The organism is Agrobacterium sp. NPDC058088, from assembly GCF_042885035.1.
In the GTDB taxonomy this organism is placed as follows: Bacteria; Pseudomonadota; Alphaproteobacteria; order Rhizobiales; family Rhizobiaceae; genus Agrobacterium.
In genome coordinates, this window is record NZ_JBHVSU010000010.1 from 113,477 (window position 1) to 171,147 (window position 57,671).

The 57,671-nt window shown below is 58.8% G+C and carries 47 protein-coding genes (2 of these 47 running past the window's edge); 18 read left to right on the forward strand and 29 right to left on the reverse strand.

Features of this window, described 5'->3' with window-relative positions; genetic code table 11:
- The 5 genes from ACFVTJ_RS21450 to ACFVTJ_RS21470 form a co-directional block, all read right to left on the reverse strand.
- Positions 1-944, reverse strand: the 5' portion of a protein-coding gene (locus ACFVTJ_RS21450; protein WP_386910611.1) for a transporter substrate-binding domain-containing protein. Its footprint begins 307 nt before the window's first position; the window shows 944 of its 1,251 coding nt (coding positions 1-944); it begins with the start codon at positions 942-944; its stop codon lies beyond the left edge, outside the window.
- A gap of 248 nt (positions 945-1,192) precedes the next feature.
- Positions 1,193-1,801 (reverse strand): ANTAR domain-containing response regulator, encoded by a 609-nt coding sequence (locus ACFVTJ_RS21455; RefSeq protein WP_269708987.1) that lies wholly within the window; start codon positions 1,799-1,801, stop codon positions 1,193-1,195.
- A 12-nt stretch (positions 1,802-1,813) separates the two neighbouring features.
- The gene (locus ACFVTJ_RS21460; protein WP_386910667.1) at positions 1,814-2,965 is read right to left on the reverse strand and encodes a transporter substrate-binding domain-containing protein; all 1,152 of its coding nucleotides are present in this window, start codon (positions 2,963-2,965) and stop codon (positions 1,814-1,816) included.
- A gap of 575 nt (positions 2,966-3,540) precedes the next feature.
- On the reverse strand, positions 3,541-6,684 hold the full coding sequence (locus ACFVTJ_RS21465; protein WP_386910612.1) for an efflux RND transporter permease subunit: 3,144 nt from the start codon (positions 6,682-6,684) through the stop codon (positions 3,541-3,543).
- Entirely contained in the window at positions 6,681-7,838 is a 1,158-nt protein-coding gene (locus tag ACFVTJ_RS21470; protein ID WP_386910613.1) for an efflux RND transporter periplasmic adaptor subunit, read from the reverse strand. Before ACFVTJ_RS21470 ends, ACFVTJ_RS21465 begins: the two co-directional genes overlap by 4 nt.
- A gap of 443 nt (positions 7,839-8,281) precedes the next feature.
- Here ACFVTJ_RS21470 and ACFVTJ_RS21475 point away from each other — a divergent pair, with 443 nt between their 5' ends.
- Entirely contained in the window at positions 8,282-9,328 is a 1,047-nt protein-coding gene (locus ACFVTJ_RS21475) for a LacI family DNA-binding transcriptional regulator (protein ID WP_386910614.1), read from the forward strand.
- 9 nt (positions 9,329-9,337) lie between these two features.
- On the opposite strand, the gene ACFVTJ_RS21480 is transcribed toward ACFVTJ_RS21475, so the two are convergent.
- Genes ACFVTJ_RS21480 through ACFVTJ_RS21505 form a run of 6 tightly spaced genes read right to left on the reverse strand, consistent with a single transcriptional unit; the run spans position 9,338 to position 17,479 of the window.
- On the reverse strand, positions 9,338-10,387 hold the full coding sequence (locus ACFVTJ_RS21480) for a carbohydrate ABC transporter permease (protein WP_386910615.1): 1,050 nt from the start codon (positions 10,385-10,387) through the stop codon (positions 9,338-9,340).
- Positions 10,388-10,389: 2 nt separating this feature from the next.
- Positions 10,390-11,385, reverse strand: a complete 996-nt coding sequence (locus ACFVTJ_RS21485) for a carbohydrate ABC transporter permease (protein ID WP_386910616.1) — start codon at positions 11,383-11,385, stop codon at positions 10,390-10,392.
- A gap of 2 nt (positions 11,386-11,387) precedes the next feature.
- Positions 11,388-12,491 (reverse strand): ABC transporter ATP-binding protein, encoded by a 1,104-nt coding sequence (locus ACFVTJ_RS21490; RefSeq protein WP_386910617.1) that lies wholly within the window; start codon positions 12,489-12,491, stop codon positions 11,388-11,390.
- Positions 12,491-13,843, reverse strand: coding sequence for a glycoside hydrolase family 28 protein (locus tag ACFVTJ_RS21495; RefSeq protein ID WP_386910618.1), 1,353 nt, complete (start codon positions 13,841-13,843; stop codon positions 12,491-12,493). Before ACFVTJ_RS21495 ends, ACFVTJ_RS21490 begins: the two co-directional genes overlap by 1 nt.
- Positions 13,844-13,848: 5 nt before the next feature.
- Positions 13,849-14,943, reverse strand: coding sequence for a glycoside hydrolase family 88 protein (locus tag ACFVTJ_RS21500; protein ID WP_386910619.1), 1,095 nt, complete (start codon positions 14,941-14,943; stop codon positions 13,849-13,851).
- Positions 14,944-14,956: 13 nt separating this feature from the next.
- Positions 14,957-17,479, reverse strand: a complete 2,523-nt coding sequence (locus ACFVTJ_RS21505; RefSeq protein ID WP_386910620.1) for a hypothetical protein — start codon at positions 17,477-17,479, stop codon at positions 14,957-14,959.
- A 195-nt stretch (positions 17,480-17,674) separates the two neighbouring features.
- Here ACFVTJ_RS21505 and ACFVTJ_RS21510 point away from each other — a divergent pair, with 195 nt between their 5' ends.
- Positions 17,675-18,955, forward strand: coding sequence for an ABC transporter substrate-binding protein (locus ACFVTJ_RS21510; RefSeq protein ID WP_386910621.1), 1,281 nt, complete (start codon positions 17,675-17,677; stop codon positions 18,953-18,955).
- 213 nt (positions 18,956-19,168) lie between these two features.
- Entirely contained in the window at positions 19,169-21,151 is a 1,983-nt protein-coding gene (locus ACFVTJ_RS21515; protein ID WP_386910622.1) for a phosphatase PAP2 family protein, read from the forward strand.
- A gap of 94 nt (positions 21,152-21,245) precedes the next feature.
- On the opposite strand, the gene ACFVTJ_RS21520 is transcribed toward ACFVTJ_RS21515, so the two are convergent.
- Positions 21,246-22,394, reverse strand: coding sequence for an ROK family protein (locus ACFVTJ_RS21520; RefSeq protein WP_386910623.1), 1,149 nt, complete (start codon positions 22,392-22,394; stop codon positions 21,246-21,248).
- 147 nt (positions 22,395-22,541) lie between these two features.
- Between ACFVTJ_RS21520 and ACFVTJ_RS21525 the strand changes: the two genes are divergently transcribed.
- From ACFVTJ_RS21525 to ACFVTJ_RS21550, 6 genes are all read left to right on the forward strand, one after another.
- A complete protein-coding gene (locus ACFVTJ_RS21525) occupies positions 22,542-23,771 on the forward strand; it encodes an extracellular solute-binding protein (protein WP_386910624.1) in 1,230 nt (409 codons plus the stop codon).
- A gap of 86 nt (positions 23,772-23,857) precedes the next feature.
- On the forward strand, positions 23,858-24,898 hold the full coding sequence (locus ACFVTJ_RS21530; protein ID WP_386910625.1) for an ABC transporter ATP-binding protein: 1,041 nt from the start codon (positions 23,858-23,860) through the stop codon (positions 24,896-24,898).
- Positions 24,898-25,752 carry an ABC transporter permease gene (locus ACFVTJ_RS21535; protein ID WP_386910626.1) on the forward strand — a complete coding sequence of 285 codons (855 nt, stop codon included), beginning with the start codon at positions 24,898-24,900 and terminating at the stop codon, positions 25,750-25,752. The genes ACFVTJ_RS21530 and ACFVTJ_RS21535 overlap by 1 nt, the downstream gene beginning before the upstream one ends.
- Positions 25,752-26,615: an ABC transporter permease gene (locus ACFVTJ_RS21540; protein ID WP_386910627.1), complete on the forward strand. Its 864-nt coding sequence runs from the start codon at positions 25,752-25,754 to the stop codon at positions 26,613-26,615. The genes ACFVTJ_RS21535 and ACFVTJ_RS21540 overlap by 1 nt, the downstream gene beginning before the upstream one ends.
- Positions 26,616-26,662: 47 nt before the next feature.
- The gene (locus ACFVTJ_RS21545) at positions 26,663-27,559 is read left to right on the forward strand and encodes a glycerophosphodiester phosphodiesterase family protein (protein WP_386910628.1); all 897 of its coding nucleotides are present in this window, start codon (positions 26,663-26,665) and stop codon (positions 27,557-27,559) included.
- The gene (locus ACFVTJ_RS21550) at positions 27,547-28,341 is read left to right on the forward strand and encodes an inositol monophosphatase family protein (RefSeq protein WP_386910629.1); all 795 of its coding nucleotides are present in this window, start codon (positions 27,547-27,549) and stop codon (positions 28,339-28,341) included. Before ACFVTJ_RS21545 ends, ACFVTJ_RS21550 begins: the two co-directional genes overlap by 13 nt.
- Positions 28,342-28,404: 63 nt before the next feature.
- Here the strand turns inward: ACFVTJ_RS21550 and ACFVTJ_RS21555 are convergent, their stop codons facing one another.
- Positions 28,405-29,154 carry an SDR family oxidoreductase gene (locus ACFVTJ_RS21555; RefSeq protein ID WP_386910630.1) on the reverse strand — a complete coding sequence of 250 codons (750 nt, stop codon included), beginning with the start codon at positions 29,152-29,154 and terminating at the stop codon, positions 28,405-28,407.
- A 92-nt stretch (positions 29,155-29,246) separates the two neighbouring features.
- Between ACFVTJ_RS21555 and ACFVTJ_RS21560 the strand changes: the two genes are divergently transcribed.
- Positions 29,247-30,176: an AraC family transcriptional regulator gene (locus ACFVTJ_RS21560; RefSeq protein ID WP_386910631.1), complete on the forward strand. Its 930-nt coding sequence runs from the start codon at positions 29,247-29,249 to the stop codon at positions 30,174-30,176.
- A 55-nt stretch (positions 30,177-30,231) separates the two neighbouring features.
- Here the strand turns inward: ACFVTJ_RS21560 and ACFVTJ_RS21565 are convergent, their stop codons facing one another.
- From ACFVTJ_RS21565 to ACFVTJ_RS21585, 5 genes are all read right to left on the reverse strand, one after another.
- A complete protein-coding gene (locus ACFVTJ_RS21565; RefSeq protein ID WP_386910632.1) occupies positions 30,232-30,795 on the reverse strand; it encodes a flavin reductase family protein in 564 nt (187 codons plus the stop codon).
- Positions 30,796-30,806: 11 nt separating this feature from the next.
- The gene (gene fdxA / locus ACFVTJ_RS21570) at positions 30,807-31,142 is read right to left on the reverse strand and encodes a ferredoxin FdxA (protein ID WP_386910633.1); all 336 of its coding nucleotides are present in this window, start codon (positions 31,140-31,142) and stop codon (positions 30,807-30,809) included.
- A 105-nt stretch (positions 31,143-31,247) separates the two neighbouring features.
- Positions 31,248-31,847 (reverse strand): superoxide dismutase, encoded by a 600-nt coding sequence (locus tag ACFVTJ_RS21575; RefSeq protein WP_386910634.1) that lies wholly within the window; start codon positions 31,845-31,847, stop codon positions 31,248-31,250.
- 192 nt (positions 31,848-32,039) lie between these two features.
- Complete coding sequence (locus tag ACFVTJ_RS21580) at positions 32,040-36,524, reverse strand: putative Ig domain-containing protein (RefSeq protein ID WP_386910635.1); 4,485 nt, start codon at positions 36,522-36,524, stop codon at positions 32,040-32,042.
- A gap of 174 nt (positions 36,525-36,698) precedes the next feature.
- Positions 36,699-37,268, reverse strand: coding sequence for a TetR/AcrR family transcriptional regulator (locus tag ACFVTJ_RS21585; protein ID WP_386910636.1), 570 nt, complete (start codon positions 37,266-37,268; stop codon positions 36,699-36,701).
- Between the two features lie 46 nt (positions 37,269-37,314).
- Here ACFVTJ_RS21585 and ACFVTJ_RS21590 point away from each other — a divergent pair, with 46 nt between their 5' ends.
- Positions 37,315-37,842, forward strand: a complete 528-nt coding sequence (locus ACFVTJ_RS21590) for a dihydrofolate reductase family protein (protein ID WP_386910637.1) — start codon at positions 37,315-37,317, stop codon at positions 37,840-37,842.
- Positions 37,843-37,929: 87 nt separating this feature from the next.
- Here ACFVTJ_RS21590 and ACFVTJ_RS21595 read toward each other — a convergent pair whose 3' ends face one another.
- The gene (locus ACFVTJ_RS21595; RefSeq protein ID WP_386910638.1) at positions 37,930-38,997 is read right to left on the reverse strand and encodes a linear amide C-N hydrolase; all 1,068 of its coding nucleotides are present in this window, start codon (positions 38,995-38,997) and stop codon (positions 37,930-37,932) included.
- A gap of 140 nt (positions 38,998-39,137) precedes the next feature.
- Here ACFVTJ_RS21595 and ACFVTJ_RS21600 point away from each other — a divergent pair, with 140 nt between their 5' ends.
- A complete protein-coding gene (locus ACFVTJ_RS21600; RefSeq protein ID WP_386910639.1) occupies positions 39,138-39,941 on the forward strand; it encodes a hypothetical protein in 804 nt (267 codons plus the stop codon).
- A 235-nt stretch (positions 39,942-40,176) separates the two neighbouring features.
- On the opposite strand, the gene fic is transcribed toward ACFVTJ_RS21600, so the two are convergent.
- The 3 genes from fic to traA all read right to left on the reverse strand — a co-directional run bounded on the left by fic (position 40,177) and on the right by traA (position 45,446).
- Positions 40,177-41,268, reverse strand: coding sequence for a protein adenylyltransferase Fic (gene fic / locus ACFVTJ_RS21605; RefSeq protein ID WP_386910640.1), 1,092 nt, complete (start codon positions 41,266-41,268; stop codon positions 40,177-40,179).
- Between the two features lie 190 nt (positions 41,269-41,458).
- Positions 41,459-41,593: a hypothetical protein gene (locus ACFVTJ_RS21610; RefSeq protein WP_386910668.1), complete on the reverse strand. Its 135-nt coding sequence runs from the start codon at positions 41,591-41,593 to the stop codon at positions 41,459-41,461.
- Between the two features lie 79 nt (positions 41,594-41,672).
- Entirely contained in the window at positions 41,673-45,446 is a 3,774-nt protein-coding gene (gene traA, locus ACFVTJ_RS21615; protein WP_386910641.1) for a Ti-type conjugative transfer relaxase TraA, read from the reverse strand.
- Positions 45,447-45,874: 428 nt separating this feature from the next.
- Between traA and ACFVTJ_RS21620 the strand changes: the two genes are divergently transcribed.
- The 4 genes from ACFVTJ_RS21620 (at position 45,875) to ACFVTJ_RS21635 (ending at position 50,084) form a co-directional block, all read left to right on the forward strand.
- Entirely contained in the window at positions 45,875-46,789 is a 915-nt protein-coding gene (locus tag ACFVTJ_RS21620) for a nucleotidyltransferase and HEPN domain-containing protein (RefSeq protein ID WP_386910642.1), read from the forward strand.
- A gap of 132 nt (positions 46,790-46,921) precedes the next feature.
- Entirely contained in the window at positions 46,922-47,230 is a 309-nt protein-coding gene (locus ACFVTJ_RS21625) for a mobilization protein (protein ID WP_386910643.1), read from the forward strand.
- Positions 47,227-48,891 (forward strand): type IV secretory system conjugative DNA transfer family protein, encoded by a 1,665-nt coding sequence (locus ACFVTJ_RS21630; protein WP_386910644.1) that lies wholly within the window; start codon positions 47,227-47,229, stop codon positions 48,889-48,891. The genes ACFVTJ_RS21625 and ACFVTJ_RS21630 overlap by 4 nt, the downstream gene beginning before the upstream one ends.
- A 242-nt stretch (positions 48,892-49,133) precedes the next feature.
- Entirely contained in the window at positions 49,134-50,084 is a 951-nt protein-coding gene (locus tag ACFVTJ_RS21635) for a bile acid:sodium symporter family protein (RefSeq protein WP_386910645.1), read from the forward strand.
- Between the two features lie 49 nt (positions 50,085-50,133).
- Here ACFVTJ_RS21635 and ACFVTJ_RS21640 read toward each other — a convergent pair whose 3' ends face one another.
- Positions 50,134-51,189 (reverse strand): aldo/keto reductase, encoded by a 1,056-nt coding sequence (locus ACFVTJ_RS21640; RefSeq protein ID WP_386910646.1) that lies wholly within the window; start codon positions 51,187-51,189, stop codon positions 50,134-50,136.
- Positions 51,190-51,349: 160 nt separating this feature from the next.
- On the opposite strand from ACFVTJ_RS21640, the gene ACFVTJ_RS21645 reads away from it, so the two are divergent.
- Complete coding sequence (locus tag ACFVTJ_RS21645; protein WP_386910647.1) at positions 51,350-52,255, forward strand: LysR family transcriptional regulator; 906 nt, start codon at positions 51,350-51,352, stop codon at positions 52,253-52,255.
- Positions 52,256-52,349: 94 nt separating this feature from the next.
- On the opposite strand, the gene ACFVTJ_RS21650 is transcribed toward ACFVTJ_RS21645, so the two are convergent.
- Genes ACFVTJ_RS21650 through ACFVTJ_RS21675 form a run of 6 tightly spaced genes read right to left on the reverse strand, consistent with a single transcriptional unit; the run spans position 52,350 to position 57,347 of the window.
- Positions 52,350-53,135, reverse strand: coding sequence for a 2-keto-4-pentenoate hydratase (locus ACFVTJ_RS21650; protein WP_386910648.1), 786 nt, complete (start codon positions 53,133-53,135; stop codon positions 52,350-52,352).
- Positions 53,136-53,140: 5 nt separating this feature from the next.
- A complete protein-coding gene (locus ACFVTJ_RS21655; protein WP_386910649.1) occupies positions 53,141-54,007 on the reverse strand; it encodes a fumarylacetoacetate hydrolase family protein in 867 nt (288 codons plus the stop codon).
- A gap of 9 nt (positions 54,008-54,016) precedes the next feature.
- Positions 54,017-54,703 (reverse strand): hypothetical protein, encoded by a 687-nt coding sequence (locus tag ACFVTJ_RS21660; protein ID WP_386910650.1) that lies wholly within the window; start codon positions 54,701-54,703, stop codon positions 54,017-54,019.
- A gap of 8 nt (positions 54,704-54,711) precedes the next feature.
- On the reverse strand, positions 54,712-55,461 hold the full coding sequence (locus tag ACFVTJ_RS21665) for an SDR family NAD(P)-dependent oxidoreductase (protein ID WP_386910651.1): 750 nt from the start codon (positions 55,459-55,461) through the stop codon (positions 54,712-54,714).
- A gap of 60 nt (positions 55,462-55,521) precedes the next feature.
- The gene (locus tag ACFVTJ_RS21670; protein ID WP_386910652.1) at positions 55,522-56,511 is read right to left on the reverse strand and encodes an ABC transporter substrate-binding protein; all 990 of its coding nucleotides are present in this window, start codon (positions 56,509-56,511) and stop codon (positions 55,522-55,524) included.
- A gap of 32 nt (positions 56,512-56,543) precedes the next feature.
- Positions 56,544-57,347, reverse strand: a complete 804-nt coding sequence (locus tag ACFVTJ_RS21675; protein ID WP_386910653.1) for an ABC transporter permease — start codon at positions 57,345-57,347, stop codon at positions 56,544-56,546.
- Between the two features lie 127 nt (positions 57,348-57,474).
- Between ACFVTJ_RS21675 and ACFVTJ_RS21680 the strand changes: the two genes are divergently transcribed.
- Positions 57,475-57,671, forward strand: partial view of an ABC transporter ATP-binding protein gene (locus tag ACFVTJ_RS21680; RefSeq protein ID WP_386910654.1) — the 5' portion only. Its footprint extends 613 nt past the window's final position; the window shows 197 of its 810 coding nt (coding positions 1-197); the start codon lies at positions 57,475-57,477; its stop codon lies beyond the right edge, outside the window.

Genomic DNA, 57,671 nt, shown 5'->3' on the forward strand with positions numbered 1-57,671 from the left:
GCCGCCTCAAGCGAATGGTACGTCACGGCTTTGGGATCGTTGACGAATGTCCTGAAGCGTTCGATGAAGCTCTTGTTCGCTGGCGTTTCTATCGACATGAAATAGGGGAATGAGGTGTAGCTGCCTGCCGCATATTCGGCGCCCATGGCCGCAATCTCGATTTCGGACGTCACCGTCGCGCAGATCGGGATAACCTCCTGCGAAAGACCCTGATTCTTGAATTCGCGGTAGAAGGCGATGATCGAGTCTCCGACCACGTTGGAAAGAACGACGTCCGCGCCGGATTCCTTGATCTTGCTGACCATGACCGCCCACTCAGAGTGGCCAAGTTCCAGATATTCGTCTGCGACCCATTCAGCGCCGGCCGCTTCAATCAGTTTCTTGGAAACCTTGGCCATTTCACGCGGGTAGACGTAGTTCGAGCCGACGATGAAGAACTTCTTCTTGCCCAGCTTTTCGACGATCCATGGAATGTAATTGGAGAGTTGCTGGTTTGGAACAGCGCCGGAATAGACGACGTTGCGTGAGCATTCGAAGCCTTCATAGTGCGTCTGATAGAACAGCATCGCGCCGCGTCGTTCAAAGATCGGCAGCACGGCCTTGCGGCTGGCAGAAGTGTGGCAACCGAAGACGGTGGAAATCTTGTCCTTGAGGATTAGTTTCGACGCTTTTTCGCTGAAGGTTTTCGGGTCGGAGGCCCCATCTTCCACGACGACTTCGACCGGGCGGCCCAGAACGCCGCCGGCGGCGTTGATTTCGGAAACGGCCATCATGACACCGTTGGCCAGAAGCTTTTCGGCGACGGAAAGCCCACCCGTCTGGGAATAGAGTGCACCGACCTTGATCGCATCGGCTGCGAAGGCCCGACCGCCCAGCGCGGGCAGGGCAAGTGCGGCGGAAGCGGTGGCTGCGGTTTTGAGAAATTCACGTCTGTTGAACACCATCTTGGTTCCCCTTTTTTGATTGGCGCACGCGGTGGCACTGCCCGGCTCCATGGCGAGGCTTCATGCCGAAAAAAGTGTAGGAAGGCTGACGTCACTGTCAGCAGACAACAAAAAACCCGCGAGGCTTGTTAAAGCCTGCGGGCACCCTTGCCATCACCGCATCACGGCTGCGCCGCGTGCAACAGCGACACATGGCTTCGATAAAAGAAGGGATGTGCCGGAGGTGTTCATCTGGAACACATCAAAAACTAATCATGTTTTTGGGAAGGGCGCAAGAGCTGTTCAGCGTTGATAATCGAATTGGCGATTTCATCGATCGGCACGCGTCGTGCCATCGCTTGCTCGCGCATTTCGCGATACGCTTCATTCTCGCTCGTACCGCGATTGGCCATCAAAATGGCCTTCGCCCGGGCGAGCTTTTGGTCTCCCAATACCTTGCGCTTATATTTGCGCGCCTCCTTGATGAGCTTTTGGCGCTCGAGCCAGAGACTGCGGGCGATAGCGAGATTGGTGAGCAGGCCGAACGGTTTGATCGGCCTTTCGACAATGGCGAGCGCGCCGCTTTCCAGAACGATCTGCAACGTCGAGGGGTTTTCGTAGCCCACGATGGCAAGCATGGTTGGAGCAGGATTGGGAAGACACTTCAGCAGGCGTTCAATTTCCGGCCGTGCCTCATCTTCCATGGCAAGGAACACGACGTCCGTGCCGTGGGGCAATTCTGCAGGCACTGGCCAGAGGCAACTGACGGTGCAGCCGATACGGCGCAGGTGGTCGACGAGAAACTCTCCTTCGGATGTCCGGGGATGTATGACCAGAACCTTGAGATCCCGCAAATCTCTGAGAAGGGCGAAAGACATCGTCACTTCCTCTCAGACCTTAACGCGATGTGGTAAAGTCTGCGCCAAATCCGGGCGATATTCTCGCATGAACGGATCCGGCGCCACCCGCAGAGAAGGATCGTAGACGATCTCGTAGCTGCCCTGCGCATTGACCCTCGCCACTCTTGGCCACAGATGCGTGTGGTTTGTCATCCTGTCTATCTTCACAGCGCCCTGTGGGGCATCGTATTCGACCTCATAGAGTGCTGGCAGAAGCTGCTCTAGCCCATCGCTACCGGCCCGCTGCAACGCCGCCGCATAGAGATAGACCTGGAAATAGGCCGCTTCGGCCGGAGCGGTTGGTAGCATCTGCACGCCATAACGCTTTTGGTAAGCCGAAACGAAGGCTCGAGCGCGGGGTGTATTCAGAGAGGCGAAAAACGGGGCCGCCGTTATATGCCCCTCGGCAACTTCCGGCCGCATACGGATCACGTCTGCCTCGCTTGTCGATTGACTGGCGATCGGCATCTTCGCTGCATCAAAACCTGCGTCCCTGAATGCAGTGTAGAAGGGAATGATACCATCGCCAACGATCGTCGAATAGATGACATCCGGCTGTGCCGCTCGAATGTGCCGGATGATCTTGGCGACGTCCTCGGTTTTGAGGTTCAGTGGAACATAGATTTCGTCCAGAACCTGCCCGCCGAGTTGCAGGAAAAGGTCGCTGATCGTCCGGTTCGATTCATAGGGGTAGACGTAGTTTGACCCCACCAGGAAAACCCGCTTTCCATAGTGCTTGGTCAGGAAATCAACCAGTTGGACGGAGTTTTGATTGGGAGCTGCACCGGTATAAATACAATGCCGGGAATATTCGAACCCCTCGTATAACGTCGGATAAAACAGCAACGCGTCGCGAGCCTCGATGACGGGCAGAACGGCTTTACGGGTGCTCGACATGTGGCAGCCAAAAACAACCCGAACACGATCTTCATCACAAAGCCTGACCGCAAGTTCCTTATAGAGATTGGGAGTTGATCGCGGGTCGTAGGCCACAGGCTCGATTGCCCGGCCAAGGACGCCGCCGGCTGCATTGATTTCATCGATCGCCAGCAACGTGGCCGCTCTCTGGGTTTGTTCCACGGCTCCGGTTACGCCTGTTTCGGAGAACAGCACACCGACGCGCCAGCTTTCTGAAGTCATCATCGCCACCAAAAAATAAAAAAGCTCCCGCCCGTTGCCGGTCGAGAGCTACCCTGCTCATGGAATATCAGCGGCCCATTGGGGCCTAAGCGATGATAGTGTCAGTTTCTTTGCCTGGTGACAATAGCGTAACGAAAGCCTTCCCAAAGAGCCCATCGTGCGGAGCAATGCGGTGTTATCGGTGCCCTCGCGGCATAGATTTCAACCGTCGTTTCAAGGGGGCTGCTGCTTATCCTATCCACTGGGCTTTCCGGCTTTTGGCAGCGTAGCCGCTCACTCTCCCGAAGAAATTCCCTCGCGTGGTGGATCGGCGCTGCCGGCCAAGCCTTGGGAAATGATCTCGATAGCCTGTAAACCGCAGTTCATCTCACTTGGCTTTGTCTCGTAACCCGGTGCCTTGAGCGGCTCGATCAGATATTCCGCGCTGGTGTCGGGCTCGATGTCTTAGGTGCCAAACCGGTTGATGAGATGGGGCTGTGCGACGATCATCTTAACCGGCATGGGCCGCCTCGAAATACGGTCGCTGTTTCGCAAGCTCGCAACGGTCATTTCGAAGCCACGAGACTTGGGAGGCGGCGTCAGCTCGCGTGACCTTGAGCAAATGATTGCCGAGCATGGCCACGCTTCCCGCGCACCTTGTCCAGCAGCAGGTAGATGACTGGCGTCGTATAAAGCGTCAACAACTGGCTGACCAGTAGTCCACCAACGATGGCGTAGCCGAGAGGCTGGCGCAGTTCCGACCCCGATCCATGACCAATGGCGAGCGGAAGGCCTCCGAGGAGCGCCGCCATCGTTGTCATCAGGATTGGGCGGAACCGCATCCGTGCCGCCTTCAGGATGGCCTCCTCGCTGCTGAGGCCGTCTTCGCGCTCTGCCTGTATCGCGAAATCGACGAGCATAATGCCATTCTTCTTGACGATACCGATCAACAGGATGACGCCGATCATCGCCACAAGTCCGAAGTCGAAGCCGGCAAATTCCAAAGCGAGCAATGCGCCCAGACCAGCCGAGGGCAGGGTGGAGAGAATGGTCAGCGGGTGAACAAGGCTTTCGTAGAGGACGCCGAGAATGATGTAGACGACAACGAGGGACGCAAGGATGAGCAATGGTATCGTGGACAGCGAATCCTTGAATGCCTTGGCGCTGCCGGAGAAGTTCGTCTGCAAGGAGCCCGGCGGATGCATCTCGGCAACTGCGCTCTCGATTGCTGCGGTCGCTTGCCCGAGTGCAACCGATGGCGAAAGGTTGAAAGAGACGGTCACTGCCGGCGATTGGCCCTGATGGGAGATCGAAACGGGAGCGACGCCATCCGTCGACCACTTCGCGACAACCGACAAAGGCACAAGCGTTCCGTTCGTCGCCCTGACCGAAAGCCTGTCGAGCGTCGAAAGATCGCGCTGCAGGTTTGGCAACACCTCCAGAATCACCCTGAAGGTGTCTGTCTGCGTCGAATAAGAAGCCACCTGGCGCTGGCCGAATGCATCGTAGAGCGTGTCATCGATTGTCGACGGCAGAACGCCATAGAGCGTCGCAGCGGCACGATCAATCTTGACGAACAGGTTGGGGGCTTCGGCCTGTTGGTCGCTGCCGACGTCCCGCAGCGTGGGCAGGCCTTGCAGCTTGCTGGTGATCTTCGTCGCCCAGTCGCCCAGTTCCTTGATGTTAGCGTCCTGTAGCGTGAACTGGTATTGTGTCTTTGCCGGTCGGGCTCCGATGTTGATATCCTGTGCCGACTGCATGAAGAGTTTGATGCCTTGCTGGGCATTGAGCGCGGTGCTCAACCTTGCAATTACCTCTTTGGCGCTGACGTCGCGTTCTTCAAGCGGTTTCAGGGTGATATTGACGTGGCCCTGGTTCATCGCGTTGCCGCCATTGCCGCCGCCAATGTCCATGAAGACGCTGTAAACTGCGGGGTCCTTCATGATGATCGCGCTGACCCGCTCCTGAAGCTTCGCCATTTCCGTAAACGAAATATCCGGCGACGCCTGAGACAGCCCGCCGATAAACCCGGTATCCTGCTCCGGGAAGAAGCCTTTGGGGATGACGATGAACAGATACGCGGTCGCTGCGACCGTTCCGAGAAAGAATGCGAGGGTTAGATATTTGAAGCGGATCACGGGTGCCAGACTGCGAATATAGAGGTTCGTGATCCACTCGAAAAACGCTTCACCCGCCTTGTAGAAGCGGCCGTGGCTCGTCTCGTCGACATTGCGGATGAAGCGCGATGACAGCATCGGGGTAAGGGTCAGAGAAACGACGGCGGAAATGATGATCGCGACCGTCAACGTGACTGCGAACTCGCGAAACATTCGCCCGACAATCCCGCCCATGAGGAGGATGGGGATAAGGACGGCAATCAGCGATAGGCTGATGGAGACGATCGTGAAGCCGATTTCGTTGGCTCCGGTGCGCGCCGCCTGCAGCGGTTCCACACCATTCTCGATATGACGGGTGATATTTTCCAGCATGACGATTGCGTCATCGACAACGAAGCCGACCGCCACAACAAGGGCCATGAGCGACAGATTATCGAGGCTGAAGCCAAGAACCCACATCGGCGCAAGCGAACCTGCGAGCGCGATCGGCAGCGTCAACACAGGAATGATCGTAGCGCGCAGGTTTCGCAGGAAAAGAAAGATCACGACGACGACCAGCCCGATCGTCAGCATCAAGGTAAACTGGATATCGGTGACGGATGCGCGGATCGTCGTCGTCCGGTCTGTGACGAGTTCAAGCTTGATGGATTTCGGTAGTGACGCCTGTAGGGCGGGAAGCTGCTCCTTCACCGCCTCAACGACCGCGATGACGTTTGCGCCGGGCTGGCGGAAGACGTCGAGCGCTATCCCCCGCTCACCATTCGTCCAGTGCGCCATCTTGTTGTCTTCCGCACCATCGACCGCCTGGCCGATATCGCGGATGCGCACCGGACCGCCATTGCGATAGGCAATGACCGCGTCGTTCCATTCGGCACTGCTGCCGATCTGGTCGTTGGTATAGATGGGGAAGGTCCGGGTCGGGTCGTCTATATTACCCTTTGGCGCGCTGATGCTCAGGCCGCCAATGGCCGACCTGACATCCTCGAGTGTGACATCAGCCTGTGCAAGCCGACCAGGATCAACGGCAATGCGGATGGCGGGTTTCTGCTTCCCACCGATGTTGACATACGCGACGCCGGAGACCTGCCCGATCTTGGAGGCGACGTTGCGCTCTATATATTCGTCAAGTTGCGGAAGCGTCAGGGTATCGGAGGTTGCCGAAAGCTGCATGATCGGCGCATCAGCTGGATTGACCTTCCTGACGGTCGGGAGTGTGGTCATGTCCTTCGGAAGCTTTCCCGCCGCTTCGCTTATGGCAGTCTGCACGTCACTCGCCGCCGTCTGGATATCCTGGTCGAGACCGAACTGCACGGTGATCGAGGTGGTGCCGAGCGAGCTGTTCGATGTCATCTCCGAAATGCCGCTGACACGGGACAGAGCTTCCTCGATCGGTTGCGCGACGCTTGACGCCATGGTTTCGGGGGAAGCGCCGGGGAGACTGGCGGCGATCTGGACGGTTGGAAAATCGATCTGCGGCAACGCCGACACCGGCATGAAAGGATAGCAGATCGCCCCGACAAGAAAGATACCGGCCATGATCAACCCGGTGGCGACCGGGTGCATGATGAAGAAATCGAAGAAGCCGGATGCCGACGACTGTTTTGTGCCTCGGACATCCTCGCTCATGGCGTTGCATTCCCGGCTAATTCACCTGTCGCCGAGCCTGTCCATGGCGTGACCTCGACCTTGTCACCGTCGCCGATGCGTGACTGGCCATCCATGACGACCTGATCGCCGTCAGCGATGCCCTCCGTGACCAGCGCCCGGGCGTCCGTCACGAAGGCCGTCTTGACCGCGTGTTTTGCGACCTTGCCGTCCGGGCCGACGACGTAGGCGTAGAGCCCGTCCCGGCCGCGAGCCAGTGCCTTGTCCGGCACGACCACGCCTTTCCGCTTCTCGACGGTCAAAATTGTCGCGACGGGGAGGCCCGGCCACAGAGCACCCGCCTTGTTGTCGAAAGTGGCCTTGAGGTGGATCGACCCGTTTGATCCGTCGACAGCATTGTCCATCGTCGTCAAGCGGCCCGTGGCGAGCGTGCGAGACCCGTCGGTCGTCACAAGCGTCACCTCGGCCACGCCCTCGCTCATCGCTTGCCTGATGTCACCGAACCTGTCGCCGGGGGCGACGAACGAAATCCCGATCGGGTCCATCTGCGTGATCGTGACGATGCCCTCAGTCGAACTCGCGCTGATGACGCTGCCGACATCGACCTGTTTAAAGCCCGTTCGCCCTGAAAGCGGCGCCGTGATCTTCGCAAAGCCGAGTTGTGTTTCGGCGTTTTTAATCATCGCGTCATCGTATTGAACGGCTGCGGCGTATTGTTCGCTTGATGCGGTCTTCTGTTCGAGGGTGGCCGCCGACGCTATTCCTTTTTCGGCAAGGCTTGTATAGCGTTGCGCGTCGGTTCGCGCGCTGTTCAACTGTGCCTCGTCCTGCGCCTTCTTGGCCCTTGCTGACGCAAGCGTGGACGTCAACTCTCGATCGTCGAGCGTCATCAGCACGTCACCCTTGTTAACAACCTGACCTTCGACAAAGGAAATCCCGGTGACCTGGCCATCGATACGGGGCCGGACGACCACGGACTGCAGTGCGGCAACCGTGCCGATGCCGTTGATGACGCGTGGGATGGTTTCCGTGTGCACAGTCACGGCGGTGATGGGCACCGCGCGGACCTCATCGGCGGACGCAACGACTGGAACGATCGAAAGGAACGCTGTCGAAACACCGAACAGCACAAGGCCGCGGGGAGCGGCAAGCACGTTTAACGTCGGCTTCTTCATGTTTGCCACTCCATAAAAACCGCCATTTAACGCACGACGACGATTTTGGTTCAGGGCGAGTCCGTTGATTCAAACCTTACGGTTTGATGGACGCCAGGTGTTTGCCGAGCGACCGCCATGCCGAGGCGGTGTACGGTTGACCTTCGCATCGCAAAAGACGAGCTATTTTGCATTGAAATATTCTCTGACGGCTATTCGCCCCTGCCGGCCGCGGGCAGACGTTACATCTGAGGCTATGAGAGAAGGATGATTACAAAATTCACTCGGCGCGAACTTGGTAGGCGTCAGAAAAACCAAAGAAATCAATTCCGCGTTTACGCATGATGCTGTAGTCTTCCAGCGACTAGAGCGCAGCAAACAGGCACGGCTATTCTTCAGATCGACTGCGTGGGGCAGGCTTTCTGTTCGCACCGTCCGAAGAAAAGTGGTTGGATTTCCCCTTTATGAAAATAGACCGGAAAACGACGCTTAAGGACGTGGCGCGGGAGGCGAATGTTTCGCTGAGCACGGCTTCGCATGCCATCAATGGCACCGCTCCGTTGACCACGCAGGTTCGCGAACGGGTGCTGCAGGCGGCGCGTACGCTCGGTTATCTCGAAAACCGCCGGCAGAAGGCGACGATCGCCACCCTGCGTGTGGTGCTTCTGGCGATGACCAATGATGCCGCCCCTCAGAGCGACCTCAACATGGTCAGCTGGACGATGCTGAACGGCTTTCGTCGTGAGTGTGAGCGGCGTGGCATTCGCATCGTTCCTTATGTCAGCGCGACAAGCCGCATTGATCCGCTCTCTGTGGCTGCTGCTGCGGATGCCGACAATGTCGATGGTATCGTGGTTCTCAATGATGACAGGCCGCAGCTGGTCGCGGCGCTCTCGGCGCTTGGGCGACCGGTCGTGCTGATCAATGGTGAAGACCCGGCGATGATCGTCGATACGGTAACGGCTGAAAACCGTTTTGGCGCGCGGCTAGGCATCGAGCATCTGCTGTCGCTCGGGCATCGCAATATTCTGCATATCACCTGGAAGGGCCGCACGACGATCCGGCGCCGTTACGATGGTTTTAGCGACGCGTATCTCGCAGCGGGCCTTGCCGTGCCTGCGGATATGGTGGTCGAGGTCGACAGCTATGAGCCGCAATGGGGCGAGGCCGCCATTCGCCGGCTGCTGGCCGAAGAAAAGCCGCTCAGAAATGCCACCGCGATCTTCTGCGCGGCAGACAATCTGGCGCTTGGCTGTCTGAAAGCGCTGACGGAGGCTGGTATCCGGGTGCCGGACGATGTCTCGGTGCTGGGTTTCGACGATATCATGCCGGCGGCCTTCAGCGCGCCGCCGCTCAGCACTATTCAGTTGCCGGCTGATCGGCTGGGCGGTGCAGCCCTTTCGCTGCTGGAGCAGCGGCTTGTGGCGGCCGACCCGACGCGCCCGGCGCACCGGCTGGAACTTGGTTGCCGGCTGGTGTTGAGGGGCAGCATCGCGCCGCCCCCCAAATGATTTGTGGTTTTATTTCATGCCCGTGCCGGCAATCCCTGTCGTGATGTAGCGCTGCAGGAACAGGAAGACGACGGTGACGGGTGCGAGACTGAGGAAGGTCATGGCGAGAATATAATGCCATTGCACCGAGAACTCGCCCTGGAAGGCATTGAGGCCCACCTGCAGCGTGAAGTTTTCACGGCTGCTGAGAACGATCAGCGGCCAGAGGAAGTCGTTCCAGCGCCACAGCACCGAGAAGATGGCGAGAACCGCGAGCGCCGGGGCCGTCAGCGGCAGGATGATGCGCCAGAAGATGCGGAATTCGCTGGCGGCATCGACACGCGCCGCCTCGATCAGCTCATCGGGGATGGTCAGCATATATTGCCGGAGCAGAAAGACGCCTGTCGGCGTCGCGACGGTGGGAATGATGACGCCCCAGAGATTATCGACGAGACCGACACCGACGATGACGAGATAGGCAGGCACCATGACGACGGTGAGCGGGATCATCAAGGTGGAGATGATCAGCACGAAGATCGCCTTCTCGCCACGGAAACGGTATTTGGAGAGGGCAAAGGCTGCCATCGCGTTGACGATCAGCGTCAGGACCGTTGCGACGACGGTGACGAAGACCGAGTTCTTGAGGAAGGTCAGGAAGCTGAACTGTGTCAGCGGATCGGTAAAATTCTCCGTCGCGATGGTCAGCTTCTGAACCGGCGTTATTTCCCGTGTGTTGACACTAATGGGCGGGCCCGGATTGGCAGGGTCCACCATCTGGGCTTTGAGGCCGATGCGGCGGACCATGGCCATCTCACGCTCTGCGCCATCGACGGTGGCCTTCCACAGGCTGAGCGGCCTGTCGTAGCCCTGAACCTCCACTTGCACGGCAGCGCGCGGCAGGAGACTTGGCGGAAACCGCGTGATTTCGGCTTCCGGTTTCAGCGATGACATGGCGGCCCAGACAACCGGGATGAGGACGGCGAGTGTGCCGCCGATGAGCCAGACCCAGGAGAGGATATCGGTGAGGCCGATCCGGCCAGGACGGCGGGTGCGCGTGAGGAAAGAGACGGCATTGGACATGGTCAGGACTCCATCTTTTTGCCGAGACGCAATTGCACGAGGGTGAGTGCGAGAAGCACAAGGCCCATCAGAACCGAGGCGGCGGATGCGAGGCCAAACAGCCTCAGGTCGCTGCCAAAAGCCATCTGGTAGATATATTGCACCACAAACGTATTGGCCGTGCCCGGCCCGCCGCCATTGGTCAAAACCCACGCCTCATCAAAAATCTGCACGGAGCGGATCATCAACAGGATGAGCACAACAAGCAGGTTCGGGCCAAGAAGCGGCAGGGTGATGCGCAAAAGCGTGCGTCGGGGCGAGGCGGCATCGATGGCGGCGGCTTCATAGAGGTCCTTCGGGATGGCCTGAAGGCCTGCGAGCAGGATCAGCGTATAAAAGCCCATGTGGAACCAGACCGAAACGACCACCACGAAAAAGCGCGACCAGCCGACATCCAACAGGAAGATTTCCGGCGGCACGCCCAGCATCTGGAAGAAGGCGTTGAGCAGGCCGTTGCGGTCCAGAAACCATTTCCAGATGAGGCCGATGACGACGGGCGACAGCAGGACGGGATAAAAGAACATGGCGCGGAAGAAACCGCGCGCGGCAATCGCCCTGTTGAGGATGAGAGCGGTTATGAGCGCCACAAGCAGCGTGGCGATGACGTTGAAAGCGACGAACCAGAGCGTGTTCCAGATTGCCGTCCAGAACAGAGATTCCCGGCAGCTGCCGGGGTCCATATAGCTCTGGCAATCCAGCAGCTTGCCGAAATTCTCCAAACCGACGAAGGGGCGGTCGGTGATCAAAAGTTCAGTGCCACCGGTAAAGGCGTAACCGACGGCGATGGCAATCGGCAGGAAGGTGAAGATGCCGAAAAGAATGAGGTTCGGCATCAGGAAGATATAGGGCATGCGCCTTTTGCCGATCAGCCGCTCGATGAAGTTGAGCGGCACTTCGGCAACCGCCATCACGGCGTCGAGCGCGCGGTCGGACAGTCTCGCAAGCTTTGGATTTGCCATGCTTACCCCCTCCCTTCGCCCGCAAGGCGCGGCAGCGCCAGTTCGTTGGCGGGATCGAAGACATGGACCTTCTCACGCGCAGGCATGATTTTGAGCACCGAGCCGGAGGCGGGCGCGAAATGGCCAGCCTGATGTACGATGATCTGGTCCTTCTCACCCGTGATATTGCCGTAGAGATAGGTCTCGGTGCCGAGGCTTTCGTGGTATTGCACCTCGAAGGGCAGACCGGCATCCGCGATGGTGAAATGTGAGGGTCGGATGCCCGCCAGAACCGCCTGTCCGGGACTGACGGTTGCGGGATCGACAAGGCAGGGGAGCGCCACGCCATGGCCGGCATCGATGGCAATGCTGCCGTCCTCGTCCTTGGTGATGATGCCCTTCAGCATGTTCATTCGCGGCGAGCCGAGGAAGCCGGCGACGAAGAGGTTGCGCGGATTATCGAAAAGCTCAAGCGGGCTGCCCACCTGCTCGATGCGCCCGGCGCGCAGCACGACGATCTTGTCGGCCATGGTCATGGCTTCCACCTGATCATGGGTGACATAGATCATCGTTGTCTTGATATCGCGATGTAGCCGGGTGATTTCTGCGCGCGTCTGCACGCGCAGTGCCGCATCAAGGTTCGACAACGGCTCATCGAACAGGAAGATGTCAGGTTCGCGCACGATGGCGCGGCCGATGGCGACGCGCTGGCGCTGGCCGCCGGAAAGCTGTTTCGGCTTGCGGTCCAGATAGGGCTCGATGGCAAGCATCCGCGCCGCCTCGTTGATGCGGCTTTCGATCTCCGCCCGCTTGAAACGCAGGTTTTCCAGGCCGAAGGCGAGGTTCTTGCGCACGCTCATATGCGGATAAAGCGCATAGGACTGGAAGACCATGGCGATCTTGCGCTCGGCGGGTGACAGCGCGCTGACATCGCGCCCGCCAATGCCGATGGTGCCGGAGGTGACGTCCTCGAGACCGGCGATGATGCGCAGCAGCGTCGATTTTCCGCAGCCCGAAGGGCCGACGAAGACGACGAATTCGCCGTTCTCGATCTGAAGATCGATATCATGCAGCACATGAACGGCGCCGAACGCCTTGTTGAGGTTTTTGAGTTTCAGACTTCCCATCACCTGCTCCCTTCAACCGAGCTCGCCGTCGCGACGATCTCTTGGCTGTTCCAGCCCTCGGGCAAGGGCATTGCTCTTTTGATGGCGACATCACCAGCCGAAAAACCGTGAACGCCCTTGAGGTAGATCGCGGGCATACCGCCCGGATAATCCTCCATGCCGACAATCCGGCCCTCAGCATCCTGCGTCCAGGCATTCGCGCGGCCGGCCGCATCGGCGCTTGGCGCTATATCGGCATTGGTGGGGCGCAGGTCATATTGCAGGCCGGTACCGAGCCTGCCGGGCTCCTGCGCAAGTGTAATGCGCTCGAGCCTCACATTGTGAATGCCGGCTGCCGAGGTGGAGACGAGGTTGATCGCTCCCTCCATCGAACCGCTCAAATCTTCGATAACAAGGTTTTCCACCCTGCCGGCCTGCCGTTCCGGGCGGCGGTCGACGACAGTGACAGTGACAGCTTCGCCGGAGCCCCAGAAGCCACCCGGCGTTTCATGGCACTCGGCCTCGATCCGTGAAAAGCGGATGTTGCGCATGGCGCCGCCATCACGGGAGAAAAGCCCCATGCCACGATTTGACTGCACCACCTTGCAATCCTCGAACACCACATTGGTGAAATCGCCGAAGGATTCGGTGCCCAGCTTCAGCGCGCAGCTCATGCTGGAAACAGTACAGCGGCGAACCGTGATATCGGCGCACACGCCCACTGCCTTGCCATCCGGCCCGGCACTGGTCTTGAGGCAGATGCCGTCATCCGCAGTCGAGATGAAGCAATCCTCGATCAGCGCACGACGGCAGGCATCCAGCACGATACCATCCGTATTGGGCAGGCGGCGGTCGTTTTCGATGCGCAGATTGCTGAAATGGAGGTCCTCGCAATCGACCATATGCAGCGTCCACATGGGGGAGCCACTGACGTTCAGGTTTTCAAGGTGCACGTTCCGGCAGGCTTCCAGCACCATCACGCGCGGGCGTTTTTTCGCCGGGATATAGGTTCCCATGGCCGTATCATCGCCAATGATGAAGTTTTCACCACCGGCCTCGATGCGGCCTGGACCGGTCACGGCGATATTGCTTGCGCCCTTGGCGGTGATCATGCCGCGATCGGAGTCTTCGGCAATCACCGAAACCCGGGTCAGCGCGTAAGCCTCGTAATCGGAAACGGGAGCAAGTACCGCGCCTTCGGCAAGGTGTAGTTCTACGCCGCTTTTGAGCTGGAGACCGGCGCTGACATGTTGTCCCGCCGAAAGAGATACGCGCCCGCCGCCTGCTGATGACGCGGCATCGATAGCCTGCTGGATGGTCGCCGTGGCGTCGAGGCTACTGGCCGCAACTGTGATGTCTTGTCTGATGTTCATGATGCTCACGATGCCTTTGGCCTTTTCGAGAAAACGTCGATCAAAAGCAGCATCGTCAGTGCCTGCCCGTAGGGTGTGGGCAGGTTGGGAATGCGGCGATAGAAATCGAGATCGTGGCCCATCGGCGTGCCGTCGGAGACGCCGTGAACGACGCCTTCGTCATCGATATTGCCGAGCACGGCTTTCAGCGCACGGTCCGCATGCGGACGGTTCTCTTCACCGAGAATGCCGGCCTCGATACCGCGCAGAATGCCATAGGCGATGCCGGCCGTTGCCGATGTCTCGACCGGCGAGGTCGGGTCATCCAGCAGCGTATGGAACATGCCGTCTTCACGTTGATATTTTCTCAGCGACCGCACCTGGCTTGAAAGCACATTGGCGAGGAAACGTTTGTCCTTTCCAGAGAGTGTCGGTACCAGTTCGAAAAGCTCGGGAATGGCGACGGTGATCCATGAATTGCCGCGCGCCCAGAAAGCGTCCGCGAAATTGTGGCGACCGTTGAAGGTCCAGCCGTGATACCAGAGCCCTGTGACGGGGTCGGAGAGATAGCGCGCATGGATCATGAACTGGTAGATGGCCTCGTCGATCCAGTCCTGCCGTTTGCAGACAACGCCGGCGCGGGCTAGGAACAGACAGGCCATGAACAGCGTGTCGTCCCAGAGCTCCCCCTCGTTCAGCCGTTCCTTCACGACATGCTGAAAACCGCCATCTTCGGTTTTTGGCAATTCATGCACCAGCCAGTCGGCCCAGTCCTCCACCAGCGCGCGGAAATCCGGCCGGTCGACATGTTCTGTCAGGATGACGAGCGGCAGCATCGGCGCGGAGCTGTTGATCTGGCGCGGCGGCAGGCCACGGTCGATCTGCCAGCCGTACCATGTCACGAGGTCATCCAATGCCTTCTGGTCATTGGCGGCGAGCGCCCGGCGCAGGAAACCATAGAGGCCAACACCCACCTCCCAATCCCATTCATCGAACTGGATCTTGCCATCGGAACTGCCGCTGACCAGGCCTTCCTGGATGCCTTTGAGGCGGCTGAAGGCGGCGGCGACATTGTCGATGGTCGTCCTGAGAGTGTCTTTTTCCATGCTTGGCTGGTTCATCTGTCAATTCCGCTTAGGAGTAGAAGGGTTTTGCAGCGCTGCCCGAAGCTGGGTCGGCGCTGTCGAAGGTGATATTTGGTTGCGGCTGGTCATGGTCGAAGGCCATGGCCTGTCCGCCGATGGTGAAGGTGCCGTCCCAGTTGAGCGTAAGTTCTGGCCCGCCGGGTGGCGTCACTGCGAGCAGCCGGCTTTCGGCATCGAAGGTGACCCGTGTGGCGAGAATTTTCTCGCGGAAACCGGCGAAGGCTTGCGCGTCGCCGCAGCCGATAACGCCGATCCAGCCGGCACGGCGGCCGGGCGATCTGATTTCGCGGTTGGCGGTTGCTCCAGACGTGACGGGTTCGAGTCCGTTCGTCGCGTAAAGGGCGGCAAAGCCTCGGCCGGAACGGGTGATGAGCCGGTTGCCTTCAATCAGCACTTCATCCAGTCCGTCGCGGCCGAGATAGGCGTGGGTCCAGTTATTGCGGTGATCTTCGGTATCAAAGATCAGCATCGCCAGATCGCGGTGGTGTGCTACGCGCGGCAGGATGCCGCTTCCCGCCCAATAGGACGGGCGCTGGCTGCCCCACGGATCGTCTTCACCGGGATGATTGACCCAGAGCCGCGCCATCGGGTGGCCGGCAAGCTTGATATCAGTGACGTGCTGCTGGTGGCCCTTGCGGCCGGTCTTGTGATCGACAACGGTGGACAGCTGGGCGGCCTCGTTCTTGAACAGTACGAGCTTGCCAGGCTCCAGCCCCTGCGCATAACGCGCTTCGACCACACGGCCGCTTTCCAGCTGGGAGAGGGCAGCAAGATGCGCCGGCGGCAGGTAGTTGCCGCAGCAGAACATCGGCAGCGAGGCGACGCCGTTGTTGAGCCAGCCCTTGCCGAACGCGACCTGCGCAAACGGTGCCAGTTCTGTCAGCGGCCCGGCGCGCAGCTCCTTGTCATAGGCTCGGCCTTGCGAACCGGAGGGGACGCCGCCGAGTGTATGCAACGCGATCATTTCGAAAATGAGATCGAGCTGGTGGCGGGCGCGGGCGGCAAGTTCCGGCCCCGCCCAATGTTCGATGGCGAGAAGGCCGATGAAATCGACGGGGTAATAGGCGGCCGAATTCCACTCGGCCAACCCATGCGCCTCGACGCTGTCAAACCAGCGCTCGAGCCGCTCAGCTGCCAGCGCGGCCTGCTGGCGCCCGGTACGACCGGACGCGGTGAAGGTGGCGTCTGGCAGATAGTCGCCGGCCAGCAACTGGCTGGTGTGGAAGCAAAGGACGTGGTTTTCGCTCCAGAACCACATGACGTCATTGCCCGGCTCGTCCACCCAGTAACGATAACCAAGGATCGAGGCATCGATCCGTGCCCGCATATCTGCCGGCAGCTGGTCCCCATGGGCGCGCACCAGCCACAGCAGTGGGATCATGATGAAATCGGAGCAGTCTTCGCGCCGGTCGATAGAATGCAGCGTTGCATCGATGATGCCGCCGATCGTCTCGATGTCATCGCTGCCGGTGGCGACCATGGCAAGCGCGCGGCCGACGCGCCATGCGCCGAAACGGGCGCTGAACGAAAGAGCCGCCTTCTTCCGTTCATTGATGTCGTTAGAGGATGCTTCCGGCGCGATATCACGCATGAAGGCGGCGTCGATGACGCGGGTGACGGTGCCGGAACCCGATCCGAGGGTGATCCTGACGCCGTGATACCCGTCGGCAATGCCAAGCGTTTCCGGGATTGTCAGCGAGGACTGTCCGGCCCTCAGTACCGTATCCACTTCCGCAAGCGCGGCGCGTTCGTGGCCATGGCTTTTGACGGCGATGTGCACCGGCAGATCGCTTGTCGGCGCCGCGCCAAAGACGAGCTCGAGGGCGCTGCCAGAAAACACGTCGCGGGCAGGGTGCACGTCACGCACCAGCGCGGCCAGGCGCTTCGTTTCTTCCCGGTCGAGTGGCACCGGCAACACGACGGTGAGCGGCGCGGTGTCGATGACCTCAAGTTCGAAGAACCAGAGGATGTCGCGCTCCGCCAGATCCTCGCAGAGAAGCAGGACCTCGTTGTCACCGGCCGCCAGATCGAGCGCGATGTCACGGCTGCTTTCGACATTGCGGATAAAGGGTTCGAAACGGACCTTCTCGACGCCGCCTACCCAGATGCGAACGCCGCCACAGGTTCGCAGCCGGAAATGCGCTCTACGTGCGGTCTCGCTGCGAAACGTGCCCTTCAGCCAGCGCTGCACATGGGTCGGAACATGCCAGAAACCGGTGAATTCAACGCGGCGATTGGAGCCGGGCAGGTTTAGGTGGGAGACTGGCCAGCCGGTATCGGGGGCTATGCTGCGGCCAATCATGGTCTGCTGGAAGGCCTTGCGGCAGGGAAGGTCGCCGACATCGACGAAGCCGTTGATGAAACGGTAGTTGACCCGATCTTCCGCCGGTGCTGGCGTGCCCGGAAACGATGTCTCCACGAGATCGGAGACGATCCAAGCGGTTACCGTGTCCCCGTCCGTGACGGTATATGTGGGCTCCGACGTGTTCGCCGTAAATGGTCCATCCGTCATAATGGATCGCCTCCCGTCGATCGATAATGAAATTATTTTCACAAACGAGTTTTTGCTTTTGGGCGTCGATTTGTGCAATTTCGCCAAAACAAACAGCTTGACGTTTATTCTGTCAAGCCGCAAAACATCACAAATCGAACAAAGCAGAGGAGCTTTTATTCGATTTATGAAAATGTTTTCATTGGGAGGATGAGCATGATGAAATTGTTTTCGGGCGTTAGTGCCCTGGTATTTGCCTCCGTCGCCGGTCTTTCGGCCGCGCAGGCCGAGACACGCACGATTACGTTTCTTTTTACCGATGACGATCAGGGTTACGTGCAGCGCATGGCCGCGCTCAGCAAGGAGTTCGAGACGGCCAATCCCGGCGTGACGATCAATTTCGTATCGTCGGGTTATGATGCCGTTTCCAAGCAGCTGCCGGTGCAGCTGGCGGTGGGCGAGGGCCCTGATATCGCCAAGATCACCGACTGGCAGCTGGCACCCTATTATCTCGACATGCGGCCTTACATGAAGGATGCGGACGCCTTCGCGAAACTGCATGGTGCAAGCCTCGACCAGCTTCGCCTGCCCAATGTCAACGATCCGAAGTCGATCAATGGCTACATGGCGTCGCAGACGCTGAACCTGCCCTTTGTCAACAAGACGCTGTTCGAGCAGGCCGGCGAACCCTTGCCCGGCCCGACCGCCAAATTCAGCGAGATCGTTGAGGCATCCGCCCGCGTCGCCAAGGCGACGGGCGTGCAGATCCCCTTCACCATGGACCGGTCCGGCCACCGTTTCTCCGGCGGCGCCTTCTCTTACGGCTCCACCTATGTAAAGGACGGCAAGTTCAGTTTCCCGGATGATCCGGCGAAAAAATACATCGCCGATCTGTTTTCATGGATGCAAAACGGCAGCTTCCCCAAGGAAATGTGGGGTGCCGCGGGCGGTTCGCAGTACAAGAACATGGGTGACGAGTTCGTCAACGGTAACGTCGTGACGTATCTTGCCGGTAACTGGATGGTCAATCCGTTTCAGAACAAGATCGGTGACACCTTCGAATGGACCGCGATCAATGCTCCCTGCGGAGAGGCGGGATGCTACGCGATGCCTGGTGGCACCGCGATCGTTGGCTTCAAACGCACCAAATACCCTGAAGATGTGGCCCATTTCATCGAGTTCCTCGGCTCGGAGAAGGTGCAGCGGGAAATTGCTGAAAACTACGTCATTCTGACGGGTGCGGAGATCGCCAATCCGCAATACAAGCTGAAGAGCGAAAACGCCAAGGCGGCGATGCAGGTCTTCCTCGATAACAAAAAGAACGTGCCGCAGGCTGCGCGTGATTTCGAACGGGCCAAGGGTGGCAGCGCCATGTACCAACAGATCGTGCAGCGCATGAGCCAGCTGATCGTCGGCGAATTGACGCTCGACCAGACTTACAAGGTTCTGGAAGATGACGTTGCCAAGATCAACGAGGCTGTCGCGGTCAAGAAATAAAAGCGCCGCTTCGAGATAAAAGGTCGATCGGCCCGAAGTGATCCTTCGGGCCGATCGCGCCGCCATCTGCCGGCCGTTCTTTTACATGCGAACGATCTTATTCAGCATGCCGAAAAAAAACTGCCATATGCCCGGCTTAAAGCTGACGGTGCGGTGCGCCGAGCCTTTGCGCGCACCTCTTTCGTCACGCGTCAAATCACAGGATTCTCCGTCATGGCCAAACTGAAGATGTCGTCCATTCCTGCCGCACGCTCGGCCCTGCTTGCCTCCGTTGCGTTGCTGGTGCTCGTTTCGAGCGCCGAAGCATTCGATAACAATGCATCGGCGGGCCGGGGTTATGCCGTCACGGTGCCGGAGCCGACTGCGGCCTATCCGCTGCCGCTTGCCGATAATTATCGCAATCAGACGGGCAAGAATGAGAAGGGCGAGGATGTTCGCGCTTATGACGACCGCGACAATCCCGTCATCAAAATCCTCGCAGGCTTCAACCGCGTCTGGACGCTTGGCGATGAAAAATGGGCCGATGGTGCCGCCAACGGCGATGGTTCGACAGATTTCAGCCGTGCAAAGGCCGTTAATCCCACGATCTGGCAGGAAAACATGCGCTATGTGCTGTCTGTGACCGGGGAAAACCGCACGACCGCCGCCGCATTCGATGCCTATATGAATGATCGGCGCTCGCAGAGCTACAGCATGATCAACGGCATGGGACCGCTTGCGGATTGGTATCGCGAGGGTTCTGGAGCGACAACCACGATCAACCATACACTTGCAGACTTCGATCCCAACGAGGTCATCACCCGCAAGGAAGAGGACAAGGGTACTGAAGCCGGAACGACCGAGTCCGAGTTGAAGAGCGTCGTGGCCTTGATGAAGGCGATCCGCGGACCGGAAGCTACGACATCGCCAGCGAAATATTTCTATTCTTCTCCGCGCCCCTGGCGGATGAACGATAAGGGTGAGGTCGTCGAAAAGGGCACCGAGACCATCGGCGATCGTACCTTCGAAGGCTACGAATCCGATGCCGGCGTTGTTGTGCCGGCGCTGAAATATGCGCGTGAAAATCGCGGCCGCGGCAAGGATGGCGGTTTTCCGAGCGGGCACACCAACGCCGCCTATCTTGCTGCGATTGCCTATGCCTATGCCGTGCCGGAGCGTTTTTCCGAGTTGCTGACGGCGGCTTCGCAACTGGGTGAAAGCCGCATCGTTGCCGGCATGCATTCCCCAGTCGATGTGATCGGTGGCCGCATAACGGCAACCGCGATCGCCGCTGCCGTCCTGCAGGATCCTAAGAACGCAGAGGTCAAAAAGGCAGCTCATAATGACCTGCAGGCCTATTTCGCAAAACGCCTGCCGCAGGGCCAGTCTCTGATCCAGTTCGCCCATAGCGCGGGTTTGGAAAATGACCCCTATGCCGATGCGGCGAAAAACCAGGCCGATTATCGCCGGCGCATGACCTATTCCTTCAGCCGCAATACGGCTGTGGGCAATGTCCCCATGGTGGTGCCGAAGGGCGCCGAGGTTCTGCTCGAAACACGCCTGCCGTATCTTGATGCCGCACAACGTCGCGCCGTGCTGTTTTCCACCGGCATCGAGGCCGGTTATCCGCTGCTCGATGACAGCAACGGCTGGGGACGCATCAATCTGGTCGCCGCTGCCGGTGGTTACGGCGCATTTGACGGCGACGTCGAGGTGACGATGGACGCCGCGGCTGGTGGCTTCAATGCGGCAGACCGCTGGACGAATGATATTGCCGGGGCAGGGCGTCTCGCCAAATCCGGTAGCGGGGCACTGACGCTCAGCGGCAACAACAGCTATACCGGCGGCACGATTGTCAGGGATGGAACCTTGGTTGCGTCTTCTGCCGATGCGCTTGGAACCGGTGGCGTGCTGGTCGCGGGTGGCACGCTCTCGCTTGCGGCGGGCAAGGATGTCGCCATCGGCGGCGATTATGAGCAATCCGGCGGCACGCTGGCACTTGATCCGCAAAAGATTGCTCTGCGCATCAAGGGCAATGTGGTGCTGGACGGCGCGACGCTAAAGCTCACCTTCGATGGCAGCGCACCGGCTGCCGGTACGCGGTTCGATGTGATTGCCGCCAATGGCCTGACCGGCACATTCGCTGCGATTGATGCGGGGAATGTGAAGGTACGACCGGTCTATACCGGCTCGTCACTGTCTGTGGTTGTTGAGTAAGCCAACGCAAAATATTGCAGGGCGCAGCCCAAGCGGCCGCGCCCCTTAACCGCCATTTAACATGCCGTCTGGGCACCGGGTCGATCTGGCCGCCTTATAGGAAGTAACGGACCCTGAGCGGCAGCAGTGCTGCGCCGATTGCGGAGGGATCACCGACCGTTTCGCTCAGAACCAGCTTGGCCTCCTTCGGGCCGACGCCATACCGGTGCTCGCGCTGGGAAGGCATATGGGCGCGCTCGATCATCATCTGGCCAAGTGCGCGCGGCAATTGTCCGCCGAAAACGATGGCCTGCGGATCGAGGACTGCGATCAGGCTTGCCACCAACCTGTCCACCTGCGGCATGGTCTCGTTCAGCCATTCCTCGACGCCCGGCCACGCGGGATCGAACTGCTGATAGAGCGGTTCGATCGAATGAATGTCGACACCGTTTTTCTGCAGGGTGGCGATCAGATATTGCAGGGCCGGTCGTTTGGGCGATTCATCCGGGCTGTATATGCCGCTGAATTCGCCGGCATTGCCATGGAAGCCGTGGAAAGGTTGCCCGCCCAGGATCAAGCCGCCGCCGAAGCCGTAATTGAAGGACAGATAGGCGAAGGTCTGACACCAGGAGCCGACACCGCGAAGGCTTTCGCCGATCGCGCCCGTGGTGGCGTTGTTCTCCAGCCAGACAGGCAGTTGGAACCGTTTCTCAAGGATAGGCTTCAGGTCCATCAGCGACCAGTCGCGCAGGGGTTCGGGCGCATTAAACGCGCGGTCTTCCGACACAAAGAAGCCCGACATGGAAAAACCGAGACCAAGCAGGCGCTCGCGCGGAATGCCGTGTTCCGCCAGCAGCCGTTCGAGGGCCAGCGACAATGCGGCCAGGGTTTTTTCCCTGTCCTCCGGAAGCATCTTCAGCTTTTCCTCGACAATCACATCGCAGCGGAAATCCGCGATGCAAATCACCACGGAGTCGGTGTTGATGGAAATGCCAAGCGAATAAGCCGCTTCCGGTACCAGTTCGATGGTGGGGCTAGGCTGGCCGCGCGTGCCCTTGAGCGGTGCGCCGGTGCGCAGAAGCCCGCGCTCCAGCAGGCCGTCGATCAGCCGGTGTACGGATTGTTGCGTGAGGTTCGTGTGACCGGTGATCGAGGCGCGCGCAATGGGCCCCTGGCGACGCACGATATCCAGAATGAGACGCTCATTCTCGCTGGCAAGCGGCTGACGGTCGAAGGTTTGGTGCGGCGTCTGATCTGTTGTCATGACCTTTTGGATAGCGTCTGTGCGAGGCGGCGGCAACATGAAGCATCCGGTCGCGCTCGCATTTTTCACTGGACTGTCACAAATATTACACTTAGAGTGTATTAATAAGGGGTCGGTCAACAACGGCTCCCGAGGAGGAACCATTCAATGCGCATGAAATTTCTTGCGATCGCCGCGCTTGCGCTGGCGACGACGGCAGCGCCGTGCCTATCGGCTGGCAGCAACATGAAGAACCTCGACGTCGATCTGTCCAAGGTCACGCGCGACAATTTTTACGACATCGTCGTTCCTGCCGCGAAAGCCGAAGGCACGGTAACGATGTATAATTTTGCCGGCAGTTTTGCCGATACGTGGAAGGAACTGATTAGCCGTTTCGAAGCCAAATATGGCATCAAGGTTGCCTATAGCGACGTGAAGGGCGATCAGGCGAACCAGCAGCTGATCGCGGTGCAGGCGGCAGGGCAGGATTCGCCTGTCGACGCCTATTTCGCCGGTGGTGGCAGCTATCCGCTGCTGTCTGCCAAGGGTGTCGTCGGCAATATTGCGCTTACGAAAATCCTGCCGAACATGGCCAATTACAATCCGGAAATGGCTGAAACCATCTTCGGCAAAGCGCATGGCGGCAGCTTTCCACTGGTGCACCTCAACCAGACCGCGATCGGTTATGACTCCGCCTTCGTGAAGGCCGAAGACGTGCCGAAGAGCTTCGAGGACCTTCTCGTCTGGGCTGAAAAAAACCCCAAGCGGCTAGGCGTCACCTTGCCGGCCAAGGGCGGCTCGGGCGGCGGTTTCATCTATTCCGTGGCACTTAACTATCTGACCGGCGACTGCCGCAAGCAGCTGACGGATTATAACCAGACGCTGCAGCAGGCCGAAGACTGGGCAATGGAATCCGAGTGCCTCGCGCCTGTCTGGGACTATTACCGCCGTCTTCTGGCCGTGGCCGAACTGACCAACGGCAACGCCGACACGCTCAACCTCATCAACAACCAGCAGCTTTACATGGGCACGGTCTGGGAAGACCAGGTGATGAGCTTCCTAGGCACCAAGCAACTGCCCGACAGCTTCCGCGTCACACTGCTCGAAAAAGGCCAGGTCGGCTCGGGCGACGCCATTTTCGTGCCGGCCAATGCAAAGAACGTTGCCGCCGCGCTGCTGCTGATCGACATGGCGATGAGCAAGGAATTCCAGCTCTGGAAGCTGGAAAACAAGGCTTCCCGCTCTCCGCGCGCCGATGTCACCAATGATCTGATGCCGAAGGCCGTGCAGGACCATGTGTTGCCGCAGAGTGTCTATCCGCGCCTGTCGCTGCCGGCTTTCTGGGACATGTCGACCGCGCTTGCCGAAGCGCTCGATGAAAAAGTCCTCAACCAGTAACGCCATCAGGATCGCCTGGCCGTGCGGCCGCAAGCGGCATGCACGGCCCGGCAAGCCTTGGTCAAAAAATATGAGGGAGGCTCGCCATGAGTGAACTCGAAATCAGCAATATCAGCAAGGATTACGGGGCAAGCCGGGCGCTTCATCCCGTATCGATCACCGTGGAGCGGGGCGAATTCGTCACCATCCTCGGGCCCTCGGGTTGCGGCAAGTCCACGCTTTTGCGCATCCTCACCGGCATCAGCCAGCCTTCGGGCGGCGAAATCCGGCTTGGTGGCAAGCGCATCGATCAGGCGCCGCCGGAAGCGCGTGATATCGCCATGGTGTTCCAGTCCTATGCGCTTTTCCCTCATATGTCGGTCGCCAAAAATCTCGGTTTCGGCCTGAAGATGAAGAAGGTTGCGAAGGATGAGCGGGCGCGGCGCATCGCCCATGCGCTGGAGATTTGCAATCTCACCGCTCTGGTGGATCGCATGCCGCGACAATTGTCCGGCGGACAGCAGCAACGTGTTGCTTTGGCACGCGCGATCGTCATGCAGCCGAGCCTGCTTCTGTTCGACGAGCCGCTCTCCAACCTCGACGCCAAGCTGCGCGATACGCTGCGTCATGAGCTGACCGAGCTTCACCGCCGCATTGGCGCGACCAGCCTTTATGTGACGCATGATCAGGCCGAGGCGATGGCGATGTCGGATAGGATCGTCGTCATGAACGCCGGCCGGGTTGTCGAGATCGGCACGCCACTCGAGCTTTACCGCGCGCCCAAACACGCCTTTACCGCCGGCTTCCTCGGCCAGACAAATCTTCTGCCGGTCTCGGCCGAAGGCGAGCAGGCGCAATTGCCCTGGGGTCAGTCGGTGACGCTGGATCGGGCAGCCGCCGGGACCGTCCAGATTTCGGTTCGACCCGAAAATATCAACATCCGCGCCGATCAGGCCGGTGTCGGTACGGTCACCGCCATTTCCTTCATGGGCGCCAATGCGCTCTATACAGTGGAGATTGGCGGGCGACAGATAAAGGTCAGCCAGTCCGGCGCGGAAACTCTGATCGATGCCGGCCAAAGGGTCGCCCTGCAGTTTCCCGGCTCGGCCCACCTTCTCGATGACAGGATGGCGGGGGAGGCGGAGTAATGGCCGGGCTCCTTCGTAACAGGCGCGTGCAGCTTCTTTTCCTGCTTTTGCCGGGGGTAGGTTATCTTTTGGTCTTCTTTGGCGGGCCGCTCATCTCGGCGCTGATGGGTAGTTTCAGGCAGGAGGACGGCAGCTTCACGCTGATGTTCTACCAGCGGATTTTTACCCGCCCGTCGATGATCCGTGGTCTGACGACCTCCATCTATTACGGCGTCATGCCTGTCATCGTCTCGCTTGCGGCCTCGGTGCCGCTGGCACTTTTGATCCGCAAGAGCTTTCTCGGGCGCAAGCTGTTCAGCGGCCTTTACAAGCTGCCGATGGCGGTGCCCGGGATCATTGTCGGTCTGATGGTGATCGTCGTTTTCGAAAGAGGCGGGTTCCTTGACCGGCTGGTGGCACCACTGGGGCTCGAACTGCCCAAGCTGGTGCGTGACGACTGGGGTATCGGCGTCATTCTCGCCAGTGTCTGGAAACAGATACCCTTCATGACGCTCATCATCACCAGCGCCTTTGCCGCCATTCCCGAGGATATCCGTTATGCCTCCCGCACGCTCGGCGCGTCGAGGTTGAAGACGTTTTTCTTCGTGGAAGTGCCGCTCGCCATGCCTGGCATCACCGCTGCGATTCTTCTTACCTTCATCGGCTCCATGGGATCCTACGCCATCCCCGACATCGTCGGCCCGCCCACGGCCCGGCCGCTTTCGGTGCTGATGATCCAGGAATTCAATCAGGGCCGTTTCAACCAGGTTTATGCCATGGGCATGGTACTGAGCCTCTTCGCGATCTGCGTGCTCATTCTTTATTATTCACTGACATCCCGCATCGGCCCCGGCCAAACCCGAGGAGACGCATGATGAGCGCTGTTGCCATCGAAGCCGCCACCATCGCACGCCGCCGCGCCTTTACACCCGAAGACAGGATATTCGTTTCCATCGGGCTTTATGGAGCATTGACGCTTGCCATCGCCGTGCCGTTGGCGCTGATGTTTCTCTGGAGCATCGCCGATGGCTGGTCGCCGCCGCTCATCGTGCCGAAGGATTACACGACGGCGCGTTGGGCAGGTATTCTCAGCGATGCAAGCCTCATCCGGGCGGCGATCAACAGCATCGTCATCGCCTTCGTCGTCACCTTCCTGACGGCGGCCATCGCGCTGCCGACGGCCTGGGCCATGGCGCGTTTCCCATTCCGGCTGAAACGGCTGGTGGAAATTTTCATTCTGGCACCCATCATCATCCCGGGGCTGGTCGTCGCCGTCGGCATCGGGCAGGTGTTTCTTCTGTTCGGCCTCGCCTATTCGGTGACCGGGGTCATTCTCGTGCAGATTGTCGGCACCCTGCCGCTGATGATCCGGCTGATGACGGCGGCGCTGGAGACCATTCCCGACGATCTCATCCATGCCGCGCGCTCGCTCGGCGCGGGCACCGTCGGCATCGTTCTCCACATCATATTGCCGCTGGCCGTGCCCGGCCTTCTCGCCGGCGGGCTGATGTCCTTCATCGGCAGCTTTGAGGAATTCGACAAATCCTTCATCGTCGGTGCGCCCGTCGTCGAGACCCTACCGATCAAGCTATATATGTATCTCGATCCCTATTCGATGCAGCTGCCGCTCGCCGCCATCGTCTCCTTCATCCTGCTTCTTCCCGCACTCATCGTCTTCATCATCGCCGGCCGCATCCTGCGCGACGATCTGATGGCGGCGGGCATGGGGAAAATCTGATCCGGGGCATCTAAACCCGGTAATTGCAACGTCCGAAAGTGGAAACCATGCACCAAACTCTTGCAGCCTCCCGTAAGACCTCCCATTCCTGCAATGTGCTTGCGCTGAGCTCGCGCGACAATCCCGCCATCCTGACCATTGCCCATCGCGGCTTCTGGACAGCGACTGCGGAAAACTCGCTCGCCTCTGTCCGCGCCGCGGTTGCGGCCGGCGTCGAGATGATCGAGATCGATACACAGGCGACGGCCGATGGCAGGCTGGTTGTTATTCACGATGAAACGCTCGACCGCACCACGACGGGCAAAGGGACGGTGAGCGAATTGTCCTTCGACGTAGTTCGTGCATCGAAGTTGAAGGCAGGCGCAGGCGGCGATGCAGCGGACGTGACGGATGAATGCGTGCCGACGCTGGAAGAATTGCTGGAAGAGGCGCGTGGCAGGATCACCGTCAATATCGACACCAAATTCACCCGCGATCTGCCGCAGGTGATGGAAACCGTGCTGCGGCTTGGCGTCGAGGATCAGGTGCTGGTGAAGACCGATGTCGATCCTGAGGCCAGCCATTTTGACGTGCTGGATACCGACTGGTTCGGCAAAATCCCCCATATGCCGATGTTCCCGGTCCGGAAGGGCAAGTTTGCCGAGGATCTGCGTCGCATCGAGGCGTTGAAGGCGCCGATGATCGAGGTGAAATTCACCGATATCGCCGATCTTGCCGAAGGCCGGGCCGAAATGGAGCGCCAGAACATCCGCCTGTGGATTAACTCGCTCGATGTATCCCATTGCCTCGATTTCAACGATACGCGGGCGCTTTCAAATCCCGAGGCCGTCTGGGGTGCCCTTGCCGAAGCTGGCGTTGGTGCGATCCAGACCGATGAAGTCGAAGCCTTCACCCGTTGGCTGAAGACGGGGGCCAGCGAGACGGGTAGGGCATGGGCACGATGAACGCGCGTCTCGAAAGCGCCGTCGCCATCATCGAGGAAGCGATGGGCCTTGCCCTTCGCTTTTTCGAGGCGCGCGACGCCATCGCCACCCGCACGAAAGGCTTTCAGGATTTCGTCTCGGAAGCCGATACCACGGTTGAAAGGCTCGTCCGCGACCGTCTGGCCGCTGCCTTTCCCGGAGAAACCGTGCTGGGCGAAGAAATGGGCGGTGAGGCCGATGACGCCTACTGGATCATCGATCCGATCGACGGCACCACCAATTTCCTGCGCGGTTCGCCGCTCTGGGGCATCTCTCTAGGCTTCGTGCGCAGCGGCCGACCGGAACTCGGCGTCGTCGCCATGCCGGTCTTTGGGGATATCTATGCGGCGGCTGACGGGACCGGGCTCATCATGAACGGCTTGCCTTTTGCCCGCCATGTGCCTTTCAAGGACGTACAGGTCATGTCGCTTGGCGACAGCGCCGCTGCCGATGCGGAAGAAGTCGCGGCCCTGAATGTCGGGCTCAGGCACGCAGGCTGGGTTGTGGAATCCATCCGCTCCACATCGATCGGTCTCGCCTTTGCCGCGCGCGGCATCTTCGACGGCCACCTGCAAAAGCTGACGACGATGTGGGACATCGCCGGCGGTGTCGTGCTCGCAAGGGAAGCGGGTCTTGATGTTCGCATCGGAACCCGCCCGGGCAGCGGCATCCCCTGGGTCGCAGCCGCCACACCGGCGCTGATGGCGGTGACGGAGGGGCTCTGGCCGGAGGTCATGGAAAAGGTCCCGGCGGAAACTGCGTGAACATCTTGAAAAGCAGATGCTGGGTGCGCGTGAGACACCCGGCATCTTGCTGTTTTCTGAACCTTATTGTTTGCGCGACAGAGCAACGGCGTCCGCGCCCGCTGGAAAGTGGAGCTGTCCTGACGTGTCATGGACTGCGCCCCACACCGCATCGGCAACATCGGTTTCACGGGTCGTCAAGGCCGGTGCGGCAAACGCCTCAAGAACCGGCCTTGCGAAAGCCGCGTAGTCATCAGGAAGCAGTTGCTCCAGCGGCAAAATGGCGTTGGCGGCGAAACCGGTTGTGGGCGCATAACCCGGCTCCACCAACTTCACGCCGATGTTGAAATGACCCAGTTCATGCGCGAGCGAACCGGTAAAACCTTCGATTGCCTGCTTGCTGGCGGTGTAAGCGGCGGCAAGCGGGAAAGAAGCAAGGGTAACGGTGGACGTGACGTTGATGATGGTACCGGACTGGCGCTTTCTCATCTGCGGAATGACAGCCTGCGTCATGGCCATCACACCAAAGCTGTTGGTGTCGAAGATCGTGCGAATGGCCGACATCGGCGTTGCTTCAAAGGCACCGACCATGCCGATGCCGGCATTGTTCACCAGGACGTCAATCGGTCCGGCGGCTTCGATCGCCGCTGCGATGCTCTCCTCGTCCGTCACATCCAGCGGCAGCACGCGCAACCGGCTGGCATCGCCTGTGAAGCGGGCAGCATCCGGGCGCCGCATTGTCGCGATAACGTTCCAGCCGCGTGCGAGGAACAGTTCGGCGATCGCTTTGCCATATCCGGACGACGTGCCGGTAACGAGAATGGTGTTGGTCATCGTAAATCTCCTTTGTTGATGGGTAGGAGATAGACGGTCTGGGATGGATGATATATGCTCAAATGACCATAATTTGTTATTGATCGTCCAGCATGGATCCTTTGAGCGATATCGTCGACCTTTTGCGACCCAGCGCTGCCGTCTCCAAGCCGATTTCCGGCAAAGGCAGATGGGGCGTGCGCTATTCCGCGCATGATGCGCCCGGCTTTGCACTCGTTCTAGCTGGTACCGCTTGGGTGATGATGGAAGGCCACGATCCTCTCAGGTTGGGACGTGGTGATTTCCTGCTTTTGCCCACAACGCCGGCTTTTTCCCTTTGCAGTGAGACCGACGTCGAATGTGTCCCGGTCGAACCGCAAGATCGGGCCGTCCGCCATGGCGAACAGGAGGGTATGCCCGATTTTCGCGCACTGGGCGGGAGCTTCACGTTCGAACGTATCAACGCGTCGCTTCTCCTGTCGCTCATGCCCGGCTTGATCTACGTGCCGGCAGCGGAAAAGGGGGCGTCCCGGCTGGCGCGGCTGATCGACCTTTTGTCTGAGGAATGCTCGGGTGAGGATCCGGGCAAGGAACTGATCATCCGGCGCATGCTGGAGGTTCTTCTGGTCGAGGCGCTGCGCCGGCCGGGCGCTGGCAATGCAGCAATTCCAGCAGGTCTGGTTAAGGGAATGCGTTTGCCCGGACTTGCACGCGCATTATCAGCCATGCATGCGGATGTCCGGAAGAGCTGGACGGTTGCGGAGCTTGCAGGGATCGCTGGCATGTCGCGCTCGGCATTCTCGGCGCGTTTCCTTGAAATGGTGGGCTGCGCGCCAATCGAATATCTGGCCCGGTGGCGGATGGCGCTTGCCAGAGATGCGCTGATGCGTGGCGTAAAATCACTCGATCATATTGCCGATGAAATCGGTTATGAATCCGCCAGCGCATTCAGCACCGCTTTCCGCAGGCGAATGGGCATTGCGCCGGGAAGCTTTGCCCGGGCAAACAATGGCGGCCACCACAATTCTCCGGTTTCCCTCTAGTTGTTGCCATCATGGCAATGATGAGAGCCTTTTCCGGCGACGGATAGAGAGCAACTCAGCCACCTTCATTCGTGCCGGTATAGTGGCGCTTGTTCCACAGCAGGGCCTTGCGCAACGGATCGGACGTCGCTTCGACGATGGCGCCAACGAAGAGGATGTGGTCGGCCGCGTCGATGGATCCAACGAGTTCGCAATCCATGGATAATAGCGCATCGGCAAGCCTTAGGCTTCCCGAAGGCCAGACATCCCACCCGCCCAGGGAAAATCGGTCCGGGTGATTTCCCTTGCCCGCAAAGACATCGGCAATCTCCTCCTGTCCTCTGGCCAGTGTCGCAACGGAGAAGCGTCGGCTCGCTGCGATGAGATCGACCATGCGGCTGCTGGCGTCGATGGAGACCATCAGAAGCGGCGGTTCCGCGCTGAGCGGCATGAAGGAGGTGATTGTGCGCCCAACCCGCTCTCCGGCGTGGCAGGCCGCGGCCACCGCCACGGTGAAGGTTAGGCCGGCCATTGCATCCTTGAATTCACGCGGGGAGATCATCGGAGAGGCGCAAGCTTTCAGCGGAACATGCGCGTGATTGACGACACCGCCATCGATCAGCCTGAGATTATGAGACATGATGTGCCGGGCTAACCGCCCGCTCCCGGATTTTTCGAAAAAATGGACATCTTCGCCGCAGCGCCATTCATGATATCGGCATTGTCAGGTGGTGACTTTTTCTGGTGCACTCTTGGCCAGATGCCGGAATAGTGGCGATTGAGATCGAGCCAGACATGCAGTCCCGCCTCGGTATCCGGCCGGATCGCGGCGGCGGGACACTCGCGCTCGCATATCCCGCAGTCGATACATTGATCGGGGTGAATGACGAGCATGTTCTCGCCTTCATAAAAACATTCGACTGGACAGACTTCCACGCAGTCCATGAATTTGCAGGCGATGCAGTTTTCGGTGACGACATAGGGCATGGTAATGCTCGAAGAGAGTTGCAGCCGGACGGCGGCTGTCCGGCTGCGCCTGATCCGGCCGGCCGCTCAAGGGCAGCGGGACCGGCCGGATCGGTGGGGCTCAAATCACAGGCGGGCGGCGACCGCCTGCCAGTTCACCAATTTATCGAGGAAGTTTTCAAGGTAAGCGGGGCGCTTGTTGCGGAAATCGATGTAATAGCTGTGTTCCCAAACATCGCAGCCAAGAAGCGCCTTTTGCCCGAAGCACAGCGGGTTGACGCCGTTTTCGGTGCGGGAGATTTTCAGCGAACCGTCGGTATCCACCACCAGCCACGCCCAGCCCGAACCGAATTGCGAGGCGCCGGCAAGGGCGAAATTCTGCTTGAACAGCGCGACCGAGCCGAAGGACTGCGTCAAGGCCTCTTCCAGCACCTTGGGGATCGCATGATTTTCCGGCCCCATGATTTCCCAGAAGAGATTGTGGTTCCAGTGCTGCGAGGCATTGTTGAAGATGCCGGACTGTACCACCGCACCCTTCTCATAGGTGCCACGGACGATCTCTTCGAGGCTGCTGTTTTCCCATTCGGTGCCTGATATCGCCTTGTTGAGATTATCGACATAGGCCTTGTGGTGAAGATCGTGATGGAACTTCAGCGTCTCCTCGGACATGCCCGAGTGGGCAAGCGCATCATGGGCGTATGGGAGGTCGGGAAGCTGGAAAGCCATGGGTGTTCCTTTGTCACTGTTTGCTCAAGAGCAATGTAAAAAGCTTGCGAAAACAAGGTGACAATATGTCTAGAAATTCAACCATGGTTGAGGTCAAGCGTTTTTTGCGCGGTCGAGAGAGGTGCGCCGTCGGGCAGGTTTCGTCATTCCGGCCCGCGGGTGGCGGCTTTGGTTTGGCTTGGGTTTAGCGCCCTAGAACTTTTTGCTGACGCCAAGTTTCGCGCCGGCCGATGTTTCCCCATTACCCTCGAAGTTGAGAAGCAATGCTGCATCAACTGACCAGTTTTCCACCGTCTGCATGGAAACGCCGGTTGTGATGGAGCCAAACGCGCCGGTTCCGTCGAGACCGGAAACACCAACCGTACCGCCGAATTTCGGCGTGACGATCGAGCCGTTCTCGAGCGCCATCTGACGGGCGACCTCCGCGCCGAGGCTGACGCGCAGCTGTTCCTCCCGGAAACCCTCGAGGTCTATCCTGTCGCCGGCGCCATTCGCCACGGCGTAATCGTCAACGGTCTCGGAAAAATAGACGCCGCGAAGCTTTGGCGTGAAGGTCGTGACGTCATCGATATCAAAGCGTCCGGAAATCGATGTGTCGAACAGCCAGCGCGTGGTGTCGAAAGAGCCGTCCCAGAAGGGCGTATCAATGTCATTCGCGGAGCCACCGTAGAGAAGGCTGCTGTTCCAGAAGATTCCCTTTGCGATTTCCAGTGACGCATTGGGTCCGACGAGCCATCCGTTGCCGGTCAGTTCGTTGTCGCCATCGGTAGGGTCGGTCATCCGGTCGAAATGGAAGGAGAAACCAAGCAGGGCTTTGTCGGAAATCAGGTAGTCCGCGCCGGCCGAAATCATGGCGAAACTGCCCCATTTGCTCCCGGATTCCTCGCGATTGTGGACGAGGAAAGTACCGTCAAGCCAGACATTGAATTCCGGCAGTTCGCTCTCCGTCGCGCCGTCGGCCTTGTTGCGCGCAGCTTCGATCTGGGCGAGGCTGGTCGAGAAACCAAACACCATTCCGCCACCCGACGGTGTCGCACTGGAGGTCACGGCCTCCGTTGCATTGGCCATTTGCCGGCGCTCCAGAAGGCCGGGTATCTTGACGGTTGAGGCGATGAGGTTCTGTCTCGTGCTGACGAAACCATGCACCAGGTCGTTTATCTCATTTGCTACTTGAGCGGCGTCATAACCCAGCTTGTAGGTGATGGTGCCTTGATTGGATGAACCAAGGGCGCTGGTGAGGCGAAAACCAACCCGGGCCTGGCCGGAAAATGCCGGATTCGGAATGAAATTCAGATAAAAGCCGATTGCCTGCGGGCCGCTTGCCTGTGCGAACTCGCCATTGACGATGCTTGCCCTGCCCGCATTTGGCGGACTTACGAAGGTCAGGTCCGCAGCGGTAAACGGGCCGCCGGTTGCGCCTGCGGCCAAATTGACATTCGGCGGGGTGGAGCCGGGGGCGACGGAAATTTCCCTGTCTGTCACATTCACCTCGGGCCGGGTCACCTTCAGCGTATAGGCGGCTGAAAGGGTGCTGCCGCGGCCGTCGCGAACCTGGACCGTAAAGCTATAATCGCCTTCAGTCTCGGTTTCGAGCGGTCCTGTCAGTTCGCCGGTCGAGAGGTTCAGCACCATGCCGCGCGGCAATGTTCCGCCCGCAAGACTGTAGATCAGCGGCGCGGTGCCGCCGGAGGCCGTAATCGCCTGGCTGTAGGCTTCGCCGGCCATTGCGTCTTTGAGCGCGCCGCCGGCGGGTGACAGGGAAAGCCCGCCCGGCGGCGGTGCTACCGTGACAGTAATCGTTGCAGTGGAACTGCCGGTAGAGTTGCTCGCCGTATAGGTGATGCTGTCGGGACCGAAATAGCCGCTGGCGGGGCTGTAGGTAAGCGCGACGCCGGTGACCGTTGCCGTCCCGTGCGATGGGCCTGAAACAACAATGATCGTGTCAGCCTGACCACCGGACAGGTTCAGCGGGACAGGATTGCCGCTGCTGTCGGCTGCCACGGTCACTGCGCCGTCAGTTGCGACCGGCGCCGGCGCCAGCACGGCTATGTTGTAGACCGCTGACGCCGTGACATTATCTGCGTCTCGCGCTGTAACACTGAAGCTTGAGACGCCTGGCGTCGTTGCCGTCCCGGTGATTACGCCCGTCGCCGTATTGAAGTTCAGGCCGCTCGGAAGCGAACCGCTGATCGTATATTGATAGGGAGCGCGCCCCCCTGAAATCGAAATGGTCTCGTGGTAGGGCACCGCGGTGAAAGCATCTGCGAGCCTACCCGGGGCAGGGGCGAAAACCAGTGTCGTTGCAGTCACCTGAATGTTGACCGTTGCCGGCGCGGACGTGCCGCTGACGTTTGTTGCAGTATAGGTAAAGCTGTCCTGGCCACTATAACCCTGCGCCGGCGTATAGCTGATCGTGGTTCCGTTTGCGTTTGACGTACCGTGTGTCGGTGCAGTCGCCACCGCGACAGTCGTCGCTGCGCCGCCCGTCACATTAAGAGGAAGAACGTTGCTGGTCGAATCAGGAAGGATCGTGACCGCGACATTGTTTGCGATAGGCGCCGCTGGATTGACCGTAAAAGACTGTGAGACCTGAGTGGCGGCGAGATAATCGTCATTACCTGGCTGATCCGCGTTGATCGTGCACGTTCCGGTCGACACGAATGCGAGGAGGCCGGTGGTTGTAACCGTGCAGACGGTCGTGGTGCTGGATGTGAAGATAGGCGTAAGGCCGGAATCGCTTGTCGCGGTCAGCGTGGGCGTTGTACCGAATGTCTGCGTGCCGGGATTGGCGAACGTTATCGTCTGGACTGCACGCGGCGTAACGCTATTCGATGCCGTTGAGGGAGAGCCGGAACCCACACTGTTTTCGGCTGTCACCGTAAACGTGTAGCTTTGGCCGTTTGTCAGGCCGTTAACAATGATTGGACTGCTTGGGCCCGTTACAGGTGCGACATCCGGAGGGCTCGTAGTTACTGTGTAGGACGTAATAGAGGTACCGCCAGCTCTCTGCGGAGGCTGAAATGATACCGAGGCCTGCGTATCGCCAGCGGTAGCGGAGATGCCTGTCGGCGCATCGGGAATGGTCGGGGCCACGTCGATGGAATAGGCCCGGCTACCTGTTTCGCCATTTGCATCTGTCGCGGTGATGGTGAAACCCTTGTTCTCTGCTGCTAAAGGCGTGCCGGAGAGCACGCCAGCGGACGAGAGTGTCAAACCATACGGGAGAGTCCCCGTGGTCACCGAAAAAACTAGGGGGAGCGCGCCACCCGAGACCGTCAGTGTCTGGTTATAGGAGATATCGTAGGTAGCCGCGGGAAGACTGGTCGGATTGATTTCGATGACGGGAGCGTCGATTGCCATTGAATAGGATTGCGAGCCGGTGCCGCCGGTGGAATCCGTTGCGGTCACTGTAAATGGGAAACTGCCGCTTCGGGTAGGGGTGCCGCTGAGTTCACCGTTCGTTGTAAGAGAGAGACCGGGGGGAAGCGAGCCTGCCGATACCGCAAATGTGTGTGGCGCGGTGCCACCCCCCGCAGCGAGGGCAATCGGCCCATAGGGCTGCTGATAAACAGGGTTTGAAATCGTGACCGGCGTAATTATTACCGGGTCATAGGTCACGCTGTTGTCTGAACTTGTGGACGCTTCGTTTGGAAGACCCGCCGGCGTCATCACGCTTCCGGCCGGAATTGCCGCAGTGACAGTTCCGGCGCGGCTCATTCCAGTTACCGCAACCCGGTAACTTGGGCCTGAGCCCGTGATTGCGACATTCGTCGCTCCTGCGGTACCGGAAAGCTGAATGTCGGCTGCGGAAAAACCGACGATCGGCTTATCAAAAACAACATCAAACAGGATTGGAGAGCGAGAGGTCGGATCTGCCTGAGTGGCGGCCTGATTGATCGTAACCTTCGGATTAGTGTCCACCGTATGGCTCGAGCCGGAGCCTGTACCCGTGCTGCAACCGCCTCCGCCCGAATAGGATGCATTTACCTGATAGGTGCCGGACGCAAGGCTGGAGGTGCGAAATGTGGCGGAAGACGCCGGGCTGACTGGTCCTGTCGGCGACAGGCCGAGGTTTGCAGATTGCGAACCGATGGAAATGTTGACGCTGCCTGAAGGTGATTGGCCGGCGTTGCAGCCCATCGAGGAGACCGTCGCGGTCACGGCGACTTCTTGTCCGGGCAATGAGGGATTTGGCGAGGATGTCACGGAAATGACGACGGGTCCACCTTGGGCCGCACGTACCACGACCGTGTTACTGGTGATGTTGAAACTGCCGCCGACCCGCGTGCCGGTAAACTCGGCAAAATCCGAGAACTGTCCTGACATGACATCGAGAGAATCCACCGAATAGGTCGCGGTGCACGTCAATTTGTTGGGAAACTCGAGCCCGCGGCTCAAGGTCGGACAGGAAACGCTTGCGCCCTTTATCAATGTCGATGTGGGATTGATGCTGGTAATCGTATAGGAACCGGGGTCGATGACGTAATCAAAACGGATCGGGTCACCTTCGGCATTGAATGTCGCTGGTGATGCCGAAACCGATACAGACTGGGCCAGGCTTGCCGTTGCCGAAACAGCGACGAGCGCCAGAGCTAGCGAACTCCCCCTCAAGATTGCGTGAAACCTCGACGCCGCACCAAGGGTAACGTCACTCCACCAACTACGCCCGCTGCCCATATGCCCCCCCAGCATTAGAATGTGCGAATATGCCGGACTTTGCTAAGGACGATTGGAAGTGAGAGTCAACCTCTGCTTGAATAAATCACAGGCGCATCTTGATATTTACGGATAGCGTGTCGATTTTACCCCATCTGGGGGCGAAATAGGTGGTGCAACGATGAGGATGTCTATTCACCGCCCAGCCCGTTCTACCATGTCCACCCAGTCCTGAAGCGCTGCCCGAATTGCCGATTCCGCATCTTCACCGCGGGTGAACGCCCACCAGGTATGTGCGCCCTGCCAGACGGCGGCCATCTGCCATCCCAGCCGCAATGCTCTCTCCTCGTCGCTGGCAAGACGGCGGCCAAGCGCGTGGGCGAGGGTGCGTCCCCAGAGGGCGCCTCTTGCCCGCAACTTCGGATTGCGAATGTCTTCTCTCAGCAGCAGCAGTCCGTCACTGGCGTTTTGTTCTGCGGCCTCAGGGGGCATAAGGCGCATGAGAAGGGATATGGCGCCCTGTGGCGTCAATGGCTCCTCCTCATCGGCCGTTTCGGTTTCCGCCTGCAGCTTGTGCCAGGCGCGCAGAAGCACGGTTTCGACAAGGTCTTCGCGCTTGCCGTAACGTTGCACCAGGGTGGCGGCAGATAGGCAGCAGGCCTTTGCGGCTGCCGCAAAAGTCAGCCCGTCGGGGCCTGTCTGCAACATGAGGGGCAGCAGTGCGTCAAGCACCTGATCATCTGAAATCGACTTGTATCTTGGCATGATCTATATATAAACATATATTCATTTATAAATCAAGGAGGATGATATGGCGGTCATTCGCGGATATATCGCGGCAAGCCTGGACGGGCGGATCGTTTCTGGAGACGGTTCGCTCGACTGGCTCTACAAATATGATGATATGGACCTCGGCGAACACGATTACCGGCTTTTTATCAAGGGAATTCGAACTGTGGTCATGGGGCGTGCGACCTATGATTTCATTGCCAGCGAACCATCGCCCTGGGCTTATGGAGATCAGCGCGTCATCGTCGTCACTTCAAGGCCGATCGAGGAGTCCAAGGGTATTCTAGAGGTGCGCAGCGATGTGGGCTCGCTGATCGAGGAGTTACGCGCGCTTGATGATGGCGATGTCTGGATGCTGGGCGGCGGAAAGCTGCAGATGGCCTTTCTGGAGCGCGGCGCACTGGATGAAATCGAAATTTACGTGATCCCGGAAATTCTCGGTTCAGGTGAACCCCTCTTTCCTCTAACCGGTCATCGGGCAAGCCCCACTCTCGTCAGCGCAACGGAAATCGAAAAGGGCTGCGTTCGATTGCACTACCGCTTCTCGTGATGTTCTTGGCTCGCCTCCCACGATGGGTGGCAAGGAACGGCGGAGACGGCTCGCCACGGCTAACCGCCCTTTTGCGCGATTTGAGGCCTAAAGCCCGAGAAACTTGAAAGGCTTGGTGTCCTTCAGGCTCTCATTCGCCATGCCTGAATAGATGTGGATCTGATTGGGGCCGAGGTCGAGTTTCTTGACCACACCGGTCTCCTTCGAAAGATCGAGCTTCGTCATGTCGATCCAGAAAATATTCGGCGTGAGCGCGGATTCGAAAAAATAGAGCTTGCGCTTGTGGTCTATCACCGTGCGCCAGCGGGTGGAGGAAATGTTCGGCTGGTCCGGCGTGGTGATGCCGTAGGGGACGGACACATTGCGAATGACGCTAAAGACGCTGGCTATTGCCTCGACCGGATTTTCGCTCTTTGGGATGGCGTTTGCGTAAAAAGAAGCCCGGGCGAACCGGTCCGAGGCGCGATTGGTCCCCGGCAGCATGACGGTGCCGCCAATCTGCTTCCAATACTCGTTGAGCGCCAGCTGGTGATCGAAGGTCGGCGAATTGGTCATCACCTGATATTGACGGCCGTGATGGATGACCTGCTTGCCGTCGATATATTCGACGATCGCGCTGTCACCAGTCGCGTCCGAAAGGGAGAGGTGTAAGGTCGCGAGACGTTCTTCGCCCGGAACATTGTCGGTGACGATGGTGAAAGGGTTTTTCTCGAGTGCGCTGACGGCCTCGTCCACCGTTGCGAAATTATCGAGCGCATATTGCGCCCAGGCGGCGATGGAGAGGCCCGGCGATTTCCCGTCATAAGCAGGATAGCTTGACTCGACCAGCCAGAGAACGTTTGCGGCAAGCCCCGCCTCATTCATGCCGTCGGTCGTCGAAATATCATAACCGGAAGCAATGACACTGCCGTATTTCGAGGTCCATTTGATCGAATTTTGTCCGGCCTCGCCGGAGCGCTCCATGCCGCGCGGGAAGACCCAGATGTTGGTACCGACATCCGTCTTCCAGTCCATCGACCGGGCCGTCATCACCTGATCATTTTCGCCCAGATAAACGAAGCGTGTGCAGGCTTCGGCCACCGATGTGGTCAGTATTGCGACAGACAATATCGCGGCGGTGCTGGCGGAAAAAATCGGCAAGGTCTTCAGGCGCATGGGAAAGCCTCCGGTGCTCGCGGCGCAAGATACAGCGTATGATAGAAAATCGGACTTGTTGCCGGAAGTCAAATAGGCTTAGCTACGGACGAATAGTTGGGGAGAAGGCATTGCTAAAATTATCAATTTTTGCGACCCTTATGGCTCTTTCTGCAACCGTGGCCACAGCTGCAGACGACGTTGTTGCCGCACCCGCGAAGGTTGACGTGGCGCCCGACTGGGCATTTCAGGCCACGGGTTACCTCTGGGCGACTGGCTTGAACGGCAACGTCTCGCCGTTCCGACGTGCGCCGACGCTCCATGTGGAAAAATCCTTTTCAGATGTCATGGATGATCTTAACTTCGGTGGATTTCTCAACATCTGGGGGCGTTACGACCGTTTCGTCCTTTCCGGCGACTTGATGTATGTCGATACCACCGACAGCAAGGCAGCCGGTCCGCTGCCTGCGCTGCAAATTCCAGGTTTGCCCACCTTGCCGGCCGGTGCCGCCATTGATGCGACCGTCGACACACAGGAATTCATGGCTACCCTCCAGGCGGGTTACCGTGTCATCGATGCGGACGGATTTTCTCTTGATGCGCTTGCTGGCGCGCGCTTCTGGCACATTTCCAATGACGTTGCGGTCACCGCGAGCCATCCCCTGATCGGCAGCGTTTCCGCTAGTCATAACGAGAGTTTCGGCTGGGTAGATCCCGTCATCGGCGCGCGCGCCTTTTTAAGCCTTACGGACAAGCTGTCCGTTCAGGGGCAGGTGGATATTGGCGGTTTCGGCGCGGGGTCGGATCTCACCTGGTCCGCTTTGGCGACGGTGAACTACATCTTCACGGACACACTGTCCGTTTCGGCGGGCTACAAGGTGCTCGATGTCGATTACTCGAATGACGGGTATGTTTTTGATTCCCGATTGAGCGGGCCTGTACTGGGGCTGACGTACCGGTTCTAGTTATTGATTCGCGTCATCTTATCGCCTTTGCATACCCCTATTGGGGAAGCAATTTTAGCTTCCTCTTAATTTTGGTCGTCCTCTGGGTCTTGCCAACAGGTGCGCAATCCGCACCAATTATCAGGAGATGCAAGAGAAAACCTTTGCCGGTGTTACGGTTTTCGAACACTGCTGGACAGATTGCCGAAGGCGCAGCACGAGTTCTCTGCTTTCGGTAAGGGTGATGCATTCCAGATTATCTTGCTGGCCGGTCGCTGAGGAGCGCTAACAATGCCGGATTGATGTAGAGATTTTCCCGACCGGCTTTGATTTCATCGAGCAGACCGTTCTCGGTCAGTGCCTTGAGATACGCAGATGCGGATTGTCGTTTGGCAATCCCGGCCTCTACCAGGTCACCGATGCGGCAATAGGGGTTCACAAAGATCACCTCGGCGAGTTCTCGTGAATAGATTTTTGGAAGATCGCGCCGTATACGTTCGGCGGTCTGATCCAAAAGATCGCGGATGGCACGGATGCGGGCTGTTGACCACTGGGCTGTGTCTCGCACCGCTTCTAGCATGAAGATGATCCAATCTTCCCAAGCGCTGTCAGTCGTCACGGCAAGAAGCCTATCATAATAGGCGCGCTTGTTACCGATAATGTAGCGGCTGAGATAAAGTACCGGAATATCGAGCAGTCCCTTGTCCACCAGGTAGAGCAGATTCAGGATGCGGCCGGTGCGGCCATTACCATCAGTGAAGGGATGAATGGCCTCAAATTGGTAGTGCATTACCGCAAGCCGGATCAGCGGGTCGATTTCCTCTGCCTCATGAATATAGCGTTCCCAATTGGCGAGTTTTGTCCGCAGCAGTTCTTGTCCTTCCGGCGGTGTGTAAATCACTGTACCAGTTGTCTCATTCATCAGCGCGGTACCCGGCGTTGATCGAATGTCGAGATTGACGCCTTTGATCGTTCTACACACGGCTACAGCCGTTGATGTCGAGACTGGCCGGTCTTTAAGAGACTGAAACCCTTCGTTGAGAGCTGTGCGATAGCGCAGGGCCTCCTTTGTCGCCGGATCTGCTTGGTTTCCAGCTTCCTTCGCAAAACGGAAAAGTTTGTCCGTCGTGGTGACGATATTTTCGATCTCTGAGCTTGCCTGTGCTTCAAGCAGTGGGATCGAATTGATCAGGATTGATTGATTTGGAATGAGTTGCCCGGAAACCCGCAGTTCTGCGAGTGCGGCTCTCGCAGCGGTGCAAGCCTTTAGTACCGTCTTGGTTTCGACGTCGTTGCGTGGTGGAAGTGCTGGGAGATCGTTGTAGGGTCGATTAGCGCGGAAGGACATGTCGATGTTTCCTTATTTGGTCGACATGCGGGATTTAATATGTCGATGCAATCGACATATTTCTATTTAATGTCGATAAAAAGCAATTTTATCGACACATACCTTCCACTGCAATAGGTTGTGCTCTTGAGAGTAGTTTATTGCCCTGTCGGCCCCGGTCTTTTGTTCCCTAAACTATGAACCGATCCCCTCAGGAAACTGGGGCGAATATCATATCCAGCGGCAATTCCATCCAGTGTAGCATCGGGGGCTCTGCGAGGATGCCGGTCCTAACAAGGCATGAGGCACGATCCGCGCCGGAAGCGCCGGCAATATCATGTTTCAGGCTATCGCCAAGTCGACCTCCGTACTGTCGGCGCGAACCGCCCCAAGTTTCTGGACCCGCGGATGGTAGAGTCTCCGGCCTATCGACTCAATCCAAGCCCTTGTGACAGGTTAAGCTGCCGTTTCAGTGCATAGTCATGGCTGAGCTCAGCATGGCGTGCCCGATCCACCATGCGGGCTATCGTCCTGATCTGCTCGGCCTGCTTTGCGAGCTCGGTCCGTGTCTGGAGTTCTTCGGCGAACCTGCGAGGATCAGAACTACCAAAGCGCCGCGTAAGCGCTTCGGCTATCAGACTGGCTTCATCGAGCGCGGCTTGCCCCTCAGGCGACGACCGCAGCTCTTTGATGAACTTGCTTCGCCTCTCGACCTGCATCTTCTCCACCTTGGCAAGGATTTCGGCGCTGCGCGGGGTGAGACCGGGCACTTCGATCACGTCACGCTGTTCCCGCTGCCATTGTTCGCTCTGACGTTCTTCTCCGAGCCGGCGCTCCCATGCCTCGGAGACATAACCGATATGGGCGGAGAGAGATCTCGCATATTGCAGCGCCTCTTTGCGCTCCTTGTTGTTTCCGAACAGACCCGACTTGCCGCGTAGCTGCCCGAACCGCTCTGGCTGCTCGGCCATGGCTTTCGCCATGATTTTTCCATTGCCTTCCTTCTCGGTCATCGCGGCGCGCAGTCTTGCGGCGACCTCGGCCGGATCACGGAACACGTGCCGCACCAGAGATTCCACCGTATCGAATCTCTGCTCGATAACGGACAACGCCCTTTGCTGCGCCACCTGTTCGACGCTGCGGTCGTAACGGGTAATCGCCGGCACAAGCGGAGTGGGCTTGCCCGTTTCCAGCGACGATTGCTGGTCGACAGTTTCTGCTGGGGCAGGGAGGGTGCTGTCTTTCGACATGAGGTCGGACCACCGGATGCGGCGATATCCTTTATTGTCCTCTGTCCGGTCGTCGCGCCGTCCGTCATCGCCCACTCGGGCAAACTCATTGCGAGGATTTTCCCGGTAAGCAGGACCGGCCAGATCGCCGGCACGTTCCTCGTCAACCTGCTGACGCTCGGATGGCCGATCCTGCTGTTCCCATTGCAGCTGGGCCGCACGGGACAAGACCTCTTGGCGCGCATTTTGGCGGGAAGCAAGTTCGATCTCGCTCCTGACCCCAAACTCTTGCCCGATCCCTTGGTCGCTTGCGATCCCGCGCCGCTCGGCAAAGTCGCTGACATAGTCCAGCGTGGTTTCCTTGGCGCCGGAACGCGACAGGCGGCTAGCCAGCTTCTGGTAGGCGAGTTCCTCACCCTTGACGACACGCCATGCGTTTCGCTCTGCCTTTGTGCCGTCCGGAAGCGTGACAGGCGTGGCGCCTTCATGCTGCAGTCCGATCCTGTCACCGATCGCGGGTGATGCGTCTCGCATGGCCCGTTTGAGATCAACGCCCCACACCGTGCGCTGATCGCCCTTGTCATTCTCCAGCGTCACAAAATAGCTGTCGCGTGATTGCGGATTATGCTCGTAGGGCGCAACGCCATGATCAACCACCCGGCCCGCACTGGTGAACTCCGTGATGTCGGCATAGAGCTGCACGCTGTCGCGGTGCCTGGTCATGGCGACATAGGCCAGATGCCGGTCCATCGTCCCGGACGCGAGCACAAAGGCGCGATCGACCGTCGCTCCCTGATTTTTATGGATCGTCGTCGCATAACCGTGGTCGATCGCCTGATAGCTGTCGGTCAGAATGCTGACACTGTCGCCACCTCGACCATCGAGCCGGGCGATGATCTTATTGGGCTCGACATGCTCGACCGTGCCAAGCATGCCGTTCTTCACACCGAGGTCGCGGTTGTTCTCGAGGAAGATAATCCGGTCACCGGAAGCGAAGGCGCGTTTGCCGTTACTGGTCTGGAAAGTGAGTTCTCCAACATCCCCACTGTTCCCACGATCCTCAACATCCCCACGGTCTCCACCGGCGTTCTGCCCGTGGCTGCGCTCCAACCTTTGTCGGTTCTGAAGCTCCGATCGGATAGCGGCATTGAGGGCGCGCACATCGGCACGGCGGTGCGCCATGGCAACCCGGCTGCCATCCGGATGCTCAGCACTGTCGGCTACATAATCACGCACGATCTGCGCCATCGCTGCGTCCCGGTTTTCTGCAAAGTGGATATCGCCGTGATCGCGGTAGGCGGCAAGGCCCTCCGCTGTCTTGTGGGTCGCAAAGGCGACCGACGCTACTCGCTGCCAATCATGGCGCTGGCGGCGAATGTCGGAAAGTTCGACATGGCCAATCTGCTCGGCAATCGCCCTGAAGGGGGCGCCGGCGCCGATCGCCTGCAACTGCTCGTGGTCACCAACAAGAACAATCTTTGCGCCGCGCTCTTCCGCCTCGCCGATGAACCGGGCAAGCTGCCGGCTTCCGACCATGCCAGCCTCGTCGATGACGAACACGTCACGTCGGCCGATCAGATCCCGGCCATGGTCCCAGCTGTATGACCATGACGCAAGCGTGCGGCTCTCGATACCGGAACTCTCCTCAAGACCCTCGGCTGCCTTTCCGGCAAGCGCCGCACCATGGACCTGATAGCCGTGAGCCTCCCAGGCCTCACGAGCGGCTGCGAGCATGGTGGACTTTCCCGCACCTGCAAATCCGACCACAGCCGCGATGCGGTCTCGCCCGGTAATATGCGTGATCGCCTGACGCTGTTCATCCGACAATCCCGCAGACGGATCGCTCGCGGTCACCATACCGCCAGCGCGTTTGCGAAGAGCGTGATCCTGTTTTTCTATCGCGCTCTCGACATGGCGCGGATCGACACCGTGGGACTGCGCCTGATGTAACCGCTCCGCCGATCGCGCCATCGCGAGTTCCAGGTCGATCATCTCCCGCGTCGAATAGCGCGCGCTGGAAACCTCGCCCGTCTCTGGATCGATGCGCTCAGCCTGGAGTTCCACCAGCGCTGGCGACGCCAAAACAGCGGCAAAGGCGTTCCGGAATCTTTGGGCGTCATCGTTGATATAGCGATGCAAGGTTTTGGCAATATCGTGCCGATCGAACACGCTCTTCTCGTTGCTGATCAGCGTCAGAACCTGTTCCGGTTTTTGCCGGATCAGTTCGGCATTTTGCCGTGCCGCCTCGTCATCCAGCCTCCCGCGCTCAACTGCCATTCCCTGCTGTTGCATCTGCGAGGCATGCACGCCCATGTGCTCGGTCGGCGACAATTCGAGGCCGCGCTCCACATGCGAGCGATGATCGATGCGAACATCAAGACCTTCGTGTTGAAGCTGACGGTTGGCGATGCCTTCCCATGACTGCCGGATATCGCGCAGCTGCATGTCGGTTGTCGCCATACCATTTGCCAGCAGCCGTGCGTTCTTGTGCTCGAGATAAGTTTTCTCGCCAAGGCCTGTTCTGCCAAGCTGTCGCGTCGTCATCAGCACATGCGCGTGGTAGTTCCTGATATCACCATGCTCGCTGGGCGAGTGGATGGCAAAATCCACGGCCGCGCCATAGCGGTTTGCCAGATCCCGGGCAAAGGCGCGTGCAGCTTTCAGTCGCCCTTCCGGCGACAGCTCATGCGGAAGGGCGATTTCGAATTCGCGGGCAACGCGGGCGTCTTTTCGCTTTTCTGCAAACTCGGCAGCATTCCACAAAGCCGAACGATCCAGAGCCCAATCGGCAGAAAGACCGTCCGGCAGCACGATCTCGATATGCTCCACGCCCTCTTTGCGGGTGAAGTCATGAACAAGGCCATCGCGCTGATTGGTGAGGAGAACCGCGCAACGGTAGGCAGCGGATGCGACGGCGCTTCGGCCGGATGAGCGCGAGACAGGTTTGGTGCTGAGATGATAAATCGCCAACCGAAATCTCCGATCCGCAAACGGGGAAATTCAGCGCTCAACTGCGTGGCAAGTCGTAAGTGCGCCCTTGTCTGTTTACCGCTGGCGAGGCTAGCAACATCGAACGTCGATTTCGACTACTAAAAGTAGTAGTCGCCAAGTGGCAATTACTCGTGTTTGAATAGGGAGACAAACGCATCGATGCGGGGAGGGCGATAGGCGCAGGCTGATCGCACGACGGATCAGGGACAGAGGACAAGGGACAAGCGAGCTGGGAGAGTGGAGGAAGATATTGCAGGCGCGGCTCGACAAACAGAAGAGGGCGCAGGCAACCCGGCGGAAGAATTTGCGTGCAGGAGACAGGCATTTGATTGGCGGCTGCCAAAAATCGGAGTTTCAAAGAAGTTTACAATGGACCATACAGGATACCGTCCAGAAACGGAGCAGACATGAAGACCAGCCTTGAACATTTGCCGGAACGAAAGCAACGCGAGCTCGCGCGCGTCGTCGGGATTATCCAGGAAGAGTTTGCTGATCTGGTCGAGCGCTCCAAGTCTGACGCCAAGAAAGACGGACGCATTTTCAAAATCATTCTGTTCGGTTCTTACGCGCGTGGCACCTGGGTGGATGAACCGCATACGTCGAAAGGCTACCGCTCGGATTTCGACATTCTCGTCATCGTCAGCAACAAGGAACTGGCCGATCCCAAATACTGGGACAAGGCGACTGACCGGCTGATGTGGGACAAGGAGATCGAGACACCCGTGGGGCTTATCGTGCATGGCGCTCGCGAGATCAGCAATTTCCTAAATGACGGCCAGTACTTCTTCGTCGACCTCGCCCGCGAAGGTGTTGTTCTTTACGAATTCGACGACCGGCCGCTGGCCGAAGCGAAACCGCTCAGCCCTGCCGATGCACTCAGGGTGGCAGAAGATCATTTTCTGCGGCATTTCCCGGATGCCCGAGATTTCGCCGATGTAGCAAAATATCTCGTTGCGAAAGGTAACCTACATCTAGCCGCGTTTAATCTACATCAGGCAGTGGAGAGCGCCTACAATTGCTACCTCCTGACACTGACAAACTATTCGCCTGCTTCGCACAACCTCAAATTCCTGCGAGGGCTTTCGGAAGGTCGTGATCACCGTTTGATCGACATCTGGCCGCGTGATCGTCAGCGATTTACCACGTGGTACAACATCCTGAACGAGGCCTACGTCAAGGCGCGCTATTCGAAGCGTTTCGAGGTTTCCGAAGAGGCGCTCACATGGCTTCAGGAGCGGACCGCGGAACTTCATAAGCTGGTTGAGACGCTTTGCCGCGAGCACATCGAAAAGCTCAAACAGGCCGCGAACGCCAGCGGCTGAGCCTGACCACAGGGCCCAACCTCCTCTCACAATCGCTCTGTCGATCTCCTCATAGAACTGGTCTGTCTTCCAGGAGCAAAGCCGCAGTCAACAGCGGCAGTTCCGGTGCGACCGCAATCGAAAGGAACAATCGTGGCAAGGAAAACAATCGAACAGCGCCTGGCTGAACTGGACGCGCAACGGTTCGCCCTCAAGGCCCGTCTCTCGAAAACCGAGCGCAACAACGAAATGCGCCGCAAGGTCCTGATCGGCTCGCTCGTCCTGCATCACCTCGAAACCTCGGATGATCCGAGTTTCAGCGAACAACTCTGTGACTGGCTGCGCCGCGAACTGCCAGGGTTCCTGACACGCGATAATGACAAGGCGCTCTTTGTCGATCTGATCGGACAAGGATTGACCGACAAGGGAGAGGGTGGCGACAGCGGGCAGGGCGCTCAATGAACCGGTTGCGACTTTCTCGGGACGCATTCAGGAACATGATGCGAGCCGCAGCACGTGATCCGCTTTGGGCATTTCTCGCTTTGATCACCATGCCCTTCCGGATCTGGAAACGGCTTCTCGGATTTATGTTCATCCTGTTCAACGTCACCTTTGTGATCGGCATGGGTGGCGGTCATTTCCTCGAGCAAATGGGTTTCGAGCGGGGCTCGCTTGTCCACATCATCCCAGGTCTCTTAACCCTGCTGGCGCTTGCCGTTATCACCTTCTGGTTCATTACCACTCCATTGATTTTGCATTTCGGGGAGAATGACGATGATACCCATGGCTCCGCCCGCTCTGCGACAGACAAGGAGATAGCCGCTCTTACCGCATCCGGCTCCGGCCTCCTGATCGGTCGTGATATGAAAACGGCCAAGCCTCTGCGCTATGATGGCCCGGCCCATCTCCTCACCATGGCACCGACCCGTACCGGCAAGGGTGTGGGCACGATCATCCCAAACCTGCTGACCGCCGACCGTTCCGTGATCTGTGTCGATCCAAAAGGCGAGAATGCGAGGATCACCGGCCGTGCTCGTCAAAAATTCGGGCCGGTTCATGTGCTCGATCCTTTCGGAGTTACGGGGAGACCCTCGGCCGCCTTCAATCCGCTGGCCATGCTTGATCCCCAAAACCTTGATGTCGCAGAAGATGCCAGTGCTCTTGCTGACGCTCTCGTGTTCGATGAGCCGGGAATGGCAGGCGAGGCGCATTGGAACGAGGAGGCAAAAGCGCTGATTGCGGGATTGCTGCTCGAGATCGTTTCGACGGAGCCTTTGCGATGCCGGCACCTTGCAACGCTTCGCGAGTATCTCACCCTTGCGCCAGAACAGTTCGCAGCACTGCTCAAGCGTATGCAGGAGAGCGATGCGGCAAGAGGTCTTGTCGCGCGCGCCGCAAACCGCCACCTCGGAAAATCCGATCGCGAAGCCGCAGGCGTTCTGTCGGCAGCCCAGCGTCATACGCATTTCCTCGATTCACCGCGCATGACGACCGTCCTCAGTCGCTCGGATTTCCGGTTTGCCGATCTCAAGCGCAACAACATGACGGTGTTTCTCGTCCTTCCGCCTGATCGGCTCTCCACCTATTCGCGCTGGCTGCGCCTGCTTGTCTCACAAAGCCTGCTCGAAATGGCCCGCGATCCGGCAAAGCCGGCGATACCGGTTCTCTATCTGCTTGATGAGTTCGCATCTCTTGGGCACTTGGCGCCAGTCGAACGCGCGATGGGCCTGATGGCGGGTTATGGTGTCCAGCTCTGGCCGATCCTCCAGGATATCCATCAACTGCGGGCCACATACGGTCACCGTGCCGGAACTTTTTTGTCAAACGCCGGCGTGCTGCAGGTTTTTGGCGTCAACGATCATGACAGCGCCCGCCTCATCTCTGATTTGCTCGGACAGGAAACGGTCGTGTTCCAGACGATGGCAAGAGCGCTCGATTCCGATAAGACCGGGATTTCCTACAGCCAACAGCACACCGGCCGGCCGCTACTCACTCCTGATGAGGTACGCAATCTGCCGGCAAAAGGACAATTGCTGTTCTTGGCCGGACAACGACCAATATTTGCTGAGAAGCTTGCGTATTTTGCCGATCGAGAGTTCAGGGAGATGTTCGACCCACCTTGACGGAAGCGTGACGTGAAGACTGTCCGGCATCTGGAACGGGCCCTGTATGTGTGGCCCTCAGGCTCCCTGTGGCACAACGGGAAGCAGATAGTGAGCCTTCATCTAAATTGCAGTCCTGCGGTGACGGCGGCATCCAGCCGAGGGATCGTTTTTGACCGCGGGCTCTAGCAACAGAGTAATGACCTTGAAAGGGCACCATAGGAGTCTAGACGGGGTTTCTTGATCATCTTGGGAGTATGGAAATGAAAACGCTGGCTGCCGTTTCGGCTTTCGTGGGCAAGACTTTTGCCATCTGGGTTATCCTGTTCGCCGTACTCGGCTTTTTCTTTCCTGAAACCTTCAAGCAAATCGCGCCCTGGATCGTCACGCTCCTGTCGATCATTATGTTTGGCATGGGCCTGACACTTTCGGTCGATGATTTCAGGGAGGTTGTCAAAAGGCCATTCGATGTGACGATCGGCGTGCTCGGCCAGTTTCTCATCATGCCGCTTCTGGCGGCGCTGCTCACCCGCATTATTCCCATGCCGCCGGAAGTCGCTGCCGGCGTCATTCTGGTCGGCTGCTGCCCTGGTGGCACCTCTTCCAATGTCATGACCTATCTCTCCAAGGGCGATGTCGCCTTGTCCGTTGCCTGCACCTCGGTCACCACGCTTGCCGCGCCGCTGGTGACGCCGTTCCTCGTTTGGCTGTTCGCGAGTCAGTTCCTGCCGATTGACGGCTGGGCCATGTTCCTCAGCATCGTCAAGGTCGTTCTGGTTCCGCTCGCTCTCGGCGCCGCCCTGCAGAAGCTGCTGCCCGGTCTCGTCAAGACCGCCGTTCCGGCATTGCCGCTGGTAAGCGTCATCGGCATCGTCCTCATCGTTTCGGCGGTGGTGGGAGGATCGAAGGCGTCCATCGCGCAGTCCGGGATGATGATTTTTGCCGTCGTGGTTCTACACAATGGCCTTGGCTATCTGCTCGGTTACCTCGCGGCAAAGGCAACGGGCCTGTCGCTTGCCAAGCGCAAGGCCATTGCGATTGAGGTCGGCATGCAGAATTCGGGCCTTGGTGCAGCACTTGCCACGGCCTATTTTTCGCCTCTCGCTGCCGTTCCGAGCGCCATTTTCAGCGTCTGGCACAATATTTCCGGTGCAATTCTGGCAAACTGGTTTTCGGGCCGGGTGGACGCAGGCTCCGCTGACAAAACCGCCTGAAGCTCCGCATTTGTCAGGCCGCCTGTAGTTTAGGCGGCCTGACCCAGCCTTAGAACGGCATAGTCCGACGTGTTACGGCCGGTGGATTAAGCCGGGCAAAGCCCTCCTGGCGCTGATACGGGAAATGCGGATAGGGAGCAGTCGTCTCGCTGGACTCGTCCAGCGTCGCGATCTGTGTTGACGTCAGTTCCCATCCCACGGCATCGAGGTTCTGGCGAAGCTGTTCCTCATTGCGCGCGCCGATGATGACCGTGGAAACAGTGGGGCGTCTGAGCAGCCAGTTCAGGGCAACCTGCGGCACCGTCCTGCCGGTTTCTTGCGCGACAGCGTCGAGCGCATCGATCACGCGGTAGAGACGGTCTTCATCCACGGGTGGGCCGAAGCTCGCGGTCTCGTGCAGGCGGCTACCCTCAGGCAGCGGTGCGCCGCGGCGGATTTTTCCGGTTAACCGCCCCCAGCCAAGCGGGCTCCAGACCATCGCGCCAAGACCCTGATCCGCGCCGAGCGGCATCAGGTCCCATTCGTAGTCGCGGCCAACTAGGGAATAATAGACCTGGTTTACCACATAACGCGGCCAGCCATATCTGTCCGCGACATCAAGCGATTTCATGATCTGCCAGCCTGAAAAGTTCGACACGCCGGTATAGCGCACCTTGCCGGACCGGACGAGCGTATCGAGCGTCGACAGCACTTCCTCGGCCGGCGTAAATGCATCGAAGCCGTGGAGCTGAAGGACATCGATATAGTCGGTCTGGAGACGGCGCAAGGCATCATCCACCGCGCGCAGCAGCCTGAAGCGGGAGGAGCCGGCCTCGTTTGGCCCGTCACCCGTTGGCAGGCTAGTCTTGGTTGAAATCAGAGCGCCATCGCGCCTGCCTTTGAGAGCCTCGCCGAGCACCTCTTCCGATGCCCCATTGGAGTAGACATCAGCCGTATCGAACAGGTTGACGCCCGCCTCAAGGCAGATATCGACAAGGCGACGGGCCTCCGTGGCATCAGAGGTGCCCCAGTTGCTGAAGAGCGGACCGGAGCCGCCGAAGGTTCCGGTGCCGAAACTCAGGACAGGCACTTTCAGTCCGGATTTGCCGAGATAGCGATATTCCATTGGGGTATTGCTTTCTTGCTTCGGGATGGTGGCGAGCGAGGCATGTTGCCGCGTCGAACTTATCCATTCCGTGGTGGGTTGCGACGCCCCAGAAGATAGACGCTTACCCTTCAATGAAATAGAATGCCGAAAATACTATCACTTGTGAGGTGAAGTCATCATGGCGCGACTGGAGATTAACCGGGCAGGGGAGATGGAGATCTTCGTACGGGTCATCGAGCTTGGTGGTTTTTCCCGTGCGGCCGCTGCGGCTAACATGACGCCTTCGGCGGTGAGCAAGCTCATCGCCCGGTTGGAAGGTCGGCTGGGCGCGCGTCTGCTCATCCGGTCCACCCGCCAGCTTCAGATAACGCCGGAGGGCTGCGCTTTCTATGAAAGGGCCACTCGCATCCTCGCCGATCTCGAAGAGGCCGAACGCGCCGCCGGCTTGGGCGAGCAGCCTGTCGGCCGCGTTCGAATCAACACCAGCGCATCCTATGCAACGCATATTCTTGCGCCCATCCTGCCACGCTTTCTGGCGCTTTATCCCAATATCACGCTCGATATCGTCCAGACGGATCTCGTGGTCGATCTTCTTGCGGAGCGTATGGATGTCGCGGTCAGGGCGGGGCCGCTGAAAAGCTCCAGCCTCGTTGCCCGCAAACTCGGCGAGACAAGGATGATCATCGCCGCCGCCCCTGACTATCTGGAGCGCTGCGGTGTGCCGCAAACAATCACCGATCTGGAAGATCACAATCGTCTAGGGTTTGGTTATGCCCGGTCAGTCGACGGATGGCCGTTGCGGGACGACGGCAAGACCGTCGTGATCCCGGCAACGGGACGCGTGCAGGTAAGCGATGGCGAGGGTCTTCGCCGTCTTGCTCTTGCCGGTGTCGGGCTAGTGCGTCTTGCCTCTTTCACCGTGATAGACGATATCGCCGCCGGCCAGCTGGTCCCGGTGCTCGATCATCTCGATACGGGCGAAACGGAGATGTTTCATGCCGTCTATGTCGGCCAACGCGGGCCGCTTCCCTCACGCATCCGGGCGCTGCTCGATTTTCTGGGTGAATACGGGCGGGTGAAATAAAACGACGCAAACAGATAACGGTTGGAAACGGCGCCTGTTTGCTTCTCATGCCCGGGGATCGGGCGCGTGTGATTGTATCCGTTAGGCTGGCGGCTTAATCTTTCGGACCTGACAATGTGAAAGCACCAACTGATTCCAGGATAATGCCGGTCTCGCCAGAAAGTGCACTCGGCAACGCACCGCAGAGGCTGCCCGTCGTCACCACTTGGCCTGCTCTCAGCATATGTCCTGTGTTGAGTGCGGCGTTGGCGAAGGCGAGAAGCGGCGCCAACGGATCAATATTCGGGTGTTTTACCTTGGCATTGAAGATCTGCACTGGACCTTCGGTGACGATGAGCAGCGGCAGGTCATCGCTATTAGCCGCAAAAACATCCACGATGCGCTTGTCCACTTCCGGCCCGAGGGCGAAACCGTGGTTGGCGAGGCGATCTGCCAGAAAGAGCGGAAACGGAACCTGATTTTTCTCTTCCAGCCTGTATCGGAGAAGCTCGACACCAAGATGCACCTTGTCGATATACTGCATCATATCCGCCTTGGTGAGCTGCCTTTCAGCGGCGGCGGGAATATCGGCAGCGAGCGTAAAGCATATCTCGACTTCAATTCCCTCCGTTCCATCTAACGGGAAGGAAGCGAGATTGGCATCGTTCACCCGGCAGCAATCGAACATGGGAGCCGCGACCGCCTCGCCATCCGGGCGAATCGCCAGCTTCCAGCCGCCGATCGGTTTTCCCAAATATCCTGCAAAGTCTCGCTGAACCGCCATCGCCTCTGCAAGCGTGCCCGGAACGAGGCCCTCCGCCTCCAGCTCAGCTAAAACAATTCTATCACCCTCCCAGCTTGCCTTTGCAAAACGCTCCGCCAGTTTTTCGATCGCCGTCATTCCGCTCATGTCTCCTGATGATCTCGCGCGCCGAACGCTGTCACGATTTGGCGCTGTCTGCCAAGGCCATCAATGCCGAGTTCGACCACGTCGCCGGCTTTAAGGAAGACGGGCGGTTTCATTCCGAGGCCCACACCGGGCGGCGTGCCGGTGGTGATCACATCGCCTGGCATCAGACGCATGAAGCGGCTGATATAGGAAACCAGCGTTGCGATCGGGAAAATCATCTTGGACGTCGAGCCTGTCTGCATGCGCTGGCCGTTAACGTCCAGCCATAGGTCGAGATTTTGCACGTCGCCGATTTCATCCGGCGTCACCAGCCATGGTCCGAGAGGACCGAATGTCGGTCCGCTTTTGCCTTTCGTCCATTGGCCGCCGCGTTCGATCTGGAAGGCGCGTTCGGAGACATCATGGCAGACGCAGAAACCCGCAATGACGGAGAGTGCATCCTCTTCCCGCACATGATAGGCCGGCTCACCGATAACGAAGGCGATTTCGACTTCCCAATCGGTTTTTTCCGAATCCTTCAGAAGACAGATCGGATCATTCGGGCCGGAAATGCATGACGTGTGTTTGTTGAAAAGCACAGGCTCTTCAGGGATCGGCGCATTCGTTTCCAGCGCATGGTCGATGTAATTGAGGCCAACCGCCACAAAATTGCCGACAGAACCAACGCAGGGACCGATCCGCACATCAGATGGTACAGCCGGGAGCGAAGAAAGATCGATTTTTGTCAGTTTTTCAAGGGAATTGCGCGAGAGGGTTGTCCCGGCTATGTCGGTGACGATCGAAGAAAGATCGCGGATAATGCCCTCGGCGTCGAGCGCTGCCGGCTTTTCTAGGCCGATGGGACCGTAACGAAGAAGTTTCATTCTGTTTTCCTATGCGGCTGATTGCTGAAGAGCATTTTCGCCCAGCGCAAATTCAAGGCGATAAAGTCCGACTTCCACGGGTCCGACAAGGTCGGCGCTGGAGAGTTTTCGTGCCAGGTCGTCTGCGGCATCGGACACGGAGGAGGCCGAGCCGCCTTCGATCATGATGATCCAGTTGGGCACGCCAACCTGACGGCCCTTGCGTTCGGCGGTTTCGAGGCTGCTTGCGCCACTGTCTGCAATGCACAGATGGGCGCCGCTGATGCCGTTCAGCTTGCCGGTTTTGTAGAGAGCGTCAGTCAGCATGGATCGGATTGTCGCCTTGTCATTGTCGGCAACGTCAAAACGAAAAGTGGCGATGAAGCCGCCGTCACCGCAGCCATGGGAATAGTCGGTGTTGCAGACACCGCGTGTCGTGTTGCGGAAGTCTGCGGTGGAACGCCTTGTCCAGGGGGTGGGATTGTTCAGCCGCTCAAGATAGGGCTGGTCGACCAGCACCTGCGCATCCGCTGCCTCATAGAGCGTGAAATATTCAGGTGATCCCTGCTTGGCAATATAACGGCGTCCGCGCATGAAACCTGGTATCGATACCCGTTCGGGAATATGTTCGCGATTGTGCCATTCGATGAAATTATCACGGCCTTCCGGCAAGATGTCGTTCCATATGGCGACGACGGCCTTTCCCAAGAGAGACATTGGTTACCTCAATATGTTGCGCGACCGCCGGACAGGTCGAAAACCGCGCCGGTCGAGAAGCTGCATTCGGAAGAAGAGAGCCAGGCCACCATATTGGCGACTTCGGCGGGGTCGAGAAAACGCCGCATGGGAATGCGGGAGAGAATATCGTCCAGTCGTTCCCTCGGGGCATCGATACTCATTGCCGTCATGGAGGCCGCGGGCGTAATGGCGTTAACGAGAATATCCGCCGTTGCCAGTTCCTTGCCGAGGCTTTTGGTCATCGCCACCAGCCCTGCCTTGGCGGCGCTGTAGGCGGCAGCCTGATGCATGCCTTCCTTGGCCTGGATGGAGGCAACGTTGACGATGCGGCCGAAATGGCGTTCTTTCGCCGTTTCGATCATCAACGGCACCAACGCACGGCAAACAAGAAACGACCCGAACAGATTGACGTCGATGATCCTGCGAAATTCCTCGACCGGAATTTCCCACAAGGGCGCGACATTGCCGACAATGCCGGCATTGTTGACGAGGATGTCGAGCCTGCCGAACCGTTGTTGCAGATCATTGGTGGCGGTTTCGATGCTTTGTGCATCAGTGATATCGACGCCGGCATGGGGCAGGTTGGCAACGTAACCGCTTTTCACAGCTGTCGGCAGATCCCAGTGAACCACCGTGGCGCCGCAGTCCTGTAACCGCCGGCTGATGGCGGCACCGAAGCCGCCGGCAGCACCTGTAACGACCGCCACCCGGCCTTCAAGATCATAGCGTGTGGACATGTTTGAAACCATTGTTCCGCATCGAGCCCGGCAGATATGCCGGGCTCTCGGCGTCTGCAGTTATTTTGCGATCAGGCTGTTGGTGAAGAAGGCGTCTGCCGACATATCGGTCTTGACGTCCTGATATTCCTTCATCAGATCGAGTGTCTGCTGCCAGTCTGCCGCAGCCATTTCGCCGAGCGGCGCAGATGGGGCAGATGGCGACGGCAGAAGTTTGAGCGAGACTTCCAGCTGCTCTTTCAGAAGCTTGGGATCGCCGGTCGGTTTTTCCTTCACGGCTGCAGCAACTGCCGCGTCAGGATCCGCCTTGGCTGCCTCTATGGATTTCAGCGACGCCGCCACGAAGCGCTTGACCAGGTCCTGATTGCTGTCGATCAACTTGGTGTTGGTAACGATCGTCAGGCCCTGCGTGTTCACGCCCAGCTCCGCAAAAGAAAATACCTTCTGCTCCAGACCCTTTGAATTGAGAACCACGACCTGGTTTTCAAGCCCGCCGAGAATGCCCGCGGCGCGATCCTGCATGATGGCGATGATCTTGCCGGGTCCATCCACATTCAGAATATTCACCTTGGACGCATCGACGCCGTTCTTTTTCCAGATAGCGGGCAGGAGGGCGAGTGATGCCTCGCCGGCGCTGGCGGCAACCGTCTTGCCCTCCACATCCTTGATGGATTTTACGCCGGAATCCGCGCGAAACGTCATGGCATAGGGTGAGGTGTTAAGCAGACCGAGCACGGATTTGACCGGTGCGCCTTTCGAAGCGCCGGCAATGACGCTGCCACCATCGGCGATGCCGAACATATCGCCGCCAGTTGCGACCGACTGGACCGTGCGCGCCGAGCCCTGGCCTTCGCCGATCTGAAGATCGATGCCCGCCTCCTTGTAGAAACCCTTTTCTGCGCCGTAATAAAAGATGGTGTGGACACCACTCAAAAGGAAATTGAGACGGAGTGTGACCTTGTCTTCAGCCGCAGCTGACTGAGTTCCTGCCAGACCAACGGCGAGCGCGATCGCACCGCCCGCAAGCGTTTTTTTCATAATATTGAACATTTTATCCTCCCGTTTTTAATTGAAGTCCGAATTCAGGTCGCGCTTTTCCCGACAGTGAAATCGTCACGGCGCTGCGAAACGTGCCAGGGGATCGCGAAGCGTTCGATCATTTCCACGATGCCGTACAGAAGAAGGCCGAGAAGGCTGAGCACGATGATGACGGCGAAGGTCATGCTGGTATTCATGTTGCCGTTATAATTCAGCAGCAGGTATCCAAGCCCGTTGTCGGAGGCAACGAATTCCGCCACCACGGCCGCCGTTGCAGACAGTGCTGCAGCCACCTTGAAGCCGGCAAAAAGCGAGGGCAGGGCGCCAGGTAGTTCCACCTTCCAGAAAATCTTCAGTCGTCCGGCGCGATAGCTCTTGGCGAGATCGTAGACGTCAGGTTCGATAGACTTAAACGCTACGATGGAATTGACCACGATCGGAAAAAAGGAAAGCAGGAAGACTAGCAGGATCTTCGAAGGCAGGCCGAAGCCGACCCAGATAATGAAGAGCGGTGCGATGGCGATCTTTGGGATGATCTGCAGGATCACCAGCAGCGGATAAAAGATTGCCTCGAATGCACGTGAATAGACGACCAGCAAGGCAAGCAACGTTCCCATCACGACCGCCACGAGGAAGCCGAGCACCATGGGCTGCAGCGTATAGAGCGATGCGGTGAAGACAATAGGCACATTGTTATAAAGGTCCGTAAAGACCTTGCTTGGCGCCGGCAGGATATATTCCGGAACATTCAAGAGACGCACCGCGATCTCCCAGACAATGCCTGCACCCGCGAGGCTGCCTACCGTGTGGGCCTGTCCTTTGACGGCACCAATGACTTTCGAAAACATGCTTCCTCCCGAATTGCCCGCTTTTTGCTGGACAATTTCATTTTGGAACAATGTTCCATATGGACTGATGTTTCGTCAAGTGCTATTTCGGAGGCAGTGAAGGAATGAAATGCAGCGGGAGGAATGCATGTTGCAGAAGAAAAACGACAGGACCGGTTATGAACCCGGCGTCTTGTTAAAGGGTGTCAGCAAATATTTCGGGCATGCGGACACACCTGTCGTGGCATTGGAAAAACTTGACCTGACGATTGGTGACGGAGAGTTTGTCGCGATTGTCGGCCCATCCGGCTGCGGCAAATCGACGATGATGCGGCTGATCTCTCG

Coding starts and splice junctions, on each gene's coding strand:
- ACFVTJ_RS21600 (WP_386910639.1), top strand. CDS start 39,138: ATGGCTCTTTCTGCAACCGTGGCCACAGCTGCAGACGACGTTGTTGCC.
- ACFVTJ_RS21565 (WP_386910632.1), bottom strand. CDS start 30,795: ATGTCTCATAATCTCAGGCTGATCGATGGCGGTGTCGTCAATCACGCG.
- ACFVTJ_RS21595 (WP_386910638.1), bottom strand. CDS start 38,997: ATGCGCCTGAAGACCTTGCCGATTTTTTCCGCCAGCACCGCCGCGATA.
- ACFVTJ_RS21505 (WP_386910620.1), bottom strand. CDS start 17,479: ATGACGGATGGACCATTTACGGCGAACACGTCGGAGCCCACATATACC.
- ACFVTJ_RS21585 (WP_386910636.1), bottom strand. CDS start 37,268: ATGCCAAGATACAAGTCGATTTCAGATGATCAGGTGCTTGACGCACTG.
- ACFVTJ_RS21510 (WP_386910621.1), top strand. CDS start 17,675: ATGATGAAATTGTTTTCGGGCGTTAGTGCCCTGGTATTTGCCTCCGTC.
- fic (WP_386910640.1), bottom strand. CDS start 41,268: ATGTCCTTCCGCGCTAATCGACCCTACAACGATCTCCCAGCACTTCCA.
- ACFVTJ_RS21545 (WP_386910628.1), top strand. CDS start 26,663: ATGCACCAAACTCTTGCAGCCTCCCGTAAGACCTCCCATTCCTGCAAT.
- fdxA (WP_386910633.1), bottom strand. CDS start 31,142: ATGCCCTATGTCGTCACCGAAAACTGCATCGCCTGCAAATTCATGGAC.
- ACFVTJ_RS21620 (WP_386910642.1), top strand. CDS start 45,875: ATGAAGACCAGCCTTGAACATTTGCCGGAACGAAAGCAACGCGAGCTC.
- ACFVTJ_RS21475 (WP_386910614.1), top strand. CDS start 8,282: ATGAAAATAGACCGGAAAACGACGCTTAAGGACGTGGCGCGGGAGGCG.
- ACFVTJ_RS21500 (WP_386910619.1), bottom strand. CDS start 14,943: ATGAACCAGCCAAGCATGGAAAAAGACACTCTCAGGACGACCATCGAC.
- ACFVTJ_RS21460 (WP_386910667.1), bottom strand. CDS start 2,965: ATGATGACTTCAGAAAGCTGGCGCGTCGGTGTGCTGTTCTCCGAAACA.
- ACFVTJ_RS21555 (WP_386910630.1), bottom strand. CDS start 29,154: ATGACCAACACCATTCTCGTTACCGGCACGTCGTCCGGATATGGCAAA.
- ACFVTJ_RS21470 (WP_386910613.1), bottom strand. CDS start 7,838: ATGAAGAAGCCGACGTTAAACGTGCTTGCCGCTCCCCGCGGCCTTGTG.
- ACFVTJ_RS21640 (WP_386910646.1), bottom strand. CDS start 51,189: ATGGAATATCGCTATCTCGGCAAATCCGGACTGAAAGTGCCTGTCCTG.
- ACFVTJ_RS21480 (WP_386910615.1), bottom strand. CDS start 10,387: ATGTCCAATGCCGTCTCTTTCCTCACGCGCACCCGCCGTCCTGGCCGG.
- ACFVTJ_RS21465 (WP_386910612.1), bottom strand. CDS start 6,684: ATGAGCGAGGATGTCCGAGGCACAAAACAGTCGTCGGCATCCGGCTTC.
- ACFVTJ_RS21530 (WP_386910625.1), top strand. CDS start 23,858: ATGAGTGAACTCGAAATCAGCAATATCAGCAAGGATTACGGGGCAAGC.
- ACFVTJ_RS21550 (WP_386910629.1), top strand. CDS start 27,547: ATGGGCACGATGAACGCGCGTCTCGAAAGCGCCGTCGCCATCATCGAG.
- ACFVTJ_RS21670 (WP_386910652.1), bottom strand. CDS start 56,511: ATGTTCAATATTATGAAAAAAACGCTTGCGGGCGGTGCGATCGCGCTC.
- ACFVTJ_RS21540 (WP_386910627.1), top strand. CDS start 25,752: ATGAGCGCTGTTGCCATCGAAGCCGCCACCATCGCACGCCGCCGCGCC.
- ACFVTJ_RS21485 (WP_386910616.1), bottom strand. CDS start 11,385: ATGGCAAATCCAAAGCTTGCGAGACTGTCCGACCGCGCGCTCGACGCC.
- ACFVTJ_RS21675 (WP_386910653.1), bottom strand. CDS start 57,347: ATGTTTTCGAAAGTCATTGGTGCCGTCAAAGGACAGGCCCACACGGTA.
- ACFVTJ_RS21560 (WP_386910631.1), top strand. CDS start 29,247: ATGGATCCTTTGAGCGATATCGTCGACCTTTTGCGACCCAGCGCTGCC.
- ACFVTJ_RS21455 (WP_269708987.1), bottom strand. CDS start 1,801: ATGTCTTTCGCCCTTCTCAGAGATTTGCGGGATCTCAAGGTTCTGGTC.
- ACFVTJ_RS21645 (WP_386910647.1), top strand. CDS start 51,350: ATGGCGCGACTGGAGATTAACCGGGCAGGGGAGATGGAGATCTTCGTA.
- ACFVTJ_RS21650 (WP_386910648.1), bottom strand. CDS start 53,135: ATGACGGCGATCGAAAAACTGGCGGAGCGTTTTGCAAAGGCAAGCTGG.
- ACFVTJ_RS21580 (WP_386910635.1), bottom strand. CDS start 36,524: ATGGGCAGCGGGCGTAGTTGGTGGAGTGACGTTACCCTTGGTGCGGCG.
- ACFVTJ_RS21665 (WP_386910651.1), bottom strand. CDS start 55,461: ATGTCCACACGCTATGATCTTGAAGGCCGGGTGGCGGTCGTTACAGGT.
- ACFVTJ_RS21635 (WP_386910645.1), top strand. CDS start 49,134: ATGAAAACGCTGGCTGCCGTTTCGGCTTTCGTGGGCAAGACTTTTGCC.
- ACFVTJ_RS21655 (WP_386910649.1), bottom strand. CDS start 54,007: ATGAAACTTCTTCGTTACGGTCCCATCGGCCTAGAAAAGCCGGCAGCG.
- ACFVTJ_RS21630 (WP_386910644.1), top strand. CDS start 47,227: ATGAACCGGTTGCGACTTTCTCGGGACGCATTCAGGAACATGATGCGA.
- ACFVTJ_RS21515 (WP_386910622.1), top strand. CDS start 19,169: ATGGCCAAACTGAAGATGTCGTCCATTCCTGCCGCACGCTCGGCCCTG.
- ACFVTJ_RS21495 (WP_386910618.1), bottom strand. CDS start 13,843: ATGAACATCAGACAAGACATCACAGTTGCGGCCAGTAGCCTCGACGCC.
- ACFVTJ_RS21535 (WP_386910626.1), top strand. CDS start 24,898: ATGGCCGGGCTCCTTCGTAACAGGCGCGTGCAGCTTCTTTTCCTGCTT.
- ACFVTJ_RS21490 (WP_386910617.1), bottom strand. CDS start 12,491: ATGGGAAGTCTGAAACTCAAAAACCTCAACAAGGCGTTCGGCGCCGTT.
- ACFVTJ_RS21590 (WP_386910637.1), top strand. CDS start 37,315: ATGGCGGTCATTCGCGGATATATCGCGGCAAGCCTGGACGGGCGGATC.
- ACFVTJ_RS21525 (WP_386910624.1), top strand. CDS start 22,542: ATGCGCATGAAATTTCTTGCGATCGCCGCGCTTGCGCTGGCGACGACG.
- ACFVTJ_RS21520 (WP_386910623.1), bottom strand. CDS start 22,394: ATGACAACAGATCAGACGCCGCACCAAACCTTCGACCGTCAGCCGCTT.
- ACFVTJ_RS21660 (WP_386910650.1), bottom strand. CDS start 54,703: ATGTCTCTCTTGGGAAAGGCCGTCGTCGCCATATGGAACGACATCTTG.
- ACFVTJ_RS21575 (WP_386910634.1), bottom strand. CDS start 31,847: ATGGCTTTCCAGCTTCCCGACCTCCCATACGCCCATGATGCGCTTGCC.